This window comes from Lentzea albida, assembly GCF_900111005.1.
Lineage (GTDB): Bacteria > Actinomycetota > Actinomycetes > Mycobacteriales > Pseudonocardiaceae > Lentzea > Lentzea albida.
In genome coordinates this window covers 1-56,566 of record NZ_FOFV01000015.1, presented here as the reverse complement: position 1 = coordinate 56,566, position 56,566 = coordinate 1, and the positions used below count along the sequence as shown (strand labels likewise).

At 70.3% G+C, this 56,566-nt stretch carries 53 protein-coding genes and 1 tRNA gene (1 of these 54 cut by a window edge); 27 read left to right on the top strand and 27 right to left on the bottom strand.

Features of this window, described 5'->3' with window-relative positions; genetic code table 11:
• From BMY74_RS31205 to BMY74_RS31190, 4 genes are all read left to right on the top strand, one after another.
• Positions 1–230: the final stretch of a lysoplasmalogenase gene (locus BMY74_RS31205; protein WP_089922090.1), read on the top strand. It extends 379 nt beyond the left edge of the window; the window shows 230 of its 609 coding nt (coding positions 380–609); the start codon falls outside the window, past its left edge; the stop codon is at positions 228–230.
• 78 nt (positions 231–308) lie between these two features.
• A tRNA-Lys gene (locus BMY74_RS31200) sits at positions 309–382 on the top strand.
• Between the two features lie 96 nt (positions 383–478).
• Positions 479–1,252, top strand: a complete 774-nt coding sequence (locus BMY74_RS31195) for a maleylpyruvate isomerase family mycothiol-dependent enzyme (protein WP_089922089.1) — start codon at positions 479–481, stop codon at positions 1,250–1,252.
• An 80-nt stretch (positions 1,253–1,332) separates the two neighbouring features.
• On the top strand, positions 1,333–2,247 hold the full coding sequence (locus tag BMY74_RS31190; RefSeq protein ID WP_089922088.1) for a CPBP family intramembrane glutamic endopeptidase: 915 nt from the start codon (positions 1,333–1,335) through the stop codon (positions 2,245–2,247).
• Between the two features lie 65 nt (positions 2,248–2,312).
• Here the strand turns inward: BMY74_RS31190 and BMY74_RS31185 are convergent, their stop codons facing one another.
• Positions 2,313–2,969 carry a fasciclin domain-containing protein gene (locus BMY74_RS31185; protein WP_089922087.1) on the bottom strand — a complete coding sequence of 219 codons (657 nt, stop codon included), beginning with the start codon at positions 2,967–2,969 and terminating at the stop codon, positions 2,313–2,315.
• Positions 2,970–3,212: 243 nt separating this feature from the next.
• Here BMY74_RS31185 and BMY74_RS31180 point away from each other — a divergent pair, with 243 nt between their 5' ends.
• Genes BMY74_RS31180 through BMY74_RS31170 form a run of 3 tightly spaced genes read left to right on the top strand, consistent with a single transcriptional unit; the run spans position 3,213 to position 4,930 of the window.
• Positions 3,213–3,812, top strand: a complete 600-nt coding sequence (locus tag BMY74_RS31180; protein ID WP_089922086.1) for a sigma-70 family RNA polymerase sigma factor — start codon at positions 3,213–3,215, stop codon at positions 3,810–3,812.
• Positions 3,809–4,531, top strand: a complete 723-nt coding sequence (locus tag BMY74_RS31175) for an anti-sigma factor (RefSeq protein WP_089922085.1) — start codon at positions 3,809–3,811, stop codon at positions 4,529–4,531. Before BMY74_RS31180 ends, BMY74_RS31175 begins: the two co-directional genes overlap by 4 nt.
• Before the next feature lie 48 nt (positions 4,532–4,579).
• A complete protein-coding gene (locus BMY74_RS31170) occupies positions 4,580–4,930 on the top strand; it encodes a VOC family protein (protein ID WP_089922249.1) in 351 nt (116 codons plus the stop codon).
• Here the strand turns inward: BMY74_RS31170 and BMY74_RS31165 are convergent.
• Positions 4,920–6,578, bottom strand: a complete 1,659-nt coding sequence (locus BMY74_RS31165) for a methyltransferase (protein ID WP_089922084.1) — start codon at positions 6,576–6,578, stop codon at positions 4,920–4,922. The genes BMY74_RS31170 and BMY74_RS31165 overlap by 11 nt on opposite strands.
• Before the next feature lie 18 nt (positions 6,579–6,596).
• Complete coding sequence (locus tag BMY74_RS31160; RefSeq protein ID WP_218159800.1) at positions 6,597–7,745, bottom strand: 4-hydroxybenzoate 3-monooxygenase; 1,149 nt, start codon at positions 7,743–7,745, stop codon at positions 6,597–6,599.
• A gap of 214 nt (positions 7,746–7,959) precedes the next feature.
• Here BMY74_RS31160 and BMY74_RS31155 point away from each other — a divergent pair, with 214 nt between their 5' ends.
• Positions 7,960–8,958, top strand: coding sequence for a fatty acid desaturase family protein (locus BMY74_RS31155; protein ID WP_089922083.1), 999 nt, complete (start codon positions 7,960–7,962; stop codon positions 8,956–8,958).
• A 51-nt stretch (positions 8,959–9,009) separates the two neighbouring features.
• A complete protein-coding gene (locus BMY74_RS31150) occupies positions 9,010–9,711 on the top strand; it encodes an SDR family NAD(P)-dependent oxidoreductase (RefSeq protein ID WP_089922082.1) in 702 nt (233 codons plus the stop codon).
• Between the two features lie 3 nt (positions 9,712–9,714).
• Here the strand turns inward: BMY74_RS31150 and BMY74_RS31145 are convergent, their stop codons facing one another.
• From BMY74_RS31145 to BMY74_RS31095, 11 genes are all read right to left on the bottom strand, one after another.
• Positions 9,715–10,911: a cytochrome P450 gene (locus BMY74_RS31145; protein ID WP_218159799.1), complete on the bottom strand. Its 1,197-nt coding sequence runs from the start codon at positions 10,909–10,911 to the stop codon at positions 9,715–9,717.
• Positions 10,912–10,928: 17 nt separating this feature from the next.
• Entirely contained in the window at positions 10,929–11,711 is a 783-nt protein-coding gene (locus BMY74_RS31140; protein ID WP_089922080.1) for an ABC transporter permease, read from the bottom strand.
• Positions 11,708–12,643: an ATP-binding cassette domain-containing protein gene (locus BMY74_RS31135; RefSeq protein WP_089922079.1), complete on the bottom strand. Its 936-nt coding sequence runs from the start codon at positions 12,641–12,643 to the stop codon at positions 11,708–11,710. Before BMY74_RS31135 ends, BMY74_RS31140 begins: the two co-directional genes overlap by 4 nt.
• Positions 12,644–12,653: 10 nt before the next feature.
• Complete coding sequence (locus tag BMY74_RS31130; protein ID WP_089922078.1) at positions 12,654–13,496, bottom strand: DUF4097 family beta strand repeat-containing protein; 843 nt, start codon at positions 13,494–13,496, stop codon at positions 12,654–12,656.
• A 68-nt stretch (positions 13,497–13,564) separates the two neighbouring features.
• Positions 13,565–14,086 (bottom strand): ribbon-helix-helix protein, CopG family, encoded by a 522-nt coding sequence (locus BMY74_RS31125; protein ID WP_089922077.1) that lies wholly within the window; start codon positions 14,084–14,086, stop codon positions 13,565–13,567.
• Between the two features lie 99 nt (positions 14,087–14,185).
• Positions 14,186–14,971, bottom strand: a complete 786-nt coding sequence (locus tag BMY74_RS31120; RefSeq protein WP_089922247.1) for a TIGR02452 family protein — start codon at positions 14,969–14,971, stop codon at positions 14,186–14,188.
• Between the two features lie 43 nt (positions 14,972–15,014).
• Positions 15,015–15,998 (bottom strand): glycoside hydrolase family 113 protein, encoded by a 984-nt coding sequence (locus BMY74_RS31115; RefSeq protein ID WP_089922076.1) that lies wholly within the window; start codon positions 15,996–15,998, stop codon positions 15,015–15,017.
• Positions 15,999–16,051: 53 nt separating this feature from the next.
• On the bottom strand, positions 16,052–16,477 hold the full coding sequence (locus BMY74_RS31110) for a universal stress protein (RefSeq protein ID WP_089922075.1): 426 nt from the start codon (positions 16,475–16,477) through the stop codon (positions 16,052–16,054).
• A 2-nt stretch (positions 16,478–16,479) separates the two neighbouring features.
• A complete protein-coding gene (locus BMY74_RS31105) occupies positions 16,480–17,712 on the bottom strand; it encodes an SLC13 family permease (RefSeq protein ID WP_218159813.1) in 1,233 nt (410 codons plus the stop codon).
• Positions 17,713–17,754: 42 nt separating this feature from the next.
• A complete protein-coding gene (locus tag BMY74_RS31100; RefSeq protein WP_089922073.1) occupies positions 17,755–18,210 on the bottom strand; it encodes a (2Fe-2S)-binding protein in 456 nt (151 codons plus the stop codon).
• A gap of 13 nt (positions 18,211–18,223) precedes the next feature.
• On the bottom strand, positions 18,224–20,437 hold the full coding sequence (locus BMY74_RS31095) for a xanthine dehydrogenase family protein molybdopterin-binding subunit (RefSeq protein ID WP_089922072.1): 2,214 nt from the start codon (positions 20,435–20,437) through the stop codon (positions 18,224–18,226).
• 111 nt (positions 20,438–20,548) lie between these two features.
• Here BMY74_RS31095 and BMY74_RS31090 point away from each other — a divergent pair, with 111 nt between their 5' ends.
• The gene (locus BMY74_RS31090) at positions 20,549–21,376 is read left to right on the top strand and encodes a DUF4082 domain-containing protein (protein WP_089922071.1); all 828 of its coding nucleotides are present in this window, start codon (positions 20,549–20,551) and stop codon (positions 21,374–21,376) included.
• Positions 21,377–21,582: 206 nt separating this feature from the next.
• Entirely contained in the window at positions 21,583–22,641 is a 1,059-nt protein-coding gene (locus tag BMY74_RS31085; RefSeq protein WP_143091768.1) for a sensor histidine kinase, read from the top strand.
• A gap of 2 nt (positions 22,642–22,643) precedes the next feature.
• Here BMY74_RS31085 and BMY74_RS31080 read toward each other — a convergent pair whose 3' ends face one another.
• The 3 genes from BMY74_RS31080 to BMY74_RS31070 all read right to left on the bottom strand — a co-directional run bounded on the left by BMY74_RS31080 (position 22,644) and on the right by BMY74_RS31070 (position 25,275).
• Positions 22,644–23,954: a purine-cytosine permease family protein gene (locus BMY74_RS31080; RefSeq protein WP_245786458.1), complete on the bottom strand. Its 1,311-nt coding sequence runs from the start codon at positions 23,952–23,954 to the stop codon at positions 22,644–22,646.
• A gap of 56 nt (positions 23,955–24,010) precedes the next feature.
• Positions 24,011–24,652, bottom strand: a complete 642-nt coding sequence (locus BMY74_RS31075) for a hypothetical protein (RefSeq protein WP_143091767.1) — start codon at positions 24,650–24,652, stop codon at positions 24,011–24,013.
• A gap of 62 nt (positions 24,653–24,714) precedes the next feature.
• Complete coding sequence (locus tag BMY74_RS31070) at positions 24,715–25,275, bottom strand: type VII secretion system-associated protein (protein ID WP_089922068.1); 561 nt, start codon at positions 25,273–25,275, stop codon at positions 24,715–24,717.
• 56 nt (positions 25,276–25,331) lie between these two features.
• On the opposite strand from BMY74_RS31070, the gene BMY74_RS31065 reads away from it, so the two are divergent.
• The 8 genes from BMY74_RS31065 to BMY74_RS31030 all read left to right on the top strand — a co-directional run bounded on the left by BMY74_RS31065 (position 25,332) and on the right by BMY74_RS31030 (position 35,032).
• Positions 25,332–25,784 (top strand): YbaB/EbfC family nucleoid-associated protein, encoded by a 453-nt coding sequence (locus tag BMY74_RS31065; protein ID WP_177230003.1) that lies wholly within the window; start codon positions 25,332–25,334, stop codon positions 25,782–25,784.
• Positions 25,781–26,089 (top strand): hypothetical protein, encoded by a 309-nt coding sequence (locus BMY74_RS45320; protein ID WP_089922066.1) that lies wholly within the window; start codon positions 25,781–25,783, stop codon positions 26,087–26,089. The genes BMY74_RS31065 and BMY74_RS45320 overlap by 4 nt, the downstream gene beginning before the upstream one ends.
• Positions 26,086–27,384: a WXG100 family type VII secretion target gene (locus BMY74_RS31055; protein WP_089922065.1), complete on the top strand. Its 1,299-nt coding sequence runs from the start codon at positions 26,086–26,088 to the stop codon at positions 27,382–27,384. Before BMY74_RS45320 ends, BMY74_RS31055 begins: the two co-directional genes overlap by 4 nt.
• Positions 27,381–27,821 (top strand): DUF6346 domain-containing protein, encoded by a 441-nt coding sequence (locus BMY74_RS31050; protein WP_089922064.1) that lies wholly within the window; start codon positions 27,381–27,383, stop codon positions 27,819–27,821. The genes BMY74_RS31055 and BMY74_RS31050 overlap by 4 nt, the downstream gene beginning before the upstream one ends.
• Positions 27,818–28,708, top strand: coding sequence for a DUF6346 domain-containing protein (locus tag BMY74_RS31045; protein WP_143091765.1), 891 nt, complete (start codon positions 27,818–27,820; stop codon positions 28,706–28,708). Before BMY74_RS31050 ends, BMY74_RS31045 begins: the two co-directional genes overlap by 4 nt.
• A gap of 90 nt (positions 28,709–28,798) precedes the next feature.
• Complete coding sequence (locus tag BMY74_RS31040) at positions 28,799–30,202, top strand: TIGR02677 family protein (protein WP_245786457.1); 1,404 nt, start codon at positions 28,799–28,801, stop codon at positions 30,200–30,202.
• Positions 30,199–31,263, top strand: a complete 1,065-nt coding sequence (locus BMY74_RS31035; protein WP_089922062.1) for a TIGR02678 family protein — start codon at positions 30,199–30,201, stop codon at positions 31,261–31,263. The genes BMY74_RS31040 and BMY74_RS31035 overlap by 4 nt, the downstream gene beginning before the upstream one ends.
• Positions 31,256–35,032, top strand: a complete 3,777-nt coding sequence (locus BMY74_RS31030) for an SbcC/MukB-like Walker B domain-containing protein (RefSeq protein WP_089922061.1) — start codon at positions 31,256–31,258, stop codon at positions 35,030–35,032. Before BMY74_RS31035 ends, BMY74_RS31030 begins: the two co-directional genes overlap by 8 nt.
• On the opposite strand, the gene BMY74_RS31025 is transcribed toward BMY74_RS31030, so the two are convergent.
• The 3 genes from BMY74_RS31025 to BMY74_RS31015 are packed head-to-tail and all read right to left on the bottom strand — an operon-like array spanning position 35,013 to position 38,342.
• A complete protein-coding gene (locus BMY74_RS31025; protein WP_089922060.1) occupies positions 35,013–35,537 on the bottom strand; it encodes a hypothetical protein in 525 nt (174 codons plus the stop codon). The genes BMY74_RS31030 and BMY74_RS31025 overlap by 20 nt on opposite strands.
• Positions 35,534–36,034: an exonuclease domain-containing protein gene (locus tag BMY74_RS31020; protein WP_089922059.1), complete on the bottom strand. Its 501-nt coding sequence runs from the start codon at positions 36,032–36,034 to the stop codon at positions 35,534–35,536. Before BMY74_RS31020 ends, BMY74_RS31025 begins: the two co-directional genes overlap by 4 nt.
• A 31-nt stretch (positions 36,035–36,065) precedes the next feature.
• A complete protein-coding gene (locus BMY74_RS31015) occupies positions 36,066–38,342 on the bottom strand; it encodes a LuxR family transcriptional regulator (protein WP_089922058.1) in 2,277 nt (758 codons plus the stop codon).
• An 84-nt stretch (positions 38,343–38,426) separates the two neighbouring features.
• Between BMY74_RS31015 and BMY74_RS31010 the strand changes: the two genes are divergently transcribed.
• Positions 38,427–39,479: a cytochrome P450 family protein gene (locus tag BMY74_RS31010; RefSeq protein WP_089922057.1), complete on the top strand. Its 1,053-nt coding sequence runs from the start codon at positions 38,427–38,429 to the stop codon at positions 39,477–39,479.
• Here BMY74_RS31010 and BMY74_RS31005 read toward each other — a convergent pair.
• From BMY74_RS31005 to folP, 3 genes are read right to left on the bottom strand one after another with little or no spacing between them, the layout of a single operon-like run.
• Positions 39,436–39,720 (bottom strand): hypothetical protein, encoded by a 285-nt coding sequence (locus tag BMY74_RS31005; RefSeq protein WP_089922056.1) that lies wholly within the window; start codon positions 39,718–39,720, stop codon positions 39,436–39,438. The two genes, BMY74_RS31010 and BMY74_RS31005, sit on opposite strands and share 44 nt — an antisense overlap.
• A gap of 48 nt (positions 39,721–39,768) precedes the next feature.
• Positions 39,769–40,707: a hypothetical protein gene (locus BMY74_RS31000; protein WP_143091763.1), complete on the bottom strand. Its 939-nt coding sequence runs from the start codon at positions 40,705–40,707 to the stop codon at positions 39,769–39,771.
• A 15-nt stretch (positions 40,708–40,722) separates the two neighbouring features.
• A complete protein-coding gene (gene folP, locus BMY74_RS30995) occupies positions 40,723–41,547 on the bottom strand; it encodes a dihydropteroate synthase (protein WP_089922054.1) in 825 nt (274 codons plus the stop codon).
• A gap of 62 nt (positions 41,548–41,609) precedes the next feature.
• On the opposite strand from folP, the gene BMY74_RS30990 reads away from it, so the two are divergent.
• The 4 genes from BMY74_RS30990 to BMY74_RS30975 all read left to right on the top strand — a co-directional run bounded on the left by BMY74_RS30990 (position 41,610) and on the right by BMY74_RS30975 (position 46,635).
• Positions 41,610–42,662: a DUF2786 domain-containing protein gene (locus BMY74_RS30990; protein ID WP_245786456.1), complete on the top strand. Its 1,053-nt coding sequence runs from the start codon at positions 41,610–41,612 to the stop codon at positions 42,660–42,662.
• Positions 42,663–42,737: 75 nt separating this feature from the next.
• Positions 42,738–43,220 carry a hypothetical protein gene (locus BMY74_RS30985; RefSeq protein WP_089922052.1) on the top strand — a complete coding sequence of 161 codons (483 nt, stop codon included), beginning with the start codon at positions 42,738–42,740 and terminating at the stop codon, positions 43,218–43,220.
• A 67-nt stretch (positions 43,221–43,287) separates the two neighbouring features.
• The gene (locus tag BMY74_RS30980) at positions 43,288–43,560 is read left to right on the top strand and encodes a GlsB/YeaQ/YmgE family stress response membrane protein (protein WP_089922051.1); all 273 of its coding nucleotides are present in this window, start codon (positions 43,288–43,290) and stop codon (positions 43,558–43,560) included.
• An 885-nt stretch (positions 43,561–44,445) separates the two neighbouring features.
• On the top strand, positions 44,446–46,635 hold the full coding sequence (locus BMY74_RS30975; RefSeq protein ID WP_218159798.1) for an esterase-like activity of phytase family protein: 2,190 nt from the start codon (positions 44,446–44,448) through the stop codon (positions 46,633–46,635).
• Here the strand turns inward: BMY74_RS30975 and BMY74_RS30970 are convergent, their stop codons facing one another.
• Both BMY74_RS30970 and BMY74_RS30965 read right to left on the bottom strand, forming a co-directional pair.
• Complete coding sequence (locus BMY74_RS30970; protein ID WP_089922050.1) at positions 46,636–47,475, bottom strand: SWIM zinc finger family protein; 840 nt, start codon at positions 47,473–47,475, stop codon at positions 46,636–46,638.
• Positions 47,468–50,443 (bottom strand): DEAD/DEAH box helicase, encoded by a 2,976-nt coding sequence (locus BMY74_RS30965; protein ID WP_089922049.1) that lies wholly within the window; start codon positions 50,441–50,443, stop codon positions 47,468–47,470. Before BMY74_RS30965 ends, BMY74_RS30970 begins: the two co-directional genes overlap by 8 nt.
• A gap of 30 nt (positions 50,444–50,473) precedes the next feature.
• Between BMY74_RS30965 and BMY74_RS30960 the strand changes: the two genes are divergently transcribed.
• Both BMY74_RS30960 and BMY74_RS46705 read left to right on the top strand, forming a co-directional pair.
• Complete coding sequence (locus BMY74_RS30960; protein WP_089922048.1) at positions 50,474–51,940, top strand: aromatic amino acid ammonia-lyase; 1,467 nt, start codon at positions 50,474–50,476, stop codon at positions 51,938–51,940.
• Positions 51,941–52,014: 74 nt separating this feature from the next.
• Positions 52,015–52,980, top strand: coding sequence for a zinc-binding dehydrogenase (locus BMY74_RS46705; protein ID WP_089922047.1), 966 nt, complete (start codon positions 52,015–52,017; stop codon positions 52,978–52,980).
• Between the two features lie 298 nt (positions 52,981–53,278).
• Here the strand turns inward: BMY74_RS46705 and BMY74_RS30950 are convergent, their stop codons facing one another.
• Both BMY74_RS30950 and BMY74_RS30945 read right to left on the bottom strand, forming a co-directional pair.
• On the bottom strand, positions 53,279–53,563 hold the full coding sequence (locus tag BMY74_RS30950; protein ID WP_089922046.1) for a MoaD/ThiS family protein: 285 nt from the start codon (positions 53,561–53,563) through the stop codon (positions 53,279–53,281).
• On the bottom strand, positions 53,560–54,639 hold the full coding sequence (locus BMY74_RS30945) for a WD40/YVTN/BNR-like repeat-containing protein (RefSeq protein ID WP_089922045.1): 1,080 nt from the start codon (positions 54,637–54,639) through the stop codon (positions 53,560–53,562). Before BMY74_RS30945 ends, BMY74_RS30950 begins: the two co-directional genes overlap by 4 nt.
• A gap of 147 nt (positions 54,640–54,786) precedes the next feature.
• On the opposite strand from BMY74_RS30945, the gene BMY74_RS30940 reads away from it, so the two are divergent.
• Positions 54,787–56,469, top strand: a complete 1,683-nt coding sequence (locus tag BMY74_RS30940; RefSeq protein WP_089922044.1) for an acyl-CoA dehydrogenase family protein — start codon at positions 54,787–54,789, stop codon at positions 56,467–56,469.
• Positions 56,470–56,566: the final 97 nt, after the last annotated feature.

Genomic DNA, 56,566 nt, shown 5'->3' with positions numbered 1-56,566 from the left:
TCTACGTCCTCACCCTGGGCACGATGGTCGCCGCGGCCTCCACCGCCCGAGGCACCGGCGCACGGCGCGTTTTCGGTGGTGCGGCACTGTTCGCGGCCTCGGACGCCCTCCTCGGCGTGAGCCGGTTCGTCCTCTCCGGACGCGCGGCACGGTTGGCGTCGGCCGGCGTCATGCCGACCTACACGGCCGCCCAGTGGCTCCTGCACACGGGCTTCGCGCAACGCGGATGACCCCGCGTGAAAACCCGTTGGATGCCCTGTGCTAACGTTCTTCACGTCGGAACGAGCAAGCCTCCGGCACACAAACAAGCGCCGCTAGCTCAGTTGGTTAGAGCAGCTGACTCTTAATCAGCGGGTCCGGGGTTCGAGTCCCTGGCGGCGTACACCGGAGAAGCGGGTAGAGATTCGTCTCTACCCGCTTCTCCGTTTTTCGTGAGCACGGCGGAACACAGGGCCGGTCTCGGGAGTTGGGAGTGGGCATGAGCCAACTCCTCGACCGCACGATCACCGCCCTGCGTGCCGAGCACGACGTGCTCGCCGGTCTCGTCGGCACCTTGACCGACGAGCAGCTGGCACTCACCAGTGGCGCCGCGGACTGGACCGTCGCCCAAGCCCTGTCACATCTCGGCAGTGGCGCGGAGATCGGTCACGCGCCGATCGCCCTGGCCGCCGGGCAGACCGTGGCGGCCGAGGACAACCGGACGATCTGGGACCGCTGGGACGCGTCCGCGCCGCGTGCGCAGGCCGACGGCTTCCTGGAGCACAACGGCCGCTGGCTCGACCTGGTCGAGGCGCTCACGCCCGAACAGCGCTCGTCGCTGACCGTCGACCTCGGCTTCCTGCCGGAGCCGGTCCCGCTGCTGACCGCGCTGGGCATGCGGCTCAACGAGGTGGCCAACCACTCCTGGGACGTGCGCGTGGCGTTCGACCCGCACGCCGGAGTGCACGCCGACTCGGCCGCGGTGCTCGTGGAACTCCTGGCCGGGCCCATGGGCTTCCTGCTGGGCTTCTTCGCGAAGCCGGCCGAGCTCGCGGCCCCCACGTCGGTCGCGATCCCCGGTGGCGGCCTGGTGATCGACGACGCGGTCACCGTGACGGGCCACCTCGAGTCGCCCTCCGCGACGTTCACCGGGCCGCAGGAAGCGTTCGTCCGCCTGCTCAGCGGCCGCCTCAAGGCACCTCACGACAACGGCGTCACCGTCGAGGGCGCCGTGACGCTCGACGACCTGCGTCGCGTGTTCCCCGGCTTCTGACAGGGGTGGAGCAGGCTCCACCACGAGAACGCCCCTTCACTGCACTGACTGCCGCAAGGTCGATTTCTAGTGTTCCGACCATGACTTCGACCGCCCCTGCGGACTCCGGCCCTGCTGCCCGCAACCGCTGGCAGGCGCTGGTCCAGCGCTTCCCGCTGATCACGTTCTTCACCCTCGCCAACGGCATCAGCTGGCTGGCCTGGTTGCCGTACGTCCTGTCGCTGGACGGGTTCGGCGTGCTGCACTTCCGGTACCCGGACCTGCTGATGGGCAACCAGCTCACCGCCATCCTGCCCGGCGCGTACCTCGGTCCGCTGACGGCCGCGTTCACGGTCACCGCCATCACCGAGGGCGGGGAAGGCCTGCGGCGGTGGCGCAGGCGGCTGTTCCAGTTCCGGGCCGGCGTCCTGTGGTACGCGTTCGCGCTCTTCGCCGTTCCCGTGGCTGTCCTGCTCGGCACACTGGCGGCAAGCGACGGACAGGGCTTCCAGGTGCCGTCGCTGATGGTGCTGGCCCTCTACGTGCCGATGCTGGTGCTGCAGTTCTTCACCACCGGCCTCGCCGAGGAACCGGGCTGGCGCGACTTCGCCCTGAGCCGCCTCCAGCAGCGCCACCAGCCCATGATCGCCACGTTCGTCCTGGGCGTCCTGTGGATCATCTGGCACCTGCCGCTGTTCCTCACGCCCTGGGGAGGCCCGGACGTCACCGCCGAGACGATCGTCCGCTTCGCCGTCCTGGCGATGGAGATGAGTTTCCTGATCACGCTGGTCTACAACAAGGGACGCCAGAGCCTGCCGCTGGTCATGCTGCTGCACTGCTCGATCAACAACTTCCAGTCCGTCGCCTTCTCCGAGTTCTTCCCGGGCGCGAACGAGCAACTGCTGTGGGGCCCCGTGCTCGGACTCGGCGTGCTGGCCCTCGTCGTCATCGTCCTCACCAAGGGCCGGCTCGGGTACACCGACACCAGGGTTCGTGCGGTTGCGACAGCCGGATAGCCCCGCACAGCACAAAGTCCGGGAGCCGCGCGAAGCGGCTCCCGGACTTTCAGCGGTTCAAGACGTCAGGCGGGGAGCAGCACCGTGTCGATCAGGTACACGGTGGCGTTGGCGGTCTTCACGCCACCGCAGATCACGTTGGCGTCGTTGACCTTCAGCGCGTCCTTGGTGCCGGTGACCTTGACGGTGCCGGTCTGGACGGTCTTCTGGTCGCCGACGATCTTGTCGGGCGTGATCTGGCCGGGGACGACGTGGTAGGTCAGGATCTTGGTCAGCAGCGCGTCGTCGGTCTTGAGGGTCTCGATCGTCGCGGCGTCGATCTTGGCGAACGCGGAGTCGACCGGCGCGAAGACGGTGAACTCGCCGCCGTTGAGGGTCGACACGAGGTTGACCTTCGGGTTCAGCTTGCCGGAGACGGCGCTGACGAGGGTGGTGAGCAGCGGGTTGTTGCTCGCGGCGGTGGCGACCGGGTCGGCGGCCATGCCCGAGACCGAACCGGCGCCGGTCGGGACCTGCTTCGCGTAGTCGGCACAGCCGGGGCCGACGAGGTTGGCGGCCGGGTCGGCCATCGCCGCGGACGACGAGGTCGCCGTCGAGGTCGGCGCGGCGCTGGAGGAGCTGCTGCCGCTGCTGGCCGTGTCACCCGAGCCGCACGCCGCGCCGAACAGGGCGAGGGACGCGACGCCGAGGGCGAGAGCGGTGTTGCGGACGGTCTTCTTCATGACAGGACATCTCCAAGGGTGATCGAGCGGTTGCTGCTCGTGATTCGGCACCCCCCAGGAGGCGGATGGGTGCGGTTACCGATCCGTTACCGAACTCCTTCGTCCACAGTCGACTCCAGAGCCGTTCTTCGCAGTACAGAGCGGTTATTCCAGGCGAAGTGATGTGGCGACTCATTCCCGACCGATCCACCGGGGCTCCTGCTGCGAATACCAGACGGACAACGCTCGAGGAGAGGACCCGGGATGCCTGAGCGTGAGCGGGCACTGCAAAGCCTGCAGAGCACCCCTCGTGACGTCGGCCCGACCGCCGACGACCTGCTCGCGCTGGTCGCACGGGGGGACGAGGCCGCGTTCGAGCGGCTCTACGACGTCGTGTCGGGCTCGGTGTTCGGGCTGATCAGACGAGTGGTGCGGGACCAGGCGCAGTCGGAGGAGGTGTTCCAGGAGGTGATGCTCGAGGTGTGGCGGACCGCGACGAGGTTCGACCCCGAGCGGGGTAGTGCCACCACCTGGATCCTCACGCTGACGCACCGGCGCGCCGTCGACCGGGTCCGGTCCGCGCAGGCGGCCAGCCACCGCGAGGACCGCGCGGCCCGCCTCGACCCGGCCAGGCCGTTCGACGAGGTGAGCGAGCAGGTCAACGGCAAGCTCGAACAACGCCAGGTGCGGCGGTGCCTGAGCTTCCTGACCGAGTTGCAGCGCGAGTCCGTGCTGCTCGCCTACTACCAGGGCTACTCCTATCCGGAGGTCGCGAGCCTGCTGGGCATCCCGCTCGGCACGGTCAAGACCAGGATGCGCGACGGCCTGATCCGACTGCGGGACTGCATGGGGGTGACCGGATGAGGACCACATCCGCTGATCTGCACACGCTCACCGGCGCCTACGCCGTGAACGCGTTGTCCGACATCGAGAGAACCGCTTTCGAGGCGCACCTGCCCCGGTGCGAGAGCTGTGCCGTCGAGGTCGCCGAGCTCACGTCCACGGCGTCACGGCTGGGGCTCGCCGTCGAGTTCGCGCCACCGCCGCAGCTGCGCGCCCGCGTGCTCGCCGCCGCGGCCGAGACCCGGCAGGTGCCCCCGCGCACGGCGCGCGTGCCGAACCCGAGCCGGAAGCGCTGGGCCGGCGGGCTGCTCGCGGCCGCGTGCCTCGTCGCCGCGGTCTTCGTGACGGTGCAGTACACCGAGTCGAGCCAGGACCGGCAGCTGGCGCAGCTCGCCAGCGAGTACGGCCGGTTCTCCGACTTCCTGTCCACTCCGGACGCGAAGCTGGTCAACGGCACCGCGCCGAACGGGGCCACCGGTACCGCCGTCGTGTCGGCCAGCCGCGACGAGGCGCTGTTCCTCGCCAAGGGGCTGCCCGATCCCGGCGACGACAGGGCCTACCAGATCTGGTTGATCGACTCCTCCGGCGTTCCGCACTCCGGTGGTCTGCTCGACTCCCGGTCGGCGCCGGTCGTGGTCAACGGGTTGTCCGGTGCGCAGACGGTCGCCCTCACGGTGGAGCCGCGAGGGGGTTCGGCGAAGCCGACGACGGACCCGGTGATGGCGATGCCGCTCGCCTAGCGAGAACCAGGACCGCGGATGTCCGCAACGCCTGCCAGCATGCCGCGCATGATCGGACGTTGGCACGGCCTGGTGATCGACTGCCCGGAACCCCGGGCGTTGGCGGAGTTCTACGAGAAGTTGCTGGGAATGGTCCGGGTGCAGGACGACGACGCGTTCGTCGTCATCGGTGACGCCCCGGACCGGCCCGGCGTGGCGTTCGTACGGGTCGAGGGGTGGTTACCACCGAAGTGGCCGGAGGAAACCGCGCAGATGCACTTCGACGTGCGTGTGGACGACCTCGCGTCGGCGGGCGAGCAGGTGCTGGCACTCGGCGCGCGCAGGCTCGACGGGGGTGGCGAACGGTTCCACGTCTACGCTGATCCCGCCGGCCACCCCTTCTGCCTCGTCAGCTGGTGATCGGCCGGGCGCGCATGACGTGCGCGTCCAACGGCAGCGCGTGCGTCTCCACCAGCTCGAAGCCCGCCTCGGCGAGCAACGCGCGGTAGTGCGACTCGGTGCGTTCGCGGCCGCCGGTGTTGCACAGCATGTGGATGTCCCACGGGATCGCGAGCGAGTCGGCCTCCCCCTCCTCGGGCAGCAGCCGCTCGATCACCAGGAGATCGGCGTGTGCGGGCATGTCCCGCGCGCACGTGGCCAGGATCGTGCGGCACTGCTCGTCGTCCCAGTCGTGCAGCACGCGGGACAGCAGGTAGACGTCGCCGGACTCGGGGATCGCGCGGGTGAAGTCGCCGGGCACCAGGCGGACGCGGTCCGCGAGGTCGGCGAGGCGCGGCCGGGCGGCGGCGAGGGCGTTCGGGAGGTCCAGCAGGACGCCCCGCACCGCCGGGTTGGCGTGCAGCACGCGCGCCAGCAGCTCGCCGTTGCCCCCCGCCACGTCGACGACCATGCGGGCGGTCGAGAAGTCGACGACCTTGGTGACCCCGGTGAACATGGCGTTGCTCGCCGCCATGGACCCGTGGAACAGCTCCGACAACGCCGGATCCGCTGCCATGTGGGCGAAGTGGTGCGCGCCGAACGCCTTCGCGTACGACTCCTCACCGCTGCGGACGGCCTCGGTCAGCTCGGCGAACGACCGGTAGAACGGGCCGCCGTACATGAGCGCGAGCGGGCGCATCGAGCCCGTCAGGTCCGACCGCAGCAGCTCGCCCAGATCGGTGAGGCTGTGCCTCTCACCGGACAGGTGGACGACGCCGAGCGAGGTGAGGTAGCGCAGAAGCCTTGCGAGACTGCGGGGTTCGGTGCCGGTCGCCGCGGCGAGACCCGCCAGGCCGGGGATCGTGACGAGGTGGTCGAGCAACCGGAGCTCGGCCGCGGTCGCGATGGCCTGCGTCGCCCACGCGCCGGTCAGCAGGCGCAGCAGCTCCGTTCCGGCGCACGACTCGCGCTGGTGGGTGGCCTGCAGCTGCGCGAACCTGCCGGTCGCGATCAGTTCCAGCCGGCGGAACGCGGGGTCGGCGCAGCGGGTGTCGCGGAAGTAGAGCACCGAGGTGTTCTCGTAGCCGTTGTACCCACCGCCGTCCGGGCGCATGACGCCCGCGATCATCGTGCGCAGACCGCGCAGCAGCACCGGGTCCGGCCTGCGGACGGCGAGCGCGACGTGGTTCTCGTGTTCGTGGCGGCGTTCGTCCTCGGCGATGTGCGCGAGCTCCGGCGGTGTCACCATCACGAAGATCTCCAGCTCGCACGGCCAGCCGTTGCGGTCGGAGACGGGCGCGCGCAGGATGCCGACGTTCAGGTCCGCGACCGGCACCGAGTACCGGGTGCTCAGCCGTTCGCGGACGACGACGCTCGGGGTCATCGTGCCGACCTCGATGCCGTGGTGCGCGAGCTCGTCCGCAAGTCCCGCAAGGGTTTCCGGGAAGATGAGCAACGCGGCGTGATCCAGCGCGGCGTGCCGCGCCACGGCGGCGCGCTGGTCCGCGGGCAGCGAAGGCACGGCGGCGGCGAGGGCCGAGTGGGTGTCGTGGGCGCCGATGAGGGCCATCGCGGCGGTCAGGCGGTCGAGGTCGGCCGCGGCGATGACGGGTGTGCTGGTCGTGATCATGGTGGAGGTTCCTGTGGCTCAGATGCCGACGTAGTGCTCGGCGAAGAAGTCCTGGTGGGCGCGGGAGTCGCGCAGGCTGTGCAGCCGGGCGCGGCGCAGCGCGCGGTGGAAGTCGTCGTCCTGGGGGTGGAGGAGGTCGATCATCCAGCGGGAGAACTCCTGCGCCCGCCAGATGCGGGGCAGGCAGGTGCGCGAGTACGCGGCCAACGGCCGTTCGTCGTCGTGTCGCAGTGCGGAGATCAGGGCGGAGGCCAGCAGCTCGGCCTCCATGATCGCCAGGTTGGCGCCCTTGGCGGCGGAGGGGCTGATCGAACTCGCCGCGTCGCCGACGAGGAAGAGCCGGGCGTGCTGGATCGGGTCGAGGACCTCCGACCGCAGCCGCACGATCCGCCGTTCGACGATCGGGCCCTTCTTGAGCTGCCCGAACTCCTCGGTGCGCATCCGGGTGTCGAGCGCCGCCCAGATCCGTTCTTCGGTCCACTCACCGGGGTCGTCGCCGGGAGGGACCTGCAGGTAGTACCGCGTCACCCCGGGGCTGCGGGCCATGTGGCCCGCGAAGCCGTCGTCGTGGACCGCGTAGGTGACCGCCGCCATGCTCTGCGGCGCCTCGGCGAGCACGGCGAGCCAGCTGACGCCGTGGTCCTGGGTGAGGCGCGGGCCCGGCACTGCCTGCCTCGTCACCCCGTTGCCACCGTCGCAGCCCGCGAGGAAACGGCCTGTCGCAACGCCGTCACCACGTTCGTCGCGGTAGCGGATCGTGGCGGTGCTCGCGTCGACGTCGGTGACGGTGCTGCCGAACCGGATCTCGCCGCCGCGGTCCAGGTACTCGGCGACGAGGTCCGTGACGAGGTCCTGCTGCGGGTACACGGTGTGCACCTCGCCGCGTCCGAGGGTCGAGTAGTCGAGCTCGAACTCCCCGTCCTCACCGCGAAACGCGCACACCCCGTGTGAACGTCCTTTGTGGAGCATGCCGGCCGCGAGACCGTGCTCGGTGAGGATCCTGGCGGTGTTCGGACCCAAGAACCCCGCCCTGGCACGGGTCTGCACCTGCTCCCGGCTCGCCCGCTCGACGACGAGCGTGCCGATCCCTTGAGCCTGCAACAAGTTGCCTAACACGAGCCCCGCCGGCCCCGCGCCCGCGATGAGCACGGTGGTGTGGTCGACCACGCCTTCTGGTCCTCTCTACCGATCCGGTTTTCGGCAGCACTGGACAACAGCGGAACGGGCGGATGCGCGCGGCTCGCCGGAGACGAAGATCATGATCACTCCATCGTGTCGATGCGAGACCGCGCCGTACCGCAGAAGGGCCCGACCGCGGCGGTTTGTAACGACTTCACCGGCCGTCTATGACTTCGTCGCCGCGATCCGGCATTCTTCGCGAATGGCGCTTCGGCAGGCGAGTGACTTCGCCCAGTTGTCCGCCCTGGTCAAGCAGGCCGGGCTGCTCGAACGACGACGCGGGTACTACTACGTCCGCATCGGGGTGAACCTCGCGGTCTACGCGGCGACGTGGGTGGCCTTCGCGCTGCTCGGCGACTCGTGGTGGCAGCTCGCGGTGGCCGTCGTGCTCGCGGCGATGAGCACCCAGCTCGCGTTCATCGGACACGACGCCGGGCACAAGCAGATCTTCGCGTCGAGGAAGTGGAACGAGGTCGTCGGCTACGTCCACAGCGGACTGGTCGGCGTCAGCTACGACTGGTGGGTGGGCAAGCACAACCGCCACCACGCCAACCCGAACCACGAGGACGAGGACCCGGACGTCGACATCACGGTGCTGGCGTTCACGCAGCGGCAGGGCCTCGCGAAGCGCGGCCCGCTGAGGTGGATCGCCTCGCACCAGGCCGTGCTCTTCTTCCCGTTGCTGTTCCTCGAAGGCTTCGCGCTGCACTGGCACTCGATCCGGCACTCGGGCCGCGAGCGGGCCGTGATGATCGCGAACGTCGTGGTGTACCTGGCCGTCGTGTTCTGGGTGCTCTCCCCCGTGTACGCGATCGCGTTCGTCCTGGTGCACCAGGCGTTGTGGGGCTTCTACATGGGGTGTTCGTTCGCCCCGAACCACAAGGGGATGCCGGTGCTGTCGGCCGGGCACTCGCTCGACTTCCTGCGCAAGCAGGTGCTGACCTCGCGCAACATCCGCGGCGGCTGGTTCACCGACATCCTGCTCGGCGGGCTGAACTACCAGATCGAGCACCACCTGTTCCCGAGCATGCCGCGGCCCGCGCTGCGCAAGGCCCAGGTGATCGTGCACGACTTCTGCGAGCAGCGCGGCATCTCCTACGCGCAGTGCGGGCTGTTCCGCTCGTACGGCCACGTCCTCCAGCACCTGCACGAGGTCGCCGCGCCGTTGCGGGCGAGGCCCCTCGTCCCCGGGACGAACTGACGGTCCGATTCCCGCCAGAACCCCGGCCGCCGGTGCAGCAGGCTGAACGGCATGGGATCACTTGCGGGGAAAGCCGCTCTCGTCACCGGTGGGAGTCGCGGCATCGGGGCCGCGGTCGCCGAGAAGCTCACCGCCCTCGGCGCCCACGTCGCCGTCACGTACCAGAACACCAAGCCGGACAACGGTTTCGCCATCCGGGCGGACAGCGCCGACCCGGACGCCGTCGTGGCCGCGGTCGAGGAGACCGCGGTCCACTTCGGACGGCTCGACGTGCTCGTCAACAACGCCGGGGTCTTCCAGGTCGGCCCGCTGGATGAGCTGGGACGCGAGGAGTTCGACCACACCATGGCCGTGAACGTGCGCGCGCCTTTTCTCGCGGCGCGTGCGGCGGCCAAGCACATGCGTGGAGGTGGCCGGATCATCAGCATCGGGAGCAACGTCGCGGTGTACGCGCCGTTCCCCGGCTTCGCCCTGTACTCGGCCAGCAAGACCGCACTGGTCGGGATGACGAAGGGACTCGCTCGTGAACTGGGCCCGCTGGGCATCACGGCGAACGTCGTCAACCCCGGTCCCACCGACACGGACATGAACCCCGCGGACGGGCCGATGTCGGACACGATTCGCGGACTGACCGCGCTGGGACGCTACGGAACTCCGGCGGAGATAGCGGAGGTGGTGGCGGCGCTGGCGGGGGAGGCCGGTGCGTACGTCACCGGTGCCAGCATCAACGCCGACGGTGGGTTCACCGTCTGACGGCTACTCCCAGGTGACAGGCAGGGCGTGCACGCCGTAGATGTTCATGTCGGTCTTGAGCTTCACCTCGGCCGCCGGAACGGCGAGTCGCAGCGAGGGGAAGCGGTGCAGCAGTCCCTCGAACCCGGCGCGCATCTCGATGCGGGCCAGCTGCTGACCGAGGCACTGGTGCACGCCGTGCCCGAACGCCAGGTGGCCCCGGGCGTTGCGGTGGACGTCCAGCTCGTCGCCGTTCTCGTAGCGCCCGGGGTCGTGGTTGCCGGCCAGCAGCGACAGCACGACCGTCGAGCCCTCGCGGATGGTCTCACCGTGGAACTCGATGTCCTCCGCCGCGTAGCGGAAGAAGATGTCGACGACCGTCAGGTAGCGCAGCAGCTCCTCGACGGCATCGGGGATCAGCTCCGGCTCCGCCCGCAGCGCCGCCATCTGGTCCGGGTGTTCCAGCAGCGCGAACGTGCCCAGCGCCAGCATGTTCGCGGTCGTCTCGTGGCCGGCGAGCAGCAGCAGGAACGACATCCCGACGAGCTCCTGGTCGCTGAGGTCCTCGTCACGGGCCAGGTCGGACAGCAGGTCGTCGGTGGGTTCGGCGCGCTTGGCCGCGATCAGGCCGGCCAGGAAGGTGTTGGTCGCGATGTACGCGGCCATCTTGTCCTCGAGGGAGATCTCGCGTTCCATGAACCTCGCGGTGTTCGTCTGGAACGTGTCGCGGTCCTCGTACGGGACGCCGAGCAGCTCGCAGATCACCAGCGACGGCACGGGAAGCGCGAACTCCCGCACCAGGTCGACCGGCGGGGTGAGCTTCGCGAGCTCGTCGAGCTGCCGGGCGGTGATCTCGGTGATGCGGTCCTCCAGCGCCTTCATCCGCCGGACGGTGAACGCTCCGGTCAGCTTGCGCCGCAGCCGGGTGTGCTCGGGCGCGTCCATGCTGATGAACACGCCGGGTTCCGGCGGGGAGGGCTCGGTGAACTCGGGCATGCCGGGCGTCGGGTACGGCGCGTGCAGGACGCCGAGGTCCTGGCGGGAGCTGAACCTGGTGTCGGCCAACGCCTGCCGGACGGCGTCGTAGCCGCTGATCAGCCAGCCCTCGTGGCCGTCGGGGAAGAGCATCGGGCTGACCGGGCGGGTCGAGCGCACCTTCGTGATAGCGCTCGGCGGGTCGAACGGCGTGACGTCGCGGTCCATCGGTAAACCGTGCAGCATGATCGGTGTTCTCCTTGTCAGCGGGTGGATTCGCGGTTGAAGAGCTTCTTGGACCAGAGGTAGCCGCCGAACCCGATGACGGCGCACCAGGCGAAGGCGATGTAGCCGCTGTTGCCGATCGGCGTGCCCATCAGCAGGCCGCGCAGGGCGTCGATGAACGGGGTGAACGGCTGGTACTCGGCGAACCAGCGCAGCACGGTCGGCATCGAGTCGGTGGGCACGAAACCGTTGCCGAAGAACGGGAGCAGGATCAGCGGCAGGCCGACGTTGCTCGACGACTCGACGGACTTGCTGGCGAGGCCGAGCGCCGCGGAGAACCAGATCAGCGCGAACGCCATCGCCACCAGCAGACCGGCCAGCGCGAGCCAGTCGAGGGCGCTCGCCTGCGGCCGGAACCCGATCGCGACCGCGACGCCGAAGACGAACGCCATGGCGAGGACCGTCTGGACCAGGCTGCCCACGACGTGTCCGGTGAGGACGGACACGCGTGCGATCTTCATGGTGCGGAAGCGGTCGACGATGCCCTCGGTCATGTCCATCGCGATCGAGATGCTCGTGCCCTGCACCGCGGCGGTGATCGCCATCAGGACGATCGTCGGCGTCACGTAGTTCAGGTACTCGGCCCGGCCGCCGGAGGGCCCGCCGAGCCCGGCGCCCAGCGTGCCGCCGAAGACGTAGACGAACAGCAGCAGGAAGACGACCGGCATGATCAGGAGCTGGAACGTCATCGACGGGTAGCGGATCATCCGCTTCAGGTTGCGGCGCACCATCGTCGCCGAGTCGGTCAGCACGTAGGTCATCTCTGGGCCACCTTGTCGGGATTGCCGGTGAGGGCGAGGAAGACGTCGTCGAGGTCGGGGGTGTGCGTGCTGAGCGACTCGACCGCGACCGCGTTCTCGTCGAGCCGGTCGAGCAGTGCTTTGAGCGAACGGACGTTGCCGTCGCTCGGCACCCGCAGGGACAGCGCGTCGCCGTCGCGCGAGGCGTGGCGGATGATCCGCGCGGCGGACTCCAGCTCGCGCAGTTCCGCGAACTGCAGCAGGACGTGGCCACCGGGGATGCGGCGCTTGAGCTCGTCCGCGGTGCCCTCGGCGACGATCCTGCCGTGGTCCAGCACCGCGATCCGGTCGGCGAGCTCGTCGGCCTCCTCGAGGTACTGGGTGGTGAGGAAGATCGTGACGCCGCTCGCCACCAGTCCCCGCACGATGTGCCACATGGTGCGGCGGCTGCGCGGGTCGAGCCCGGTGGTCGGCTCGTCCAGGAAGATCACCTGCGGCGACCCGACCAGCGTCATCGCGAGGTCGAGCCGGCGCCGCATGCCGCCCGAGTAGGTCGACGCGGACTTGTCGGCGGCGTCGACGAGGTCGAACTGCTCCAGCAGCTGCTCGGCCCTGCGCCTGCCACCGGCCTTGCCGAGGTGGTGCAGGTCGGCCATCAGCTTCAGGTTCTCGCGACCCGTCATAAGGTTGTCGACGGCGGAGAACTGGCCCGTCACCCCGATCGCGGCGCGGACGGCGTCGGGGTCGCCCGCCACGTCGTGACCGGCGACGGACGCGCTGCCGCCGTCCGCCCGGATCAACGTGGACAGGATCTTGACGGTGGTGGTCTTGCCGGCGCCGTTCGCGCCCAGCAACGAGAAGACGGTGCCGCGCTTGACGTTCAGGTCGACGCCTTTGAGAACCTCGTTGTCGCCGTAGGACCGGCGCAGGCCTCTTGCCTCGATCGCGTTCATGGGGTTCCCCTCAGGCACGGCGGACGGAGATGTCGCCGAAGGACGTGTGGGCGGTGACCTTGACGGTCTGGGCGGCGTTGCCGGGGCCGTCGCTGCCGTCGAGGGTGTTGCTGACGCGGCCGAACGACGTCTTGGCGTCGATCCACGCGGCGGTGCCCTGGGCGATCCCGAGCTCGATGCCGCCCATGGCGGTGTTCAGCGAGACGGTGTCGCGGACGACCTCGGCGACCTCGATGGAGCCCATCGCGGTCCGGGCGTCCACCAGCGCGCCGGCGCGTTCGACGTTGATGTCGCCGTTGGCGGAACGGGCCCGCAGCTCGCCCTCGACCGTGCCGACGTCGATGTGGCCGTTGGAGTTCTTGACGACCAGCGAGCCGTCGACCCTGCCGACGCGGATGTGGCCGCTGCCGGTCTTGACCTCGGCGTCGCCGGTGACCGCGCCGATCTTGACCTGCCCGGCGCCCGTGTCGGCCTTCAGCGGGCCGGTGCGGTCGAGGTGGATGTTGCCCGCGGACAGGTCGACCTCGGTCACGCCGAGCACGCCGGAGGTGCGGGCGCTGCCGGCCGCCACGTCGATGTCCACCTTGGACCCGGTCGGGAGCTCGATCACGACGTCGACCGAGCGCGTCTTGCGGGAGAAGTCGAAGGTCCGCTTCGGGCCGCGCACGACGAGGGTGCCGTCGGCGTAGTCGACCCTGATCTTCTCCGCGGCCTCCCGGTCCGAGGCGTCGGACGAGTCGGTGGGCCGCACCTCGACCGCGGTGGTGGTGCGGTCGGACGCGACCACCTGGACGTGGCCCGCGTAGACGTCGAGCAGTACGGAAATCGGTTCTGGCGTGTCGTAAGAAGGCATGGCTGTCCCCTCAGAAGGTGTCGGTGGAGCATCCCCGCAGGTCGGGGCGATGTGATGAGGAGCGGGTGCTAGCGGACCCAGCCGACGAAACGCTGCGAGCCGGTGATGCTGCTCGTCACCGCCTCGGCGACGGTCTGCTCGCGCTTCGGGTTCAGCTGGGCGGACGCGGCGCGCACGAGCCACGCGTTGACCGAACGCCCCTCCTTGGCCGCCGCCTCGTCGATCGCGGCCTTGAGCGGCTCGGGCAGGCGGACGTTGATGCGCACGGTGGTGCCGTCCTCGAAGCCGGCCGCCACGTCCTCGGCGGGCGGCGCGGGGGCGGGCTCCGGCGCGACGGCCGGTTCGGGCGCCCTGCGCGTCACCACGAACTTCGGGTCGCGGCCCCGCAGCAACACCTGCACCGAGTCCGGTGCCAGGTCCGCGGTGATCTCGTCGGCGGCGGCGGACAGCGCTTCGAGCAGTGCCAGCCGGATCGCCGACTCCATCGTCACGGTCAACCGCTCGACCAGCGCACTCGCTTCGTCGCCGCCGGTCTCGACGGCGGTCAGCAGTTCGCGACCGAGGGAAGCCACATACGGGGTCAGATCCATGGCACCACTATGGCACACGATGGCACCACCCACAAGCAATTCTGGCTCAACTTGGCATCATGTTGGCTCAGTGCAGGTCAGGGGTGGTGCCACTGTGGCTCAGCCGAGGGCGTCGGCGAACGCCTGGAAGGTCGGCGTGCCCTTCTGGCGGTCGAGCACCGCGAAGACGACGTGCTCGAAGTAGCGGTTGTCCCGCAGCGCCAGCCCGAAGATCCGGGCGACGGTCGCGGGGTCGTTGCCGAAGACCCCGCACCCCCACGCGCCCAGCACGAGCCTGCGGTGACCGTGCGACGCGGCGACGTGCAGGACGCGGATGGCGCGGCGCAGCAACGCGAGCGGCACGCCGTCGGCGCGGTCGGGCTGGTTGCGCAGGACGGCCGCCAGGTTCGGCGCGGCCGCGGTGAGGAACGAGACCTCGTACGGCTCCGGCAGCAACGCGCCCTCGTCGTCCTTGAAGACCGGCACGCGCGGCGAGTAGATCACGCGGTCGGTGTAGGTGAGGTCCCCGTGCGCGCGGTGGTACGCGTAGAACTCGCCCGCGGCACGCAGGCACGGGTAGAGCGCCGACGCACGGGCGATGCTCTCCTCCTGGGCCTGCGCGCCGTTGAGGAAGCCGCCGCCGGTGCTGCGGGCGGACGCGAAGTTCAGCGCCGCGACGTCACCGCCGAGCCGGCGGCTCGCGTCCAAAGTGGACTCGTTGGTGACGTCGATCCGCGCCTCGCCGGTCTCCGGGGGCAGCGGGAGCACCTCGTCCGGCAGGTGGAGCCGGGTCCCCTCGACCGCGGGGGTGACGGCGACGGCGACCTCGCCGGCGGGGGTGGAGTAGGAACCGCGCTCCGAGATGGCGACGGTGTCGTGGGCGATCGCTCGCAACCTTGCGCTCATGGTGCCCACGAGTCTGGCTGGCGTTCCCGTGCCCGCCAAGCGCTTAAATGCGGGCGTAGACCTCAGCGACGGCACCGAACGCGGCCTTGGGCTCCCAGCGGCCGTCCTCGTGCACCTTCACGATCCCGGGACCCGCCATGTCGAGGTCGCGGGACGGGTCGTCCGGCCGGTGGGTGTAGTTGGCGAGCGCGAACATGTACACGAACGCGCTGTCGACGCCCTCGGCCTCGAAGGTCTCCAGCACCTCGCGCAGGTACGTGGCCTGCTCCTCCTCGTCGCGCACGTAGCCGTCCTTCACGCGGACCGGCAGCCCGGCCTCGTCGTGCTCGACGATCTCCATGCTGCGCGGCGCGATGGCACCCGACCCGTGCCACGCCGCCGTGCCGAAGCCCGTGATGGCGACCGGTTTCCCCTGCGCCACCACGTTCCTGATGCTCTCGGCGTACACGCCGGCGACCTCGGCGGAGCGGATCAGCTCGAACGACCTGATGTCGAACAGGTCCCAGTCGGGGTTCTCGAACGGGATGCAGGCGTAGGTGAGTCTGCCGTGGAAGTGCCGCCGCACGACGCCGACGGCTTCGGCGAGGAACGCGTTGAGCCTCTCCCCCGCCTCCCGCATCCGCTCGGGTCGTCCCATGAGCTGCTCCACGCGCTGCAGGACGTCGTCACCCGGCAGGAAGCCCGGGTTCATGACGCTGAGCTCGACGCCCGTCACGAACACGACCTCCGCGTGCGCCCGGACCCGCTCGGCCCTGCGCGCGCAGTCGGCGAACAGGTCGAGGACCTCGGACGGCGTGAGCTCCAGCGGATAGGGCGAGAACCAGATCTCCAGCCCCAGCCCGGCGGCGATCTCCGCGGCCCGTTCGAGCCGTTCGGGATCACCTCCGACGAGGTGGACGGCGTTGCAGTGCAGGTCGTCCCTGATCGCGGTCAGGTCCCGCCTGACCTCGTCCAGGTCGAACGTCTTGAGCGAAATGTCCCCGTGGCGCACGAAACCGGTGTCGTACGCGATGCCTTTGGCTCGCATGGCCCTCAGGCTATGCAAGAAAAGTGCGTGCACGCAAGTTTGCGCTCAGGCAGCTATGTCGGCCAGACGAGGAGCACCGGGCACGGGGCGTGGTCGACGACGAACCGGGTTGCCGGGCCGAGGCTGCGCGGACCGGCGTGGCTGACGTCGCCGTCACGGCAAAGCACCAGCAGCGACGCTTCCCGTGCCGCCTCGACGACCTCGTGCTCGACCCGGCCGACGCGCGCCTGTTTCGCACACGGGCGCCCGAGGCGTTCGGCGGCCGCGTCCAGCAGGTGCGTGGCGTGGTCGGCGGCCAGGTCGTCGAGGCGCGTGCCGGGGTCGAGCGAGGAGTGCCGGCCCAGCAGCCCGGCGAACGCGCCGTGGGCCGTACCGGCCACATCGCTGACGTGCAGCAGCAGGAAGTCCCCGTCGTGCGCACGAGCCGCGTCGACGCAGTCCTGCCAGGTGTCGTCGGCGATCCACACGACCACCGTCATGGTCATCCTCCGATCAGCCGCAGGGACGCCCACAGTGCCACGACGGCACCGATCAGGGTGGCAGGCACGGCGAGCAGGCCGAGCTTCGTGAACTCCGGCAGGTGCACCTCGGCGTCGTGGTCGTGCACGATCCGCCGCCACAGCAACGTCGCGAGCGACCCGGCGTAGGTGAGGTTCGGGCCGAGGTTCACGCCCAGCAGCACCGCCAGCACCACGCCCGGCCCCATCGGCGCCACGAGCGGCAGCAGCACGAGGACCGCGGGCAGGTTGTTGATCACGTTCGCGAGCACGGCGGCGACCGCGGCCACGCCGAGCAACGCCAGCAGGCCGTCACCACCCGGGATCGCGAGCTTCAGCACCTCGTCGAGCCCGTTGTCGACCACCGCTCGCACCACGATGCCGAGGCCGAGCACGAACGCGAGGAACGGCAACGAGGCCGCACGCACCACCTTGACCGCGGTCGTGCGCTTCTTCGCGAGCGCCCGGACCGCCATGACCACGGCACCCGCGCAGGCGGCCCACGCCGGGTCGACACCGGTGGCCGACGCGACCACGAACCCGACGAGCGTCAGCCCGACCACGGTCAGCGCGAACACCGGCAGTTCGGCGGCGGGCCGCGTGTCCGGCTCGTGCACCGGCGCGTCGAGGTCGGTGCGGAAGAACCGCCGGAACACCACGTACTCGATGACGATCGCCACGACCCACGGCAACGCCATCAGCGCCGCGAACCGCGTGAAGCTCAGCCCGCTCGACGCGAACGCCAGCAGGTTCGTCAGGTTCGACACCGGCAGCAGCAGTGACGCGCTGTTGGACAGGTGCGTGCACGCGTAGACGTGCGGTTTCGGCCGGACGCCGAGCTGCGCGGCCGTCGCGAACACCACGGGCGTGAGGAGCACGACCGTCGCGTCCAGGCTCAGCACCGCCGTGGTGACCGAGGCCGTGACGAACACACCGCCCAGCAACGTTCTCGGTCTGCCGCCGGACGCGCGCGCCATCCACGTGCCCGCCGCGTGGAACAGGCCCTCGTCGTCGCAGAGCTGTGCGAGCACGAGGATGGCGGCCAGGAACCCGATCACGGGCCCCAGCCGCACCGCCTCGTCCACGACGTGGTCGAACGGCAACGCGCCGGCGAGCACGACCAGCACGGCCGCCGGCACCGCGACCGCCGCCTCGGGCAGGCCCCACGGCCGGACGACCGCGCAGACCAGAACAGCCACCAGCAACACGACGGACAGCGCCAGCACGGGATCCTCCTGCGCCGGCGGGCCCCGGCTACCTCACATCTTGGCCGCCGCTGACTTTATGGCCTGGCGGATGCGGAAGTAGGTACCGCACCGGCAGACGTTCGCGATCCGGTCGATGTCCTCGTCCGTTATCTCCTGCTTCGTCCGGAGCAACGCCGCCGCGGCCATGATCTGGCCGGGCTGGCAGTAGCCGCACTGCGCGACGTCCTGCTCGAGCCACGCCTCCTGGACCGGGTGCAGGTCGTCACCGGAGGCCAGGCCCTCGATCGTGGTGACCTCCTGCCCGGAGCACTCCGCGACGGGCGTGACGCACGGCTGGATCTCCGCGCCGTTGAGGTGGGACGTGCAGGCGCGGCAGACGCCGATCCCGCAGCCGAACTTGGGCCCGCGCACGCCGAGCTTGTCGCGCAGCACCCAGAGCAGTGCCATGTCGGCGGGGGCCTCGACGGTGACCGGCTTCCCGTTGACGATCATGGTGTAGGTAGGCACAGGGGACGCTCCTTCAGCGCGGGAACGGCTCGAAGTCGACCGGGAAGATGATCGGGAAGCTGCGCGGCACGATGCCGGTGGCCCGCGCGTAGGCGTTGGCGATGGCACCGACCGCGGCCGGCACGCCCAGCTCGCCCGCGCCGCCCGGTTCGCCGGTCGCCGGCATGACGTGGATCTTCACGTCGAGCGGCGCGTCCTTCTGGCGCGCGTAGTGGAACTGCGAGTACGACCCCTCCAGCGGCAGTCCCCTGTCGATGTGCAGACCGGCGCGCAACGTGGTGGAGATGGCGTCGGTCAGGCCGCCGAGCATCTGCGCCTCGAGGCCGCGCGGGTTGATCGGGCGGCCGACGTCGACCGCGATCGTCGCCCTGACCACGCGCGGGTTCTTCGGGTCGCGGGCGTCGATCTCGACCAGGCACGCCGTGCACGACTTGTACTCGTCGTGGAAGCCGATGCCCTGCGCGAAGCCCTTGGGCATCGCCTTGCCCCACTCGCCTTCGGCCACGACCTTGTTCAGCACGGCGCGCTGCCGTGCGGTCTTGAGGAACTCGCGGCGGAACTCGACCGGGTCCTTGCCCATCTTCTTCGCGAGCTGGTCGACGAGGATCTCCTCGGCGCCGCGGGTGTTCGCGGAGTAGACCGAGCGCCACGAGCCCGTGTGCATGCGCAGCGGCACCTCGTTGAGCAGCGAGGTGACGACGCCGAAGTTGTACGGCACCTTGCACGTCGTGAGGAACACCGTCTGCGCGAACGACAGGTTGCCCCCGACGGGCAGCTTCGCGGCGGTGGCGGTGAGGATCTCGCCGAGGCCGTGCCGGAAGTCGGTCTCGACCGACGCCACCCGGTGCTCGAACGTCAGCACGTTGCCGAGCCCGAACGTCGCCCGCAGCTTGTGGTGGCTGGCGGCGCGCGCCCGGCCGTGCCGCATGTCGTCCTTGCGGTCCCACATGAGCTTCACCGGGCGCCGCAACGCCTTCGAGATCTGCGCGGCCTCCAGCGCGGCGTCGAAGAAGAGCCTGCGGCCGAACGAGCCGCCGCCCTGCATCACGTGCACCTTCACCGCCGACTCGGGCAGTCCGATGGCGGCGGCGATGGTCTGCTGCGCCACGATCGGCGACTTCAGGCCCGCCCAGATCTCGGCCCGGTCGTCGCGGACGTCCGCGATCGCCGAGTTCGTCTCCATCGGCGCGTGGCTGACGAACGCGAAGTCGAAGTCCATGTCGAGGTGCTGGGTGAGCAGCGGCGGCACCACGAACGGCAACGCCGCGGCCTGCAGCTTCGCGCGGATCTCCTTGTCCGACAACGCGTCGATCGTGCCGGCGTTCCAGGTGACCTTCAGCGCGTCGCGTGCCGCCATGGCCTGCCCGAACGTCTCGGCGACCACCGCGACCCCGGTCGGCACGACCCCGATCGCCAGCACGCCCGGCATCGCCTTCGCGGCCGCCGAGTCGACCGACCTCACCGAGCCGTTGATCGTCGGCGGCCGGCGCACGACCGTCGGCATCGCGCCCGGCACGTCCTGGTCGAGCGTGTACTTGAACTGACCGGTGACCATCGCGCGGGCGTCGATGCGCGACTGCGGGGTGCCGACGAGCCGGTGTTCCTCGGCCGGTTTCGGTTGTGCGGCGAAGGTTCCGGTGAGCTGCGCGGCGGCCGAGGTCAGCAGCCCGTACACGATCGGGCGGCCGTCCGGGAGGATCACCGCACCGTCCTTCGTGGACAGACGTTCGACCGCGACGCCGTGCTTCCGGGCAGCCGCCGCGAGCAGCCTGGCCCGTGCGGCCGCCGCCGCCTGACGGACCGGGCCGTACACCGACCGCATCGTGTTCGAACCACCCGTGAGCTGGTTCATCAGCAGCTCGGGCCGCGCGTCGGCGAGCGTGACGCGTACCTTCCCGAGCGGCAGGTCGAGCTCCTCCGCGACGAGCATCGCGCACGCCGTCGTGATGCCCTGACCGACCTCGGCGCGAGGCAGTTCGAGGGTGACCACACCGTCCTCGCCGACGCTGAGCACGGCGAGCGCTCCGGCCGTGGGCGTGCCGGCCAGGATGAGGACGTCGCCGAGGTCGAGGACCTCGGCCGGTTGCGGCAGCGTCGGGATGACGGCCTCGGCCGTGCCGGGGACCGCGACGGTGAGCACCGGCGCGGCCACCAGGAACGTGAGGAACTGCCGACGACGCACCGGGGCCCGGACTTCGGGGACCGGGACTTCGTTGTCACAGGTCATGTACTCGTCAACGACATCTGGTCCACACGGGTACGACCGTCAGCCGAATGGGTGCACGACCGAACAGCGGATCACCGTAACTGCGGATCTACCTGGGACGATCCGCCGTACATGAGACGATTAGCAGTACTGCTGCTGGCACTTGTCCTGGTCTCTCCCACTCCGGCCCTCGCCGCGGACTCGCCGATGGCGATGATCTTCGCGCCCACCGCCGAGGCCTCCGTCCCGCTGAACGAACCGCTGCTCGTGGTCGGCGGCGCCGTCAACGGCGAGTCGGGCGGCATCACCGAGGTCGACTTCTCCACCGACGACGGCACGAACTGGACCACCGCGGACGCCCACGGCGAACGGTGGTCCGTCGTGTTGTGGCCCTCCGTCCCCGGCCCGCTGACGATCAAGGCGCGCGCCCGCACCGCGTCCACGACCGGCCCGGTCACGGTCTCGCGCACCGTCCACGTCGGCGGCACCACGACCCCGCCGCTCGCCGGTGACACCCTGCTCATCCTCAACGAGACGCACAGCCCGACGATCAACGACCCGGACACCGAGGCCGTCGAACTCGGCGTGCGCCTGCGGGTCGACCGCGCGGGCTCGATCCCGGCCGTGATCCTCTACCGCGGCACGTACACCGGCCCCGTCACCGCGCGGATCTGGGCCGACGGCGTCCTGCTGGCCGAGCAGGACGCCCCCGGCGCCGCCTACGTCCAGCGGATCACCTTCGGCACACCGGTTCCCGTGGCACCGGGCACCGAGTACGTCGTCTCGTACTACACGCCGTCCGGTGGCTACCGGGCCACGCAGGACTACTTCACCGGCAACGTCGTGCAGACGCCGTTCACGCTGCCGGTGAACGCCGGCGTGTACCGCTACGGCGGCGGGTTCCCGGCCGACACCTGGAACGCGAGCAACTACTGGATCGAGCCGATCTTCCGGCCGTAGGGAAACGGCGCCCGTCATCCCGTGCCGCCGGGCGCCTCATCCTCGCCAGGGCTGCCGCCCGGCGCTGTTCCGCAAGCAGTGTGCGCAGCAAACGGACGCGTGTGTCCGGCAGGCGGAAATGTCGGTGCCCGCCACCTGCGAAAGTAGGGTCGATCCCCTGCTCCAGTAGGTGATCCGGAGCACAACGCAGCAGTATCGTCACCCGCGTGACACGGGCAGGAGACCTGGGGCTGGTGCTGCTCGTGGCAGCGCTGGGGATGTGGCGCGAGTTCACGCCGCCCCAACTCCCACCGGCGTCCCTGGCGTTCCACCTCGCCGTCCGCCTGCTCGCGGCCGCGGCCCTGTGGTGGCGGCGCACGCACCCCGTCGCGTCCAGCCTGGTGATCACCTTCCTCACGCTGCTCACGCCGAACTACGCATCGGTGGTGTCCGCGTACTCCGTCGCCGCGCACGCCACCCGCTACCGCTGGCTCTTCCCGCTCCACGCCCTCGCGTGGGCGATCGGGGCCGGGACGTGGGTGTTGCCCGATTGCCTGGTCGGTCCCGGCCTGATCGTGATCGCCGGCCTGCTCGGCCTGCACCTGGGCGACCGGCGCAGGCTCACGCGCTCGATCGCCGAGCGGGAGTGCGCACTGCGCGTGGAACAGGCTCGTGCCGACGAACGCACCCGGCTCGCCGCCGAGATGCACGACGTCGTCACGCACCGGCTGAACCTGATGGTGCTGCACGCGGGCGCGTTGCGGATGGCCGCGAAGGACGACGGCGTGCGCACAGCCGCCGAACAACTGCGCACCGCGGGCTGCCAGGCGCTGGCCGAACTGCGCGACCTCGTCGGTGTGCTGCGCTCGGGCCGCGCGCCGCGCATTCCGGACGTGCTGCCCGACCGGCTCTCGCGCCTGGTCGCCGACTCGGCCGCCACGGGACTGGAGGTCACGCTGACCGAGCACGGCGACGACGGCACCATCTCCCCCGCTGTGCGCCGCACGATGTACCGGGTCGTGCAGGAGTCGCTCACGAACGTGCACAAGCACGCCCCCGGCGCCCACACGGAGATCACCATCCACTGTGGACCGAGCAGCGTCCGCGCGGTCATCCGCAACACCAGGCCGTCGGTCCTGCCGGGCCTCGCCCTGCCCGGCTCCGGCAGCGGCCTGCTCGGCCTGCGCGGCCGCGTGGAGGTGGTCGGGGGAACGCTGACCGCCGGCCCGACCGACGACGGCGGTTTCGAAGTGGACGCCGTGCTGCCCGCGTTCGTGCCGACCTGACCTCAGGCGGCCTTCATCTCGCGGTTGGTGGCACGGCGCGTGCGCATCCTCAACAGGTTCAGCCGCCCAGCGCACACATACAGCGCGAACGCGAGCACGAGAGAGTTCACGCCCGACTGTCCGATCGGCGCGAACTCGCCTATCACCGCTGACGCAGGCCAGATCACCACCGTGGCGGGCACCCACGACGGCGCCGAGCGCGGCACGTTCGGCCGCGTGGAGATGATCTCGTTGCGCCACCGCCGCACGACGTAGTACTCGGCGAGCATGATCCCGGCGACCGGCGGGAACACCACGCCGAGCAGCATCAGGAAGTGGGTGAACTGGTGCACGACGCCCGCGGCCGCGAGGGAGCTGCCCGCGCACCCGACCACGACCGTCATCTGCGTCCGGCTGATCCTGAGCGAGAACACGGCGTCGAAGAAGTTCACGAGGCCGAGCGAGGCCGAGTAGAGGTTCCAGTCGTTGATCTTCAGCACCGCCGTGACCACGATCAGCGCGCCGACCCAGCCACCGGTCTCGCTGAGGACGCCCATGACGTCCGTCGTGCCGAGCCCGTGCGCGAGCACCACGCCCGCCAGCCCGATGACCCATTCCCCGGCCGCGCCCCCCAGAACCGTCTGCTTGACGACGTCCCGCCCACTGCGGTGGAAGCGCGTCAGGTCCGGCGCGATCGCCGCCCCGACGATGAAGCTGCCGATGACCAGCGTGATCGCCGTCAGCATCCCGATCGAGGCCCCCGGCGCCGGACCGCCGAGGACGCCGACATCGTCGACATTCCTGATGACGAGCCACGCCAGCAACCCCAGAAAGGCAGGCACGGCCACATACGACGTCCACGCCATCCACCGCACACCACAGGCGGCGACGACCGTGATGACGATCCCGACCAGCAACGACCACACGGGCGCCGGCACCACCCCGGCGGTCGCGGCGAGCGCCGCCCCCGCCAGCCCGGTCTGCACCCCGAACCACCCGGTGCACGACAGGGCGATGACCAGCCCGAGCACCGCCGACCCGGCGTGCCCGAACCCGGTCCACCGGCTCAGGATGGCCGTCGGCAGTCCCTCACGTTGCCCGATGACACCCACGGCGACCGCGACGGCACTGAGCAGCACCGCCCCGATCGTGAGCGCGAGGACCGCGTCCCAGAACCGCATGCCGAACCCGAGCGCCGCCCCCAGCACCAACTGGCTCAGCGCCGTCGTCTGCCCGAACCGCTGAACGGCGACGGACCACCAGGGGTGCCGCGCCACGCCGGGCACACGACTGAGGGCCTGATCATCACGCCCGGCGACCATCCCGCTGATCACACAGGGACAGTAATGGCAACCCCACGATCGAGCGACAGACACACCGCACGACCGTGTCACGAAAGCTGATTCATCGCGAGCGCGATCCGCCGCCGCGCAACAAGCCTCGTCTGGTGCACGTCCAGGCTCGCCCCGAGCCCGGGCCGCCGCTCGAACCGGTCGTAACTGCGGCTCAACAGCCAATGAGCGGCCTCAGGCGTGATCGACTCCAACCGCATCTCACCCCGCAGCCCGTCCAACGCCTCCCCCACCTCCCGAGTGAGGAACGCGTGCCGCGTAAGACTCCCGTTGAGCTCGTCGATCATGAACACCATCGCGTGCCCCACGTCCCCATACGCATAACTGCACAGCAGCGCCAGATACCCGGCGTCGATCGACCGGTCCCCGATCCAGCACTCGCCGAACGTCAACCCGCCAAGGTCCCACCGAGGCCTGGCCTGCCGCCGCGCAGCCTCCCGGGCCCACTCCCCGGGCCGCCCGGGCAGCAGGTGCGCCAACGCCGTCAACAGCGCCGCACTGCGCCGACTCGGCACCTCCCCCAGGTGCCGGACGACGACCTCCCACAGCTCCTCGTTGTCGACGAACGGCCCGGCGACCGCGCTGACCTGGAGCTCGACCTCGAGCGGATCGGTGAGCTGCGGCAAGGGGCGCCCGGCGTCCACCACCGCCTGCTGCATGGGGGTCAGCCTCGTCCGCACGGCCGGAGGTTAGCCCGATCGGCGCAACGCGACCCGTTCCCCGATCAACGCCACCACGCGGATCACCCCATCGTGATCACGTCACGCAGCCCTTCGACGAGCAGGTCGCCGGGAATCTCGAACTGGACCCCGCCCTGCGCGGTGACCAGCAGCGTGACGGGCCGGTCGAGCGCGTCGACGACGACCGCCAGCTCCACCCCGCGAAAGCGGTGCCAGTGCGGCGGCCAGTCACGCGGCCGAGCCTGCTCCGAGGCGAAGACGTCCACGGTGTCGCCGCGCATCACCAGGTGCCTGCGCGGCTCGCGAGCCGGATCGGCGGGCAGCAGGAGATCGGCAGCGAGCACCGCGTCCACGAGCGTCTGCTTGTCCTCGTATCCGCGCTGCACGAGGTACATCACCGATTCGAGGTCGTTCTCGAAGGTGACCTCACGCGGCTGATACCGGGGATTCGGCACGTACTGGTCGCTGATTTCGCCTCGAGCGTCGACGAGGTACCGCCCGATCACGGCTTCCGCGGGAACGTCAGCGGCGCTGTCGTGTGCGGGGTCGATCACGTGCAGCCAGTTGTTGGGCACACGCCTGGCGCGTTCCCTCATCTCCCTCGTCACGAGCGGCTTGACCATGCACGCATTGTGCCGAATCGTGCGCGGAGAGTTCGATCGAATGGGATCATCCGGTCGTGACCGATCCGCACCAGTACCTCGCCGACTTCGAACAGCGCCTCCAGCAAGCCCAGGAACAGGCGAACGCCATCCAGACGGCGTTCCGCGAGTCCCGCACCGAGGCCCAGAGCCCGGACGGCTCGGTCATCGTCACGGTGGGCTCCGGCGGCCGCATCGAATCGCTCCAGCTCACTCCGCGCGCAGACGACCTCGGCCACACCGCGTTGGGCCGCACGATCATGGACACCATCCGCCGCGCCCAGGTCGAAGCCGCCCGCAAGATCGAGGACACGATGCGCCCGTTGCTGGGCGAGGGTGAAGGCATGGCCTTCCTGCGCGAACAGGTCGAGCAGGGCATCGCCGTGATCGACCCGGCGGGCACGGTCGAGGAGCCGAGGCCGACGTCACCTCGCCCCGCGCCACCGCAGGGTGATGACGACGACTTCGGCGGAAACTCGGTGCTGCGATGAGCGGCGGCTTCCGGACCCAGGCCGAAACCGTCGCCGCCCACGGCAAGATGCTCGTCGGCCGACTGTCCCCGTCGTTGCAGGAGGCCGTGTCCGCCTCGCAGGTCAGCCTGGGACCGAACGTGATGGGCGAACTCTGCCAACGCTGGTCGTGGATCTTCAACGAGGAACTCGACGACGCGAAAGCCCTGCTCGCCGCCCTCCCCAAGGCCTTCGAGGCAACCGGCGACGAGCTCTGTTCGACCGCCGAGACCTACCAGCAGGTCGAAGAGGGCAACCGCGCTGCCATGAAGGGGATGGACCGGTGAGCAACCCGCTGATCGCGCAGAAGGAGAACGAGAAGAAGTACTACGCCGGCGCGGGCATGCTCGACTCGGCGGAGGACGTGGTCAAACCGTTCGCCGAAGGCAAGACGGTCGATCCGGTCGCGCTCGGCATCGACGGCGCTGCCCTCGCGATGGACGTCGCCGGATTCCTCACCGATCCTCTCGGCTCGCTGGCGTCGTCGGTCGTGGGCTGGATCATCGAGAACGTCGGGTTCGTCCGCGAAGCGTTCGACAAGCTCATGGGCGACCCGCCCGCGATCGAAGCGGCCGGCACCACGTGGGAGAACATCTCCAAGCGCCTGCACAACGAGGCCAACGGCTACGAGGCACACGCGAAGACCCTCACCGAGTGGACGGGTGAGGCAGCAGACGCCTACCGCACCCGGTGCAGCGGCCTGGTCGCCGGCCTGCGCAACTCCGCGGAAGCCGCCGCGTCCGCAGGGAACAAGATCAAGGTGGCGGGTGCCGTCGTCGCGGCGACCCGAGCGCTGATCCGCGACCTCCTCGCCGATCTCGCCGGCACTCTGCTCATGTGGGGTATCCCAGCCGCGGCGTCGGCGATTCCCACGGCCGGCGCCTCGATTGCGGCATTCATCACGCGCGCCGTGACCAAGGCCGTCGAGATCGGCACCAGGATCGCGCGGTTCGTCGCCAAGTTGTTTAAGGCACTGGACAAGCTCGGTTCGCTGGCGAAGAGCGCGGGCGCCGCCATGCGCAAGCAGGCCGACGAACTCGCGTCTCTGAGCAAACAGATGCCGAACAGCCGCCACGGCAACCAGCGCGCGGCCGAGCTCGCCTCCGACTCCGCGACCAAAGTGTCGAGGGCCGACTCGCTGGACAACATCGGCGACGGCCTGTCCAACGCGAGCAAGCGCGTCCAGGACGGCATCGACAACGCGATGAGCAAGGTCGACGACGTCATGCAACGAACCAGCCAGAAGGTCGACGACTGGGCCGCACGAGTCAAGCAGAACGGTCCGGCGCGCAAGGAGAAAGTCAGGGACTTCTACGACACCATGAACCAGCCGCCGTTGAGCACCAAAGAGAAGAACCTGGGAGACCCTGCCACCCAACTGGGCCGGGCAGCCGACCGAGTGGACGCCCCGCTGAGCAAGGGCCTGCTCGACGGCCAGGACTGGGTGCGCGCCGTGGCGAGTCGCGACATCAACCACCTGATCCCGAACTGGGGCGATCTGGTCCACCCGACCAAAGAGCTCTCGAAGGAGCTGAACAAGGCCGAAGGCGGCGGCCACAAGGATCCGGGGGCGAACGGATGACGAAACGGATCATCCTCGCTGTCCTGACCTGGCTGGCCGTTCTGTACGGCGCCCAGGCAGCCCTGCTCACGTTCGGAGGTGAGGTGTCCTCCGGCGGTGAGCCGAAGGGCCACGCGCAGGACATCTCGTGCAAGCGGAACTGGTGGGCGTTCGGTCTGCTTTGGTCGTGCGAGGCCACGATCGCGGCCGATGACGGCAACCGTCACCCGTACCGCAGCGACAACTCGATGCTGACACCGGCCGACATCGGCAGCCAGGTACCGATGACCACCAACCGCGTGCGGTCTGGAAGATCGTCCCAGGCGAGCACGGAGTGGGGTCTGGCCGAGCGCAGGGAACCCAACAACGCCGCTGTCGTGCTCAGCGCGATCGGCCTCATGGCGACCGGAGTCTTCATCACGTTCCGGTTGTTCCGCAGGATCAAGCCGGTTCCGTGAAAGGACATCACCAACGCTGGCTGGCCCTGGCATGGCTCGCATTGTGCGCCTACGCCTCAGCTTTCCTCCTGCTGTTCTGGGAGGACCACGGTCCAGCAGGCAGCCCGGTCGCGCAGGCCGACGACATCCACTGCGAACGCAACTGGCTGCTCCTCGGAACCCGCTGGAGCTGCACCGCGATCGTCACCGACAACGGGATGCGGTACCGCTACACCAGCGACTCCTCACTGCTGACGCCCGCCGACACCTCCGTCCCCATGCAACGCCTCGCCCCACATCACTTCGCCCCTGCCCGCGCATCCTCCAACCCCGTGCCGTGGCCGACCATGGGCGCCGTCACCTCCATCGCGCTCGGCCTCGTCGGCGCCGGTGTGCTGTGGCAGAACAGCCGCGGGAAACGACCGGCCGCCAAGGCGGAGGTGCGGCGCCTGCGTGCCCAGGCTCGTTGGTACGTCGGAGCAGGCATGCTCGCCTTCCTCGCTGCCCACTTCACACACGGCCTGCTGATCACCGCCCGCGCCGACGTCTGGCCCCGACGGGCCGAAGGCACGGGTGAGGCGACATCGTGTGAGCGAGACTGGCGCTACCTAGGGGCCCTGTGGCGTTGCGATGTCGACATAACCGCGGACACCGGCCAGAAGCTCACGCGGACGTTGAGCCACTCGCAGTTCACCCAGGCCGAGATCGGCATCCCGAAGCCCGTGACAGCCGTCGGCGCCAGGTGGGAGGTCGTCGACCAGCCCTCCGAACACAGGTTCGCCAAGGCGTTGTTCGTCCTGTTGCTGGCCGGCGGCATCGCGTTGCTGATCAAGCCGACGTACGACCTGGCGAGGATCCGGGAGCTGGAGGACCCGAACCTGCCGGCGCGGTTCCTGCCCGTGAGGTGACCGGGTGGCGGGCGAGCGGCAGCGACGGCTCGTGATGACCGTGCACCGTGCCACCCGGAGGAGGTGCGGGCACAAGCTACGGTGGCACAGGTGACGACGTTTCCACCGGTGCCCGCGGACCTGTTCCGCTTCACCACGACCGACCAGGCGGAGCTGCACACAGCGGTGCTGCGCGTGTTCGGGGTGGCGAACGAGCGCCTGCAGACCGTCCTCACCGCCGATGACGTGCAGCAACGGCTCCGCACCGTCGGCTGGTCCGAGCAACTGGCCGACGACGACCTGCAGGCGTCCCTCGCCGCGCTGAGGGGCTGGGGTCTGCTGGACGCCGCACAGCACCGTTACGGGCTCACGAAGCGAGGCGAGGCCGCGTACGCCGGCATTCAGCACGCGACACACACACTCGCGGCGAACGGTGCGCTGCAGACCGCCGTGCTCGACGCCATCGCGGCCCGCCTCAACGCCCTCGCCGGGCCGTTGAACGACCACGACGCCTTCACGACGCTCTCCGAACTCGAAGGGCACCTCGAAGCCTTCAAGGCGAACACTGCGCGGTTCAACGCCGACCTGCAGCGCATCCTGCGGGACGACCAGGCCGATCTGGACACGTTCCAGGACGTCAAGCGCACCACGGTCACCTACCTGCGCGACTTCATCGCCGACCTGGACGCGCGCAAGCACGGGATTCGCGAGGCCGTCGTCTCCATCGACGCCGCCGAGCTGCACGAACGCGCGCGACGCGGTGCCGGGCTCGTCCAGGACGAGCAGTGGGCGCAGCAGCGCAAGGCCAGGTGGACCGAGCTGCGGAGCTGGTTCTGCGACAACCCGCCGCGCGTCGAGGAGTTGCAGGACGTGTCGCGCAAGGCGATCGTGCAGCTGCTCAGGGTGCTCGACCGGATCAACGAGCAGCGCAAGAAACCCACGAACACCGCGGCCGACTTCAAGGCGCTCGCCCGGTGGTTCGCGCGGACCGAGACCGAGGACGAGGCGCACGAGTTGTTCAACGCCGCGTTCGGGCTCTACTCCGCGCGGCACGCGCACCTCGCGCACGCCGACGGGGAGCTGTTGCCCAGTGCCGAGGCGTGGGAGAACACGCCGCCCGTGCCCGTGTCACCGCAGTTGCGCGCGACCGGCAAGCAGGAGCACATCGGTGCCACCGGCAAGGTCCGCAACGTCGACGAGGTGCGCCGCAACCGTCGTGAACAGGCGCAGAAGGAGCGTGAGGAGCTGGAGTACGCGTGGTCGCAGATCCAGACCGACGGCGCGATTCGCATCTCCACGCTCACGAACCTCGACCACGACACGTTCCACCGGCTGATCGACCTCGTCGGCAGGGCGCTCGGCAGCGATCCGGACAGCACCGGCACGCGCTCGGCCGGCACGAGTGACGGGCGGATGCAGATCAACCTCCGCAACGCCCGCGGCTGGGCGACCATGACCACCCAGAAGGGCACGCTGAGCGGGCCCGACTACGTGATCGACGTGCAGAGCCGATGAGGAACACGGGAAACCAGCTCGCACGGCTGGAGAGCGAGGAAGTGGCGCGTGGCGTTCGTCTGCTGCTCGCGCGCCCGTTGCTGACCAACGGCCAGGATCCGGACGGCTTCGACCTCATCAGGAGGCGCCGCGAGCCGATCACGAAGTGGTTCGACTACTACTGCGGCTGGCGCGTGGTCGTCGAGCCGCGGGCCGGGTACGCGCGCCTCTTCAAGACCACCCAACGGCCTGACCGCACGCGACCGGCGTTCGACCGGCGCCGGTACGTCCTGCTGTGCCTGATGTGCGCGGAGCTGCTGACCACACCGCTCACGACGCTCGACGAGCTGACGTCACGCCTCAAGCAGGCCGACGAGATCGAGTTCGACCCGGGCAGGCGCAGCGACCGGAACGCGTTCAACGACGTGCTGACGTTCCTCGAGGACCACGGCGCGATCGAGGTCGACGAGCAGGTCCGCGCGGATCCGACGCTCATCACGCGCCTGCTGTCCGCGCCGGTCGCTCCGTCCACGGTGGACACGATCGAGGACCTGACGTACGAGTCGCGGTACGAGAACGCGCACCGCAGTCTGTGGCAACGGCACTCCGTCATGCGCAGGCTGATCGACGATCCCGTGGTGTACAAGGAAGACCTGAACGCGAGTCAGCTCGCGTTCCTCGGCTCCCCCGCCGGCCGCAAGGTCGTGCAGACCGGCATCACGCTCGCCGGCTGCACGCTGGAGGAGCGCAAGGAGGGGTACGTCGTGGTCGACGCCGACGCGATCGCCACGGACACGAGGTTCCCGGACGACGACAACAACGCGAAGGTCGCCGCGTTGCTGCTGCTCGACCGGCTGGCGCTGGGCCCCGCCACGACGGAGGAGCTGACCGAGGAAGCACGCGAGGTGCTCACCAGGTTCCGGAACTGGGCCAAGGCCTACCAGTCGGACGGTGGCGCGGACAGGCTCGCGGCGGACGGTCTCGAACTGCTCGAGGCGTTCGGGCTCGCGCGCACGGAGAACGGCACCGTTCACAGGCTGCCCGCCGCAGCCAGGTACGCGGTCGAGGAGCTGCATGACTGACCGGTGGCAACCGAGCCGCGCCGGCATCATCAACGTCTGGCGCTACTACGACGAGATCTTCTCGTTCTACCAGGGCAGACTGCTGCTCAGGGGCCCCAACGGCACGGGCAAGTCGAAAGCGCTCGAGCTGCTGCTGCCGTACCTGTTCGACGCGAACCTGCGTCCGCACCGCCTGTCGACGTTCGGCAGCGCGGACCGCACGATGCACTGGAACCTCATGGGCGAGGGCAACCAGGGCAGCACGCGCGTCGGGTACGTGTGGCTGGAGTTCCAGCACGGTGAAGAGTGGTTCACGTGCGGTGCGCGCCTTCAGGCCACCACGAACACCACTAACGTCTCCGCCACGTACTTCACGACGTCGTTGCGGGTCGGCGACCTGGCGCTGGTGAACGAGGCCGGACGCCCGTTGACCACCACGGATCTCACGGCGGCGATCGGCGAGCACGGCGTCGTGCACACCTCACCGGCCGATTACCGGCACACGGTCCGGACGACGTTGTTCCCCGGCGTGACCGAGCAACGGTACGACTCGCTGATCACGGCTCTGCTGCAGCTGCGCACGCCGAAGCTGTCCGAGCGGCTCGACCCGAGCGTGCTGTCCTCGTTGCTGTCCAAGGCACTTCCGCCGCTGGACCAGTCCGATCTGACGGAGATCGCCGAGGGTTTCGAACGCCTCGACCGCCAGCGCGAGGGCCTGCGGCGGCTCGACGAGGAGATCACCACCGCCGAACGGCTCGCGGGCGTGCAGCGCGTCTACGCCCAGCGCGTGCTGGGCGCGGCCGCGTGGGCGTTGGAGACCGCGACCGAGCAGCTCGATGAGCTGACCAGGGCCGCGCGGATGAGCGACCGGCGCTACGAGCGCCAGATCACGCTCACCGACGAGGCGTTCGACCAGCTCGCGGCGCTGGGACGTGAGGCGAGAGCGGTCGACGCGGAGATCTCCGGCATCTCCGACCTGCCCGCGTACCAGGAGGGCAGGCAGCTCGACCAGTTGCGGCAGCAGCTCTCCGCCGCGTCGCAGCGGGCTGCGGAGGCGGCCGCGCACGCCGCGAAACTCCGTGCACGGGCCGTCGCCGACGAGGAACTGGCCGGGCAGGCCAAGTCCGAGGCGGCCGCACGCGCCGATGAACTGCGACGGTCCGTCGTCCTCGCACGGGAAGCTGCTGAGCAGGCGGGCATGCCGTCGATGCTCGAGGAGATCGAGTCCGGCGGCGACGCGAAGGCGGGGCGTCAGCTGCTCACCGCCGCCGTCGAGGCCCGGTCCGCCGAGATCAACTCGATCACGCGTGCCGTCGCCGCGCACGAGAGAGCCGTCAACGCGCGGAACGAGGCCCGCCAACGGCTCGAGGAAACCCGTGACGAGCTCGAACTCGCCACGGAAGCGGAGACCGCGGCGCAGCGCACGTTCGAGCAAGCGTTTGCGAAGTTCTGCGCGGACGTCGACACGTGGGCGCGCGGCTGTTCCGAGCTGAACGTGTCCGAGCACCACGAGGTCGTCGAGGCCGCCGCTCTCGCGCGTGAGGAGTTCAGCCGCATCGAGGCGCGCCTGGACGAGACGCGCACGGCACTGAACGGCCAGCTCTCGCAGTACAGGTCGATCCGTGAGAAGCTCGCCAACCAGGTCGACGTGCCCCCACCGGCGCCGTACACGCGTGACGACGACTTCCGGGTTTCCGCCGCAGGGGCCCCTCTGTGGCGTCTGGTCGACTTCCGCCCCGGCACACCGCCGTCCGTGTGCGCCGCGGTCGAGGCGGCGCTGGAGGCGTCGGGACTGCTCGACGCGTGGCTCACGCCGGACACCTCGTTCGATCTGACCGCCCGGGACCGCTTCGCCGAACCGCTGCTCTCCGGCCCCGCCCCCGGTACGACGCTGCTGGAGGTGCTCGTCACCGACGACGAGCGCTGTCACCGGTTCCTCGACGGCGTCGCGTTCGGCGAGACCGCGTCCGGCCACACGACCGCGATCGGCGCGGACGGCACGTGGCGCCTGGGCAACGCCCACGGCCGCTGGACCAAGCCCGCTCCCACCTACATCGGCGCCGACGCCCGCAAACGCGCTCGCGCGGGCCGGATCGCCGAGCTCACCGGCCTGATCGAGCAGCTCGCGACGGACCTGTCCGGAGTGGACGCGGCACGGAACCAGATCGCCGTCCGCCGCGCGACCCTCGCCGGTGAGATGGCCCGCAAGCCCTCGACCGACCCGATGGACGTCGCCGAGGAACAGCGCACGAAGGCCCAGCTGCGGTCGGCGGCGCGCAAGGACGCCGTCGCCGCCGCCCAGCTCAGGGTGACCGAGACCGAGGCAGCCGTGGCCCGGCTCGGCCAGGTCGCCGAGGTGCCCGACGCGGACGAGCTGACGGCGTTCGGCACGGCGGCCCACCGCTGGCTCGACGACCGCCGTGACGCCCTCGCCGCGGAAGCGCTGTCCATCGAGGCCGGCAGCCGTGCGTCCGCCAGCAGCGCGCTGGCCGACGAGGCGGAGGAGACGGCCTCGGCACGTCAGCAGGAGGCCTCCGACCTCGCCGTCACGCTGGAGACCGTCGAACGGGCCGCGAGTTCCGAGTTCCACGCCCTCGACCAGCGGCTCATCACGTTGCGCGCCAAGGCCCTCGAACTGGCCGAGCAACGCGAACTGCTGCAGGACAAGCAAACGGGCCTGGCGCGCACACTCGGCACGTTGGAGGAGAAGCGCAGGACAGACACCTCACGCGCCGCGGAAGCGACCGTCGCGCATGAGGCCGCCGAAACGCGCTACCGCCACCTCACCAGCGGCCACCTCCCCGCCGACGCGGGCGAGGTGCCCGACGGCCCGGTCGACCCGCGCCTGATCCGCGACTCGGAGTCCCGCCTGGGCATGGCGGTGCACGAGGCCCAGCAACAACTGGCCGGCCGCATCGAGCTGTCGCTGGACCCCGACGACGACGTCACCGTCCTCACCGCAACGCTCGACGGCACGCGCATGGGCGCCCACGCCCTGTTGCAGACACTGCAGGCCGAACGCGACCGCATGCGCACGCACATCACGGACGTCGAACGCGACCTCTTCGACCAGACCCTCACCGGCGACACCCGCAGGCACATCGCCCAGCGCATCCAGGGCGCCTCCGAGCTCGTCGCCACCATGAACCACCGCCTGGAGCGCGTCCAGACCGCGTCCGGCATCCGCGTGCAGCTGGACTGGCAGGTCGACCCCCAGCTGCCACCGGGCACGCGCGAGGCTCGCGACCTGCTGCTGCGTTCAGACCTAAACGACCACGAACGCGCGTTGCTGCACGACTTCTTCCGCGAGCGCGTGGAAGAAGCACGCGCGCACGACTCCGCAACAGGCTGGGAACAACAACTCGCCCAGGTGCTCGACTACACGACGTGGCACCAGTTCGTCGTGAAGGTGGACAGAGGCGAGGGGTGGGTCCCTGTCACCAAACGCGTGCACGGCGCGTTGTCCGGCGGCGAGAAGGCCATCGTGCTGCACCTCCCGCTCTTCGCCGCGGCGGCCGCGCACTACCACGCCACCCCGACCGCACCCCGGCTGATCCTGCTGGACGAGGTCTTCGTCGGCGTCGACGCCACCAACCGCGGGCAACTGCTGGAGCTGCTGGTCAACTTCGACCTCGACCTGGTGCTCACGTCGGACCACGAGTGGTGCGACTACCGGGAGCTGACCGGCATCGCCATCCACCAGCTCACCACGGGCACGGACGGCGATGACGCCGTCACGACCGTGCGGTTCACATGGGACGGTCACAGCCTCACGGCTGATGAGGACTGAACAACGCCAACAGTTGCCGCTCGTCGTCGGTGAGCGGGAACGCGGGGCTGGGCCGCGGATAGACCTCCGCGGCCCGCCAGAGTTCTTCACGCACGCTGGACGCTATGCCTATGTTGCGTCCACGCGCGCGCAGGTCGTCCATGAGCGCGGCGGCGTCGAACAGGTACACGGTCTCGATCACCAGCGGCCGCGACGTGCCCACCGAACTCGCCGGCGCTGACTTCGGCCCGGTGAGCACCAGGTACGTCTCCGGGCCGCCCTCCTTCAGGTCGAGGATGTTCTCGCGCTTCGGGTACCACCGGATGCCCACTGTCCGGCCGTCGTCGAGCCGCCCGCCGACGGCTTTGTTCGCCTGCGGCTCCAGCGTGATGCCGAAGATCCGTGCCGCGATCCAGTCTCCGAGGTGGCCGGGCAACGCCGGCCGCCGGATGATCGCGGCCAGCTCGGTGTCGATGCTGTTGCGTTGCTCGATCAGCTTCGCCACACGTCGCACGTCGTCACTCATCGCGCTCCTCCGCTGCGTTGCATGGCATAAGCACGCACAGTCCGCGGCACCTCGAGCCGTACCGGCTCCACGGTCCCGATGCGGTCGAGACTCCGCACGAGCAGACGGGCCGACGCCCGTGCGTCCTGCAAGGCGATCCCCCTCGGTGCTTCCAGCGGCCCGGTGCTGAGGCCGGAGACGGCGAAGGCGTGGCCCAGCCGCGCGTACTCCGCGGTGAGGAATCCCTGGCAGAACGTCAGGTCCTGCGCCGCGAACACCCGGCCGGACAGCCGTGCGGCGAGCTCTCCGGCGACGCCCGCGAACTGCGGCGCCCCGCGCACGTCGGCGGGACTGATGCCGTGCCGGGGGCCGAAGTCGCGGCGCGGGTCGACCAGCGTGCACCACTCGTCGGTCCGGCGTCCGGACGCGTCGAGGTGCACCACGGCGACCTCGATCACCCTGTCGCCCGGAGCAGGTCCGGTGGTGGCGACGTCGACGACCGCGTACCCCTTGCCCATGCCGGAATGTCGTTCGAACGGGTGCCTCGCGTTATCCCCGGCCGCCGAGGTCATCCGTAAGGACCAACGCCAGCTCGCCGCGGGTCGTGATGCCGAGCTTCGAGTACGTGTTGGACAGATGGTTGTCCACGGTCCGCACGGAGATCACCAACGACGACGCGATCTCCTTGTTCGTCAGGCCGCGTGCGGCGAGCACGGCTACTTCGCGCTCACGGGGTGTGAGTGGCGTCAACGTTGCCAACGCCGGCGTGCTCGCACCCTCGCACAGCGCGATCAGGCGGCCCGCCAGCGCGCGGTTGCCCGATTCGGCGGCGGCTTCGGCCGCGAGCAGCATGAAACCGGCTTCCTCGAACCGCGCGGCCACCGCCTCCAGCCCCGCGGAGTCGTTGCGCACCAACGCCTCGGCGTGGGCGGCGAACACCGGCACCAGCAGGCCCGTGATGGTGGAGGCGAGCTCGTGCAGGCGTTCCACGACTTCGGCGGCACGCCCCAGACGCACGGCCTCGTGCAGAAGGAGGGCTTCTGCCGCGAACTCGCTGTGCGCGCGTGCCTCCGCCGCGCCTTCCAACGGTGAGGCGCCGCCCGCCCAGATGCGCGCCGTCCACAGGCCGTGCCGGTACACCCGCATCCCTTGTGGCACGTGTTTTTCGGCCTCGGCGAGCACGCCGCGCGCGTCATTGCCCAGCAGCGCCTCGACCTGTGCGAGTTCGCAGAGCCGGACGAACGGCTGGGCGGGCCGCGCCTCCTGGAGCAGCCGCCGGGCTTCGAGCAACCGTCCCCCGGCTCGCGCCAGGCCCGCGCAAGACACGGCCCAGCTCGACCGCATCGAGTCCCACTCCGCCTTCTCGCGATGCGCCTGCACGGCAAGACGTTCCGCATGGGCCAGATCGCCGTGCAAGGAGTGCACGAACACCTCGGAGAACGCGTTCATCTCCGCACTCAGCGCGAACTCGGGGTTCGGCGGGATGACCGGGAACGGCCCCGTGTAGCGGCCCTGCACCACGTCGATCATCGCGATGATCGACGCCTCACCCGGATCGGACTCCGACAGCAGTGCACGGGCCTCTTCGTACTTGCCGGCGAAGAACAGGAGCGCCGCCCGTGCCGCCGGCATCACGTCCATCTCCGCGGCTTCGTCGCTGCGCCCGAGCCCCCAGCCCAGGTTCATGGCGCGCACCGTGCGCACCTCGATCGGGTCATCGTCGGCCGCGACCATCGCGAAGACCTCTTCGGCCTCCTCCGGACGGTCCGTGAACAGCAGGACGTACGCCAACAGCCGTGCGGCCTCCACACCACCACCGATGGACCATGCGGCGCGTGCGAGTCGTTCTGCCAGGACGACGCCACCCATGGCGGTGGCGATGTTCGCGGCCGTGAGCAGCTGCGCGGGATCGTCCGCCGTACCGCTGTCCAGGCGCAGCACCGCCACGCGCAACGGATCGTCGAGCAACGAGGCCAGGTGACGCTGATGGTTCCGCTTGCGCAGAGGAGGGCACTGCGCGCGCAACACCTCGCCGTACAGCGGATGCGCGAGCCGCAGGCCGTCGTCCGTCACGGTCACGAGACCGTCCAACGCCTCCGACGCGGCCAGGTCCAGCGGCTCGCCGAACGCGAGCAGCTCCAGCACGCGGCGCTCGTCGGCGGGCACCGCGGCGAGGTGTGCCTCGATCAGCTCCACGAGCCGTGGGGACAACGGCAGCGGGCCGTCCAACGACCAGACACCGCCGTGCGACACCCATTGCGCGGCGAAGTGCATCTCCCGCAGCAGCAACATGTTCCCGGCCGACGCCGTCCACAGCCGATCGGCCGTGACGCTGTCCAGCACTCCGCCGAGCACGGTTTCCAGCACCTCGACCACCGCCGTGCGCCCGAGCGGCTCGAGCTCGATGCGCGGCAGCAGTTCGTCCTTCCAGAGCGCCACCACCGGGTCGGGTGCGCGTTCGCCCGACCGCAGCGTCGCCACGACGACGGCTTCGCGGTGGTGCACGAGCTGGTGCAGCAGGCCCGCTGACGCGTCGTCGAGCAGATGGACGTCATCCACCACCACGACACGACCACGCAGCGCCGTCCGTGCGGCGGTCAACATCGCCAACGGCGAGGAGTCGGCCGACGGCAAGAAGGGCGCCATCACGCCCAGTGGGATCTCGGACATCGCCGCGGTCGCCCGCAGCCGGACGTCGCACGCGACCTCGTCCAGCAGCCGCGTCTTGCCGACGCCGGCCGGGCCCGCCACGATCAGCCCGGCGCCGCGAACAGCCCGCCGGACCGCGGCGAGCTCGGCGTCCCTCCCCACGAACGGCCACCCCACGCGACCAGGCTAGGGGATCGCCGCCGACGAGATGGGTGATCGCCTACTCATGCCTCTGAGCAGCGCGAACACCACGATGGGCGCATGAGCTTCTTCACCGATCCGACCCCGTACTTCAACGAGTGGCGGGCGCGGGGCCCCGCTCTGGTCGAGACCCCGGACGGCCAGACGTCGTGGGTGATCAGCCGCTACGACGACGTCGTCCAGGCCCTCAGCCATCCCGCCCTGAGCAGCGCCATCATCCCGGGCGGGATGCTGAACCACACCGATCCGCCGGAGCACACGCAGTTGCGCAAGCCCATCGCGCGCGCGTTCTCCACACGACGTGTGGAGGCGCTACGGCCACGCATCGAGGAGATCACCAACGAGCTGCTCGACGCGTGGCAGGGCGCGGAGGAGGTGGACGTCGTCGAGACGTTCGCCTACCCGCTGCCCATCACCGTCATCTGTGAACTTCTGGGTCTGCCCGAAGAGGACAGGAACGAGGTCCGCGGACTCACCTCGGACCTGCTGAACCCGGCGACGATGGCCGAGGCCTACGGCAGGTTCGCCGCCTACGTGCAGCGCCTGTTGGAGACCAAGGAGCCCGGTGACGACCTCATCACCGAGCTCCGCGACGGGCCGAACCTCGTGAACACCCTCGTGCTGCTCATCACAGCGGGGCATGAGACGACCGCACACCTCATCGGCAACGGCCTGCTCGCGCTGCTGCGCCGGCCCGCGCTGAAGCAGTCGCTGATCGACGATCCGATCCTCATCCCGGAGGCCGTCGAGGAGTTCCTGCGCCACGACGGTCCGCTCGCGTTGGGCGTGGGTCGGGTCACCACGTCCGACGTGGTGATCGGAGGGGTCACGATTCCAAGATCTTCGCAGGTCACCGTCTCACTTGGGGCGGCGAACCGGGATCCGTCCCGGTTTCCCGGACCCGACGTGGTGCAGCTGGGCAGAGACCCCCACGTCGCGTTCGGTCACGGGATCCACTACTGCGTGGGCGCGCGGCTCGCCTGCATCGAGGGTGAGATCGCTTTCGGAACGCTCCTCCGTCGTTTCCCGGAACTCGCGCTCGTCGCTGAGCCCGAGTGGCGGGAGTCATTCATCCGAGGCTTGGCATCATTTCGCGTGCGACCGAAGCCTTGACGGCGGCACGGGCAGCCGACAGGTCGTCGACCGCGTAAATCTCCGGACAGGACGCGATGACGAGGTCCTTGTCTGACGCGACGGTCAGCAAAGAAACTTTCTCAGTCAACGACTTCGCTTGCCGGACAACTCCCTTGGCATCAACGCGGATCAACGTGACCCACGTCTCTGACCAGGGAAAGTCCGCGACGGCGCTGGATTTTCTCAGGCCTTCCACATCGAACTCGGCAAATCTGGGCATGACACCAAGATAACGAGTCGAGGTAGCGGAAAGGCAAAGATCACCCTTTCACCGCAATGCAGCCAGCAGATGGGACAGGTTGACACCAACGGCGTCCGCCAACCGGCGCACGACTTCCGGTGCGGGTGCCAACGGGTGTGTCTCGCGGGTGAACGGCAGGCCTTCACCGCCCGAAAACTTCGATTGCGGCGTGACTGGCGCGAGGATCGGGTAGACGCGCCAGCGCGGCACCTTCGAGTCGGCCATGGCGAGCGTGTTCTCCTGCCACAGCATCACGGCGGACTGCTTCGCGTTGCGCGCGAGGACGCAGCCGTGGCCCGTGAGCGTGATCGCGCGCGCAGCGGCACGCACGGGGTTGCGGAACTCGCCTTCCACGACCCACACGCCGTTCATGAACTCCGCGGTGAAGCCCTCGGTCTCCAGCGCGGCGATCGTCTCGGCGTGGTCGTCGTCTGCAGCGGCCGTGGCGAGTTCGACGACCTCCTGGACCTCCGAGGCCGTGACGACGCGCGCACCGGCCTCCGTGGAGTGGTGCAGGAGCCGTTCGACGTGGCGGTCCTCCGCGTAGGCCGCCCACTCCTGGGCCTTCTCCCATGCGGCCCGTGCGATGACATCGGCCTCGGAACCGCCGCGCAGCCGTGCGTCCTGCAGCAGCTGTGCGAGCACCACGGCGATGACAGAGCTCAACAGGGCGTCGTCACGCGATTCGTCGTCTTCGGGCACGAGAGAGACGACCAGGTCACGCAACTCTGCGCGCCAGCTCTCGTCGCCCGCCCACACGCCGATGGCGAGCAGGTTCAGGTAGTGGTCCGCGAGGGCCATCCGCACGAGCAACGGCTGGCCCGCCGCCTCCCGTGCGTCACGGCGCGCGGTCGCCTTCACCTGCTGCCGTTCCGCGGGATCCACCACGCTCACGCGGATCTTGTCGAGTTCGTCGAGGAAGTCGTCCCACCGGTCGTCCGAAAACCGGGCGAAGACGTCGTCCACCTGCATACCTCCAGCTCACAGTCGAGCGACGGACTCGAGTACTCGTCTGGTGCGCGCCACCTCGTGCGCGCGGAAGACCGCGGCGCCCGCCAACGCCGCGATCGCGGTCGCGACGAGGGTGCCCTCGACGCGCTCGTGCAGTTCCACGCCGAGGGTCTCCCCGACGAAGTCCTTGTTGGACAGAGCCATCAGCACGGGCCAGCCGGTCGCCACCAAGGCGTCCGTGTGCCGCACCAGCGCGAGGCTGTGCCATGTGTTCTTGCCGAAGTCGTGTGTTGGGTCGATCAGCACGCTCTTGCGGGGCACACCGAGCGCGACCACCCTCTCGGCGCGTTCGGTCGTCTCCGCGACGACGTCCGCGACGAGGTTCGGGTAACTCACCCTATGCGGACGCGTGCGGGGCACCGCACCGCCCGTGTGCGAGCAGACGTAGCCGGCGCCGTACTCCGCGGCGACCTCGGCCAGCTGCGGGTCCGCGCCCGCCCACGTGTCGTTCAGCAGGTCGGCGCCGGCCTCGCAGACGAGCCTGCCGACGTCCGCGCGCCAGGTGTCGCTGCTGATGATCAGATCGGGGTACGCGTCGCGCACGCGGGCGATGAACGGCACGACGCGACGCACTTCTTCGCTCGCGTCGACCAGGTCGCCGGGGCCCGCCTTCACGCCGCCGATGTCCACTATGTCCGCACCCTCCGCCACCACGCGGTGCACGGCCTCCATGGCCACGTCCTCGGCGTAGGTGGCGCCCTTGTCGTAGAACGAGTCGGGGGTGCGGTTGATGATCGCCATCACCAGCGCGTGGTCGCGGACGACGGTCCGGCCGCGGAACTGGAGCTCGATCACATCCCGTGTCTACCAGGTGGTCCCCGACCTTGGCACATGGCGGACGTCTCATACTGCGTGGCGTGGAACTGGTGAAAGCGGTCGACGCGCTCTGGCAGCGCGGCTGGCTGCCGTACGACGTGCGCGAGATCGTGGCGCGTTCGCTCGATGAGTCGGCCACCTCTCTCGTGGTGGACGTGATCGCTTTGTCCTGTTCGCCGCACGTCGAGTCGACGGTCCACCCGCGGTGGCGGCGCCAGCTGGACGAGATCGGCGCCTCGGTGTGGTGGGAGGGGCCGCTGCTGGAGGCGTGGGCGACGCGGCACATCGAGACGCGGTCGTACGCCGAACGCACTGCGGCCGAGCTGCTGAAGTTCCTCGGGCGCTTGCCGTCGTTGCCGCACATCCTGCCGTTGCCGGGCGACGCGCTGATGTCGGCCGTGCGCGCGGGCCTGGACCCGAAGGTGCTCAACCGGGTGCGCGGGCTGCTCGCGAAGGCCGAGTCGACGGCGTTCCCCGAGGAGGCCGAGGCGCTGTCGGCCAAGGCGCAGGAGCTGATGAACCGGCACGCGCTGGAACGGGCGGTGCTCGACGCCGACCTGCCCGCCCAGGCGACGTCGCGGCGGTTGTGGCTCGACAAGAGCTACTTCAAGGAGAAGTCGCAGCTCGTGCACGTGGTGGCGGAGGCGTTCCGGTCGCGGGCGGTGGCGTACGACGGGTTCGGATTCGTCGCGCTGGTCGGTGACGAGGTGGACCTGGAGAGCGTGGAGCTGCTGGCGACGTCTCTGCTCGTGCAGGCGACACGGGCGATGGTCGCCGTGGGCGGGCGGGCCGGGAAGGGCAGTGAGGCGCGCTCGCGGCCGTTCCGGAAGTCGTTCCTGGTGGCCTACGCGTCGCGGATCGGGGAGCGGCTGACGCCGGACACCCCGGAGGCCGAGGACGAGCGGCTGCTGCCGGTGCTCGCGAACCGCAAGCAGGCCGTGGACACGTTGTTCTCGGAGATGTTCACGCGCACGCGCACCTCGCGCGTAACTGTGCGTTCGGCCGCCGGGTGGGGCGCGGGACGTGCCGCCGCGGACGCCGCCGACATCGGCACGGGCCGCGGCGCGGTGACCTCGGGCCACCCCTTCGAGTGAACCCCTGGCCCACAACGGCCTCCGGAGCGCCCCAACCCCGGAAAACCGTCAGACCCCCTCCCTAACGTCGACCCCATGACATCCACCTTCCACAACGAGGTCCAGCTCGGCGAGGTCCACTACCAGCTGAGCGCGACGACCGACTCCGACGAGTCGATGGTGCTAGACCTGCTGGGGTCGCTCGGCTCCGGCGAGGTGGTCGCGGACGGCCGCCTCCGCCTGCCGGTCGAGGGCGGCGCCACGATCGGCAAGCTCCTCTCTCGCGTCCTGGGCGCCCACACGCGCCTGCGCAGCCGCCCGACCCGCCACGCCAACGCCAACCAGCCCTGGACCGAAGCCCTCGACACCGCACTGCGCACCGCCTGGCTCACCCCGTCCGAGTCCGACTCGCCGAAGCTGATCAGGTCCCTGGCCGACGACATGGAGCGCTCCCCCACCGCCATCCGCGCCCGCCTCGCGCGCGTGGGCTGCGACCCGGACGTACCGGGCCGCGAACTCTCCGCGGCGGCCGCGGTGCTGCTAGGGGGAAACTCAGGGGCGGGTCAGGGAAAGACCTGATTCGCGAGCCCCCGCGCCCGGCAGACCCTGGAGGAGCAGGCACCAGAGTCTCAGCAGGGGGTACGCAGTGGAAATCGGCGGCTTGTTCACCGCACTGCTCTTCGGAGCGATCATCGGCGGCCTGGGCCGCCTGGTGATGCCGGGCAGGCAACACATCTCGTTGCTCGCCACCGTCCTCGTGGGCATCGTCGCCGCCCTCCTGGGCACCGCGGCGGCCACGGCCCTGGGCGTCGCCGACACCCCGGGCATCGACTGGATCGAACTGGCCCTGCAGGTAGGCCTCGCCGGCGCCGGCGTGACCCTGTGGTCCACCCGTTCCAGGCGCAAGCTCCCCCACTGACCCCAGGCGCCGGGCGGCCGACGCACAGCCGCCCTCCCACCGCACCCCGCTGCCGGTACACCCGAGCCGCGAAGCCCTCCGCGCGCCACCGCGCCCGGACCGCCCAGCGCCCAACGGGCCCGGCAGCCCGTCCCGGCTGTCACCCACCGCCCGCATCCCGAGCCACGCTGCCGTCCCGCGCCCGACCGTGGAACCCCAGCGCCGCCACCGGGCTCCGCAGCCCCTCCACCACCGGACAGCCGAAGCCTTCGGCCACCTCGTCGCCGCCGTCGCGCGCCTGAACGCGCGCACCCCCGGCGCCATAAACGAGCCGAGACCTCGCACTCGCTCCGCAACCGGCCGCCTCGCCACGCTGCCAAGCACCATCTCGCCCGCGACACCCGCGAGCGCGTCCCGCTGCCGTTTCGCGCCTGAACGCGCCGAACCCCAGCGCCCTGACAGCTCCGGCAGCCGCAGCCGCACCCCGGCAACCAGCCGCCGCCCCGAGGACACGTCGTCCCGCTGCCGCACCGCGCCTGAACGTGCGTGCCCCAGCGCCCAACCGGTCCCGCGCATCCGGCACAGCCCGGCGATCAGGCTCGCGCCAGCCATTTCCTCAAGACGCCACGACTCATCTACCGCTCCAGCCGCCTGCCCAGCACCGCCCCACCACCCGCCTGCCACCCTCCGAAAGGAGCCGCCCCACCCTGATCCTCCCGCTCCCCGCCCACCACCACCCACCGCCCCGCCACCCGGCCGAAAGGAGCCCGCCCACCTCCAAACCGCCCTCCTCACAACAGAATCGCCCCACCCTCAACCCGGTCCACCCCGGATGATCAGCGAACGTTCATCCGGCGGTCGCCCAGGTCGGCCACAATGCGCGCCTCCGAGCGTTGAGGAGGACCAGTGGTCCGGTTGTGCACAGGCCTGGTGGCCTTGGTGTTGCTCGTGTCGGCCGCACCGGCGCAGGCGTCGGCGCCGTCGCGGTTCCAGCGGTTCGACACGATGTCGGTGTTCCGCAACAGTTCCGCGGCGGAGCACACGGCCGCCGAGATCGCGGCCGCCACCGCGGACGGGCGGCTGGTCGTCTACACCGACTCGCCCGCGCGCCGGATCGGGTTCGCCAGACCGGCCAGATCGGGGCGGGCGCTGACACCGGACGGTGTGCTGGCCATGCCGGGTGAGCCGACGTCGGTCGACGTCGTCGGCGGGCTCGCGCTGGTCGCGGTCAACACCTCGAAGTCGTACACCGAGCCGTCGGGTGTGCTGGTGGTCGTCGACCTCGGCAGGCGCGCGGTCGTGGCCACGCACGAGCTGGGCGGGCAGCCCGACTCGATCGACATCTCGAAGGACGGCCGGTACGCGGCCATCGCGATCGAGAACGAGCGGGACGAGGACGTCAGCGGGGGTGCGATCCCGCAGGCGCCCGCGGGGTTCCTGACCATCGTCGACCTGGCCGGGCAGAAGCCCGATCGGTGGACGCTGCGCAAGGTCGAGCTGACCGGGATCGCGGAGGTCGCGCCGACCGACCCGGAGCCGGAATACGTCAGCATCAACGGTCGCAACCAGGTGGCCGTGACGTTGCAGGAGAACAACCACATCGCGATCGTGGACCTCAGGTCCGGCACCGTGGTCAAGCACTTCTCCGCGGGCACGGCCACGGTCCGCAACACCGACACCAAGGACGACGGGAGGTACGAACCCACCGAGACCATCACCGCCGCACGCGAACCCGACGCCGTCGCGTGGCTGGACGACCGCACGCTCGGCACCGCCGACGAGGGCGACTACCTCGGCGGGTCGCGCACGTGGACCGTCTTCGACGCCGACTCCGGCCGGGTCGTGTTCTCCTCGGGCAACGAGCTCCAGCGGATCGCGGTCGAGCAGGGGCAGTACCCGGACGGCCGGTCGGACAACAAGGGTGTCGAGCCGGAGGGTCTGGCCGTCGCGACGTTCGGGCGTGACCGGTACGCGTTCGTCGGGCTGGAGCGCGCCAACCTCGTCGCTGTGTACGACGTGAACGACCCGCGCAGGCCGCGGTTCCTGCAGGCGCTGCCCACCGGTGTCGCGCCGGAGGGTGTGCTGCCGATCCCCGCGACCGGCACGCTCGTCGTCGCGGCGGAGGAGGACTCGGCGCAGGACGGCATCCGCTCGTCGCTCAGCGGGTACCGGCTGACCCGCACGCCGCTGGCGTTGTCGTTGGCGCGCAACCAGGGCACGCCGTCGATCGTGTCGGACGGCATCGGGTTCGGGGCGCTGTCGGGACTGTCCGGCGTTCCGGGTGATCACCGGAACGTCGTCGCCGTGACGGACGCCGCCTACGACCCGACGCGGATCCTGACGATCGACACGGCGGTGGCGCCGGCGAAGGTCCGCAGGGAGCTGACGCTGACCAAGGACGGCAAGCCCGTCGGGTACGACGGTGAAGGCATCGCCGCGCGGAGGAGCGGTTACTGGATCGCGGTGGAGGGTGACGGCAAGCAGAATCCGAACCTGCTCGTGGAGGTGTCCGCGAACGGGGCGGTCACGAGGGAGGTGCCGCTGCCCGAGGCGGTCGCGAAGACCGCCACGAGCAACGGGTTCGAAGGTGTCACCGTGACCGGCAGCGGCAGGTCCGAGCAGGTGTGGCTCGCCGTGCAGCGGGAGTGGAAGGCCGACAGGGCGGGCCAGGCCACGCTCGCGCGCTTCACCCCGGCGACCGGCGAGTGGGCGTTCGCGGCGTACCCGCTCGACGCGCCTCAAGCAGGTGCGTGGATCGGCCTGTCCGAGATCACCGCGCTCGACGACCGCACGCTGCTCGTCCTCGAACGCGACAACCAGCGAGGTGACGCGGCCAGGACGAAGAAGGTCTACCGCGTCGACATCAGCGGGCTCCAGCCGGTGCCGGCGGGCGCCGAGAAGCCGGTGGTGTCGAAGACACTGGCGCAGGACCTCGTTCCCGCGCTGAAGGCGGACGGCGCCGCCACGCACGACAAGCCCGAGGGCCTGGCCGTGGTCGGCAGCGGCCCGTTCCGGAGGCTGGTCGGAGTGGTGGACAACGACGGGCTGGACGACGCTCCCGGCGAGTCGGTGTTCCTGCGCCTCGGCCGGGTCTGATCAGGCGGGCGGCCGGTCCTCCGGCGGCAGGGAGAGGTAGGCCGGGCGCAGCAGTTCCACGAGCGACGCCCGGCCCACCGTGATGGGCACGGCGTCGAGCTGGTCGAGCACCGCGTCCGCGCGCACGGCGGCGGTCGGGTCGCCGAGGTTCACGCCGGACACGGTCTGCTTCTGCCAGAACGTGTCCAGGCACTTGGTCAGCGGTGGCGCCTCCTCGCGGGCCACGACGCTGCGCGCGGTGCCGCGCAGCGTGCGGAGGCGTTCGAGGAGGTCCTCCCGGCCACGGCCGCGCCAGGCCAGGATCTCGAACGGGTCGTTGTCGAACGATTCGGCCAGCAGGTAGCAGGTGGCGGCGAGGTGCTTGCACGGCACCTCCCAGTCCGGGCAGGTGCAGTCCATCGTCAGCTCGCGCTGCGTCGCCGGGAAGAGCTGGAGGCCGAGCGACGCGAACAGGCTCTCGATGTCGGCCGGCATCTCGCCGGCCAGCAGTTTCGCGGCGTACAGGGCCTTGCCCGCCAGGGCGTGCTCGATGCGCTGCCACTCCTGGCCGGTGAACGACTTGATCGCGATCCGCGTCTTGTACGGCGTGGGCCGCGAGCCCTGCACCAGCGCGATGACCATGCTCGTCGAGAGCGACAACGACAGGACCTGGCCCTGCCGCGCGTAGTTGCGGCCGCGGGTCAGCCGGCCGCCCATGCCGAACGACTCCAGCACCTCGATGAAGCGCCGCGACCACCACGTGGCGCCGATGTCACCGCGCTTGCTGCGCGCCTTGATGCCGTTGTCCACCTTGATGGTCTTGCCGTAGCGCGGGCGTTCGCCAGACCAGTGCTCACTCACCGACGGCCTCCCCGGACAACGTCAGCAGGTCCCGCAGCTGCGCGGTGGACAGGTCGGTGAGCCAGTTCTCCCCGGCGCCGACCACCAGCTGGGCCAGGGCGCGCTTCTCCTCGATCATGGCGTCGATGCGCTCCTCCAGCGTGCCGATGCAGACGAACTTGCGCACCTGCACGTTGCGGCGCTGGCCGATCCGGAACGCGCGGTCGGTCGCCTGGTCCTCGACGGCCGGGTTCCACCAGCGGTCGAGGTGGATCACGTGGTTCGCGGCGGTGAGGTTGAGCCCGGTGCCGCCCGCCTTCAGCGACAACAGGAACAGCGACGGCCCCTTGCTGTCCTGGAAGCGCTCGACCATGCGGTCGCGGGCCGCCTTGTTCGTGCCGCCGTGCAGGAACATCACCTCGGTGTCGAAGCGCGCGGCCAGGTAGGGCACGAGCATGCTGCCGAACTCGGTGAACTGCGTGAAGCACAACGCCTTGTCGCCCTCGGCGAGCACTTCCTCCAACACCTCTTCCAGGCGCGCGAGCTTGCCGGAGCGGCCGGCGACGCGGGAGCCGTCGCCGAGGAAGTGGGCCGGGTGGTTGCAGACCTGCTTGAGCTTCGACATGGTCGCGAGCACCAGTCCCTTGCGGCCGATGCCCTCCGCCTCTTCGATCTTCTCCAGCATGTCGTTGACGACGGCCTGGTAGAGCGAGGCCTGCTCGGTCGTCAGGTTGCACAGCTGGCGCATCTCGACCTTGTCCGGCAGGTCGCTGATGATGCGCGGGTCGGTCTTCACGCGCCGCAGCACGAACGGGTTCGTGATCTTGCGCAGGCGGGCGGCGGCGTCCTGGTCGTTGTGGCGCTCCACGGGGACGGCGAAGCGCGCGCGGAACGTGTTGACCGTGCCGAGCACGCCGGGGTTGGCGAAGTCCATGATCGACCACAGTTCGGCCAGGCGGTTCTCGACGGGCGTGCCGGTCAGCGCGACGCGGTGGCGCGCCTTGAGCTGCCGCACGGCCTGGGACTGGCGGGTGGCGCTGTTCTTGATGTTCTGCGCCTCGTCGAGCACCACGCGGTCGAAGGTGAGCTCGCTCAACGCGTCGGCGTCGCGGGCGGCCAGCGCGTAGGTGGTGAGCACGAGGTCGTTGCTCTCCACGGCTTCGCGCAGCGCATCACCGTCCAGGCGGCCGACGCCGTGGTGCACGTGCACCTTCAACTCCGGCGTGAAGCGCGCTGCTTCACGTTGCCAGTTGCCGACGACCGACATCGGGCAGATCAGCAACGTGGGCGGGCGCGAGCCGTGCGCGCGGTTGAGCGCCTCCAGTGCCAGCAGCTGAACGGTCTTGCCGAGGCCCATGTCGTCGGCCAGGCAGGCGCCCAGACCGATCTTGTCGAGGAACGCGAGCCAGGCCAGGCCGCGCTGCTGGTACGGGCGCAGCTGCGCGCCGAAGTTCGCTGGTGGCTCAACGGGTTCGAGCTGTTCGTCGGCCCTGCCGGACAGCAGGTCGCCGAGCCAGCCGTCGGCCTCGACCGACGTCAGCGGGAGCGGCAGGCTCTCGTCCTCCTCGGTGAGTCCGCTGTGGAGCATCACCTCGGCCGCGGTCATCTGCCCGCCGCCGCGCTTGAGGAACGCGAGCCCGGCCGCGAGCCGCTTCTGGTCGACCTGCACCCACTGGCCGCGCACCTTGACCAGCGGCACCTTCGCGCGCGCCAGCTCGGCCAGTTCGGCGTCGGTGAGCGTGTCCTCACCGAGAGCGAGCTCCCACTTGTAGTCCACAATGGACTTCAGGCCGATCTCGCTCTCCTTGGCGACGGTCCCGGCCGTGCCGCGGCTCTTCGTCGTGAGCTTCAGCCCCAGTTTCGTGGTCTGCTGCCACCACGACGGCAGCAGCACGCCGAACCCCGCCTGTGCCAGCACGGGCGCCGCCTGCAGGAACCGGTACGCGCCCTCGGCACCGACCTCCATCTCGGCCGGGTGCGAGCCGCGCAACGCCTCGTCGAGGTCGGGGTGCAGCTTGCTCGCACGCCCGAGGTCGGCCAGCAGGTGTTCCTGCGGCGCGGGGATCCAGCGCCGCAGCACGCCGTCGTCGGCGAACCAGACCTGCTGCGCGGGCACGAGAACGCTCGGCTCGTCGACGGCCTGCAGCAGGAACTCGACGGCCCACTCGTCCTTGTCGCGCTGCTCGGGCGAACGCAGCCGGAAACACGTGCGCACGGGGCTCTCGTTGCCCGCGCTGTCACGCCAGCGGTCCAGCTGTTCACGCAGTTCGTAGAGCTCGACCGGGTCCGCGTCGAACGCGGGCTCGCCGGTGAGCGCGGCGAGCCACGCCTCCGCCGCCGTCTCACGGCCCCGCTTCCTCGGGACGAGATCGGTGCCCCTCAAGCGGTCGCGCACCTGCTCGTCGACGGCGTTCGTGAGCGCGGCGCGCACCAGTTCCGCCGGGTCGCCGGCGATCTCCTCGCACCGGCAGGCGGGCGGCATCGCGGCCTGCAACGCCGCGAACCGCGCCGAGTCCGTTCCCGACAGCACCGGCACCCACCGCGCGACGGCCCGCTCCGGCGCGACCGAGGGCAGCACACGGCCGCGGTCGACCAGGTCGGTGGCGAACCCGGCCACGTCGAACACGAACCGCGCGGAGTCGCTCAGCCGCGTCTCGGCGCCCAGCTCCGGCACGCCGTCGAGAGGAATCGTGGGCACACCCCACTGCTTCAGCTGCACCTTGCCGCGCGGTGCCCGTCCCGCCGTCAGCGGATCGCGCACCAGCTCGGGCGACGCCATCGGCCCCGACGCGAACGACGGCAGCAGCAACGCGCGCGTGGTCGTTTTGCGTGGTTCCTGCCCGAGCGCGGCGGCCAGCGCTTCGGCCGAGGCCGCGAACGGGTGCGGCGCGTCGCGACGGGTGCTCTCACTGCGTGCGGGCAGGCCGGAGTCCTCGGCCCACAGCGTGAGGACGCCATCGGTCGTGCACAGGCCATGCAGTACGAGCACCTCCGAACCCTATGTGCTCACATTGGGGCCATGGTCGAAGACTCCCCTGTCGTGCTGGACGGTCAGTCCCTCAGCGCCGACGACGTGGTGCGTGTCGCGCGGTATCACGCGCCGGTGTCTCTGCACGCTGATGGCATCGCACGGCTCGAAGCGTCGTGGGGCGCCAGCCAGCGTCTTGTGGTGCGACGACAGGTGTACGGCCGCACGACCGGTGTCGGCGCGAACCGCGACCAGCTCGTCAGCACCGAGGGGTGGGCCGAGCACGGCCTGCGCCTGCTGCGCAGCCACGCGGGCGGGCTCGGCGGCATGCTGCCCGAGGAGCAGGTGCGCGCGATGATGGTCGTGCGCCTCAACCAGCTCCTCGCGGGCGGCGCCGGCGTGCGCAGAGCCGTGGCCGACGCGCTGCTCGCCGCGCTGAACAGCAGCTGCTACCCCGGCGTGCACGAGTACGGCGCCATCGGCACCGGCGACCTCACCGCGCTGGCCGAGACGGGCCTGACCCTGCTCGGCGAGCGCTACTGGCTCGGCTCGACGCAGACCCCGGACCCGATCGAGCTCGACTCGGGCGACGCGCTGGCGTTGATCAGCAGCAACGCCCTCACGATCGGCATGGCGGGCCTCGCCTGGAAGGACGCCCACGAGCTGCTGAAGGCGACCCACGTCGTCGCCGCGCTGTCGTTCCTCGCCGTGGACGGAGCGGTCGAGGCCTACGACGAACGCGTCCACCTCGGCCGCCCGCACCCCGGCCAGCTGGCGGTCGCCGCGGAGATGCGCCGCCTGATCGGTGACCCGCCGCGCCCGCCCGCCCGCATCCAGGACCCGTTCGGTTACCGCTGCTTCCCGCAGATCCACGGCCCGGCCGTGGACGCCGCCACGGACCTCGCCCGCGTGCTCGACGTCGAGTTCAACGCGGCCGCCGAGAACCCGCTGATCGTCGCCGACCACTTCGGACCGGAGGACGACGCCGCGTACCACCACGGGGCCTTCCACAGCGCGTACCTGGGCCAGGCGCTCGACCGGTTGCGGCTCGCGATGCTGCACACCGGCCACATCTCGACCGCCCGCCTCGCGACGCTGGTCGAGCCGAACTTCACGGGCCTGCGCCCGTTCCTCGCGGAGGGCGTGCGCGGCAGCTCGGGCGTGATGATCCTGGAGTACAGCGCGAACTCCGCGCTGGCCGAGGTCCGCACCCTCGCCGAGCCCGCGAGCATCGGCAACGCCGTGGTGTCGCGGGGCCAGGAGGAGAACTCGAGCTTCGCGTTCCAGTCCGCCTCGCAGGCCCTGCGGTCGCTGGGCGCGTTCCGCCTGGTGCTCGCGTGCGAGGTCGTCGCCGGCGTCCGCGCCCTGCGGCTGCGCGGCATCACGCCCATGACACCGCCGCTGCGCGCCGCCTTCGAGGCAGCCGAGGCGAAGCTCAACCCGGACATGTCCGACCGGCAGCTCAGCCCGGACGTGGAGGTGGCTTCGGCGCTGCTGGACGACTTCGCCGCCTGCTGAGGCTTGACCTCCACTTTGCTGGAGCTCTTACGGTCGCCACCACCAGGTTGTCCGAGGTGGGGGATGTGACTGTGATGCGTGCCGTCCGTGTGCACGAGTTCGGTGGGCCTTCGGTGCTCCGCGTGGAGGAAGTTCCCGAGGTGGTGGCGGGCCCGGGCCAGGTCGTGGTGGGTCTGGAGGTCGCCGACGTGATCCTCCTGCACGCTCTGCTCCGCGGCGGCTGGGGCCGCGAGTACTTCCCGCTGACGCTGCCGTACGTGCCCGGCCAGGGCGGTGCAGGCCGGGTGATCTCCGTGGGCGAGGGGGTGGACCCGTCGTGGCTCGGCAGGCGCGTCGCGTCCCGCAACTCGGTGACCGGCGCCTACGCCGAGCAGGCCGTCTTTCCCGTCGAGGGGATCGTCGAGGTGCCGGACGGCCTGAGTTCGGCCGAGGCCGCCGCCATGGTGCACGACGGCGTGACGGCATTGCTGATCCTCCGCCGCGTGCGGGTGGAGAAGGGCGCGTGGGTCCTGGTCGCGGCCGCGACAGGTGGTGCCGGATCGCTGCTCGTGCAGCTCCTGCGTGCGGCCGGCGCACGGGTCGTCGGCGCGGCGCGGGGCTCGCGCAAACTCGAGCTGGCCCGCGAACTGGGCGCGGAGGTGGTGGTCGACTACTCGCTCCCCGGCTGGCAGGACCAGGTGCGCTCGGTGACGGGTGGTGTCGGGCTGGCGTTCGACGGCGCGGGCGGGGTGCTCGGCCAGGAGACGTTCGGGGTTGTGGCCGAGGGGGGCCGGTTCGTCACCTACGGGTCGTCGGACGGGTTGGCCGACATCGATCCGGAAGAGGCGGCGCGGCGGCGGGTGCGCGTGGACAACGTGCTGGCGGACGGGGCGCCTGAGGTGGGTGTGGTGACGGAGCTGCTTGCTGAGGCGCTCGGGTTGGTGGTGCGGGGGCGGATTCGGCCGGTGATCAGTGCGACGTATCCGCTGGAGGAGGCGGAGAAGGCGCACCGGTCGCTGGAGGAGCGGGCGACGCTCGGCAAGTCGCTGCTGGTGGTGTGAGCGCGGGCGGTATGGGCGGCCAGGCGGTGGGGGCGGCCGGGGATAGGCGCGCGGCGGTGGCGGTGCGCTGCGGTGGCAGGGGGCAGCGGCCTGCTGGCGGCAGCAGACAGGCAGGCAGATGCCAGCAGGTGCCGCAGCCAGTGGGCAGCGGCCTGGCAGGCAGGTACCAGCAGGCGGGCGGCACCCGTCGCCGAGGCAGTGGCCGGCCGGCGGGTGCTTGTAAGCGGCGGTGTGCGTGCGGCCGCCGGGGCCGGGTTGCGTCGCCATCCCCGTGCGGCGCAACCCGCCCGGAGGGCGGTCAGCCTCCTGCCACGCTCGGCAGGATCTGGATCTCCGCGCCCGCCGGGAGCGGTGTGTCCGGACCCGACAGGCGGCGGCACTCCTCGCCGTTGACGTAGAAGTTCACGTAGCGGCGCAGGCCCGCCCGTTCGTCGCGGAGGCGGCGGTCGAGGCCCGGGTAGGTCTCCGCCAGCACGTCCAGTGCCGCGCCCAGGGTGGCTGGGGGTGGGACCTCCACGTCCAGGTGGGCGGCGCCGGCCGCCGCTGACCTGAGGACGCCTGGGATCAGGACCTTCACCTTCACGCCGGGATCACCGCCGCCCTGACCGACATCACGTCCGGGAGGTGCGCCGCCACCTGGTGCCAGGTCTCGCCCTCGTCGGGGCTCGCGTAGACCTCGCCCGAGCGGGAGCCGAAGTAGACGCCGGGGACCTCGGCGGTGTCGGTGCACATGGCGTCGCGCATCACGGCCGTCCAGAAGTCGTCCGGCAGGCCCGTGCCGAGGGACTGCCAGGTCTCGCCCGCGTCCTGGGAGCGGTAGACGCGGCACTTGCCCTCCGGCGGGAAGCGGCGGCCGTCGGCCTCGATCGGGAACGTGAAGATCGTGTCCGGGTCGTGCGGGTGGACGACCATCGCGAAGCCGAAGTCGGTCGGGAGGCCCGAAGCAATGGACTGCCAGGTGTCGCCTCCGTCGTCGCTGCGGTAGACGCCGTGGTGGTTCTGGGCGTAGAAGCGGGAAGGCAGCGCCGGGTGTTGCGCGACCTTGTGGACGCACTGGCCGAACTCCGGCCACGGGTCCGGGAAGAAGTACGCCTTGATGCCCTTGTTGCGGGCCTCCCAGGACTTGCCTCCGTCGGCGGTGCGGTAGACGCCGCCGGTGGACATCGCCACCAGCATGCGGTCGGGGTCGGCCGGGTCGGGCACGATCGTGTGGACGGCCTGGCCGCCGAAGCCCGCATCCCACTCCGGGCGGTGCGGGTGGTTCCACAGGCCCTCGACGAACTCGAACGAGCGGCCGCCGTCGGAGGACTTGAACAGCGCCGACGGCTGCGTGCCCGCCCAGACGACGCCCGGCTGCGAGGCCGGGGCGGGTTGCAGCTGCCAGACGCGCTCCAGGGCGGCGTCCTCCACCGGGAACGCGATCGGCGGCGTCGCGGACTCCTCCCACGACGCCCCCAGGTCGTCCGAGATGGACACGCCGGGGCCGAAGTGGGGTGAGGCCACGCCGGCCAGCAGGCGGACGCCGGCGCGCGTGTCGAACGCGACCGCGTACACCTCCTGCATCGGGTGGTGCGGACCGTCGACCTGCCACGAGACACGGTCCTCGCTGCGGGCGAGCCACAGCCCCTTGCGCGTACCGATCGCCACGACCACCGTCATCGCAACGCCGCCTCCAGACTCCGTGGATGTGATGCGGAGCACGTTACGCCGGGGGTCTGACAATTTCCGAGGGCGCGGGAAACCCCACGTAGACCCACAAGTTACTCACTGGTAGCGTCCGAAGCAGAAGACGCAAGGAGGCGACCAGTGCTGCTCGACCCGAACCACTACGACCCCGCCCACCTCGACGAGGAGACGCGCCGCCTGCTCAGGGCGACCGTCGACTGGTTCGAGGCCCGCGGCAAGCGGCAGCTCATCGCGGACGCGCAGGACAGGGTCTGGTACACGGACTTCCTCGACTTCGTGAAGCGCGAGAAGCTCTTCGCCACCTTCTGCACGCCGAGCGGCGTCGACGGCACCAAGCGCTGGGACGCCGCCCGCAACGCCGCGTTCAGCGAGGTGCTCGGCTTCTACGGCCTGCAGTACTGGTACGCGTGGCAGGTCACGGTCCTCGGCCTCGGTCCCATCTGGATGAGCGGCAACGAGGAGGCCAAGCAGAAGGCGGCCGCCCTCCTCGACTCAGGCGCGGTCTTCGCGTTCGGCCTCTCCGAGAAGGAGCACGGCGCCGACGTCTACAGCACCGACATGATCGTCACGAAGACCGAGGACGGCTACCGCGCCAACGGCAGCAAGTACTACATCGGCAACGGCAACGTCGCCGGCATGGTCAGCGTCTTCGGCAAGATCGACGACGAGTACCTCTTCTTCGCCGTCGACAGCCGGCACGAGAGCTTCGAGCTCGTCAAGAACGTCGTCGACAGCCAGATGTTCGTCAGCGAGTTCCGCCTCCACGACTACCCGCTCACCGACGCCGACATCCTGCACCGCGGCCCCGACGCCTTCAGCGCCGCGCTGAACACCGTCAACGTCGGCAAGTTCAACCTCTGCACGGCGAGCATCGGCATCTGCGAGCACTCTTTCTACGAGGCGATCACCCACGCCCACAACCGAATCCTCTACGGCAACCCGGTCACGGACTTCCCGCACGTGCGCCAGAACTTCGTGGACGCCTACGCGCGCCTCACCGCCATGAAGCTCTTCTCCGACCGCGCGGTCGACTACTTCCGCAGCGCGAACGAGGACGACCGCCGCTACCTCCTCTTCAACCCCATCACCAAGATGAAGGTGACGAGTGAGGGCGAGCAGGTCATCGACCTGCTCTGGGACGTCATCGCGGCCAAGGGCTTCGAGAAGGACACCTACTTCACCCGCGCCACGGCCGACATCCGCGCGCTGCCCAAGCTCGAGGGCACCGTGCACGTGAACCTGGCCCTGGTGCTCAAGTTCATGCCGAACTACCTCTTCAACCCCGCTCAGTACGAAGAGGTCCCGACCCGCCACGACGCGGCGGACGACGACTTCTTCTGGCGCCAAGGCCCCGCGCGCGGCCTCGGCAAGATCCAGTTCCACGACTGGGAGCCGGTCTACGCCGAGCACGCCCACCTGCCGAACGTGAAGCTGTTCCACGAGCAGGCGAGCGCCATCAAGACCCTCCTCGCCACGGCCGCGCCGGACGAGGCCCAGCAGAAGGACCTCGACTTCCTGCTGAACCTCGGCCACCTCTTCACCCTGGTCGTCTACGGCCAGCTGGTCCTGGAGCAGGCCAAGATCACGGGCACCGACCAGCACGTGCTCGACCAGGTCTTCGACGTCCTGGTGCGCGACTTCGCGGGCTACGCGACCGCGCTGCACGGCAAGGCGAGCAGCACCGAGGCGCAGCAGCGGTGGGCGCTCGGCCAGATCCGCAAGCCGCACGTCGACCAGGCCCGGTTCGACGCCGTCTGGCAGCAGGTGGAAGCGCTCTCCGGCCGGTACGAGATGCGCCCCTAGGCCGTGTCCCGGACGTTCGTCCGGTGGCAGGCGCGGGCGAGGGCCCCGGAGGCGGTGCCGTCTCCGGGGCCCTCGCCCGCTACTGCCGCCCGACGAG

Bases quoted from the DNA above. Each gene is read 5' to 3' on its own strand.
- BMY74_RS31195 (WP_089922089.1), top strand. From the start codon at position 479: ATGAGCCAACTCCTCGACCGCACGATCACCGCCCTGCGTGCCGAGCAC.
- BMY74_RS31190 (WP_089922088.1), top strand. From the start codon at position 1,333: ATGACTTCGACCGCCCCTGCGGACTCCGGCCCTGCTGCCCGCAACCGC.
- BMY74_RS31185 (WP_089922087.1), bottom strand. From the start codon at position 2,969: ATGAAGAAGACCGTCCGCAACACCGCTCTCGCCCTCGGCGTCGCGTCC.
- BMY74_RS31180 (WP_089922086.1), top strand. From the start codon at position 3,213: ATGCCTGAGCGTGAGCGGGCACTGCAAAGCCTGCAGAGCACCCCTCGT.
- BMY74_RS31175 (WP_089922085.1), top strand. From the start codon at position 3,809: ATGAGGACCACATCCGCTGATCTGCACACGCTCACCGGCGCCTACGCC.
- BMY74_RS31170 (WP_089922249.1), top strand. From the start codon at position 4,580: ATGATCGGACGTTGGCACGGCCTGGTGATCGACTGCCCGGAACCCCGG.
- BMY74_RS31165 (WP_089922084.1), bottom strand. From the start codon at position 6,578: ATGATCACGACCAGCACACCCGTCATCGCCGCGGCCGACCTCGACCGC.
- BMY74_RS31155 (WP_089922083.1), top strand. From the start codon at position 7,960: ATGGCGCTTCGGCAGGCGAGTGACTTCGCCCAGTTGTCCGCCCTGGTC.
- BMY74_RS31150 (WP_089922082.1), top strand. From the start codon at position 9,010: ATGGGATCACTTGCGGGGAAAGCCGCTCTCGTCACCGGTGGGAGTCGC.
- BMY74_RS31145 (WP_218159799.1), bottom strand. From the start codon at position 10,911: ATGCTGCACGGTTTACCGATGGACCGCGACGTCACGCCGTTCGACCCG.
- BMY74_RS31140 (WP_089922080.1), bottom strand. From the start codon at position 11,711: ATGACCTACGTGCTGACCGACTCGGCGACGATGGTGCGCCGCAACCTG.
- BMY74_RS31135 (WP_089922079.1), bottom strand. From the start codon at position 12,643: ATGAACGCGATCGAGGCAAGAGGCCTGCGCCGGTCCTACGGCGACAAC.
- BMY74_RS31130 (WP_089922078.1), bottom strand. From the start codon at position 13,496: ATGCCTTCTTACGACACGCCAGAACCGATTTCCGTACTGCTCGACGTC.
- BMY74_RS31125 (WP_089922077.1), bottom strand. From the start codon at position 14,086: ATGGATCTGACCCCGTATGTGGCTTCCCTCGGTCGCGAACTGCTGACC.
- BMY74_RS31120 (WP_089922247.1), bottom strand. From the start codon at position 14,971: ATGAGCGCAAGGTTGCGAGCGATCGCCCACGACACCGTCGCCATCTCG.
- BMY74_RS31115 (WP_089922076.1), bottom strand. From the start codon at position 15,998: ATGCGAGCCAAAGGCATCGCGTACGACACCGGTTTCGTGCGCCACGGG.
- BMY74_RS31110 (WP_089922075.1), bottom strand. From the start codon at position 16,477: ATGACGGTGGTCGTGTGGATCGCCGACGACACCTGGCAGGACTGCGTC.
- BMY74_RS31095 (WP_089922072.1), bottom strand. From the start codon at position 20,437: ATGACCTGTGACAACGAAGTCCCGGTCCCCGAAGTCCGGGCCCCGGTG.
- BMY74_RS31090 (WP_089922071.1), top strand. From the start codon at position 20,549: ATGAGACGATTAGCAGTACTGCTGCTGGCACTTGTCCTGGTCTCTCCC.
- BMY74_RS31070 (WP_089922068.1), bottom strand. From the start codon at position 25,275: ATGGTCAAGCCGCTCGTGACGAGGGAGATGAGGGAACGCGCCAGGCGT.
- BMY74_RS45320 (WP_089922066.1), top strand. From the start codon at position 25,781: ATGAGCGGCGGCTTCCGGACCCAGGCCGAAACCGTCGCCGCCCACGGC.
- BMY74_RS31050 (WP_089922064.1), top strand. From the start codon at position 27,381: ATGACGAAACGGATCATCCTCGCTGTCCTGACCTGGCTGGCCGTTCTG.
- BMY74_RS31035 (WP_089922062.1), top strand. From the start codon at position 30,199: ATGAGGAACACGGGAAACCAGCTCGCACGGCTGGAGAGCGAGGAAGTG.
- BMY74_RS31030 (WP_089922061.1), top strand. From the start codon at position 31,256: ATGACTGACCGGTGGCAACCGAGCCGCGCCGGCATCATCAACGTCTGG.
- BMY74_RS31025 (WP_089922060.1), bottom strand. From the start codon at position 35,537: ATGAGTGACGACGTGCGACGTGTGGCGAAGCTGATCGAGCAACGCAAC.
- BMY74_RS31020 (WP_089922059.1), bottom strand. From the start codon at position 36,034: ATGGGCAAGGGGTACGCGGTCGTCGACGTCGCCACCACCGGACCTGCT.
- BMY74_RS31010 (WP_089922057.1), top strand. From the start codon at position 38,427: ATGAGCTTCTTCACCGATCCGACCCCGTACTTCAACGAGTGGCGGGCG.
- BMY74_RS31005 (WP_089922056.1), bottom strand. From the start codon at position 39,720: ATGCCCAGATTTGCCGAGTTCGATGTGGAAGGCCTGAGAAAATCCAGC.
- BMY74_RS30985 (WP_089922052.1), top strand. From the start codon at position 42,738: ATGACATCCACCTTCCACAACGAGGTCCAGCTCGGCGAGGTCCACTAC.
- BMY74_RS30960 (WP_089922048.1), top strand. From the start codon at position 50,474: ATGGTCGAAGACTCCCCTGTCGTGCTGGACGGTCAGTCCCTCAGCGCC.
- BMY74_RS46705 (WP_089922047.1), top strand. From the start codon at position 52,015: ATGCGTGCCGTCCGTGTGCACGAGTTCGGTGGGCCTTCGGTGCTCCGC.
- BMY74_RS30945 (WP_089922045.1), bottom strand. From the start codon at position 54,639: ATGACGGTGGTCGTGGCGATCGGTACGCGCAAGGGGCTGTGGCTCGCC.